This window comes from Pseudomonas sp. (assembly GCF_036387035.1).
In the GTDB taxonomy this organism is placed as follows: domain Bacteria; phylum Pseudomonadota; class Gammaproteobacteria; order Pseudomonadales; family Pseudomonadaceae; genus Aquipseudomonas.
This window is the reverse complement of sequence record NZ_DASVUM010000075.1, coordinates 1-54308: the sequence shown is the minus strand read 5'-3', so window position 1 is coordinate 54308 and position 54308 is coordinate 1. Positions and strand designations below refer to the sequence as shown.

39 protein-coding genes and 1 pseudogene are annotated in these 54308 nt (G+C 60.6%); 20 read left to right on the top strand and 20 right to left on the bottom strand.

Annotation, left to right across the window (positions count from 1 at the left end; translation table 11 throughout):
* Positions 1-139: 139 nt before the first annotated feature.
* The 6 genes from msrQ to VF672_RS06865 form a co-directional block, all read right to left on the bottom strand.
* Positions 140-760: a protein-methionine-sulfoxide reductase heme-binding subunit MsrQ gene (msrQ, locus tag VF672_RS06890; protein WP_331102968.1), complete on the bottom strand. Its 621-nt coding sequence runs from the start codon at positions 758-760 to the stop codon at positions 140-142.
* Positions 760-1773, bottom strand: coding sequence for a protein-methionine-sulfoxide reductase catalytic subunit MsrP (msrP, locus tag VF672_RS06885; protein ID WP_331102962.1), 1014 nt, complete (start codon positions 1771-1773; stop codon positions 760-762). The genes msrQ and msrP overlap by 1 nt, the downstream gene beginning before the upstream one ends.
* A 71-nt stretch (positions 1774-1844) precedes the next feature.
* Complete coding sequence (gene pssA / locus VF672_RS06880; RefSeq protein WP_331102960.1) at positions 1845-2693, bottom strand: CDP-diacylglycerol--serine O-phosphatidyltransferase; 849 nt, start codon at positions 2691-2693, stop codon at positions 1845-1847.
* A 147-nt stretch (positions 2694-2840) separates the two neighbouring features.
* On the bottom strand, positions 2841-3857 hold the full coding sequence (gene ilvC / locus VF672_RS06875; protein WP_331102958.1) for a ketol-acid reductoisomerase: 1017 nt from the start codon (positions 3855-3857) through the stop codon (positions 2841-2843).
* Positions 3858-3903: 46 nt separating this feature from the next.
* The gene (gene ilvN / locus VF672_RS06870; protein WP_093469284.1) at positions 3904-4395 is read right to left on the bottom strand and encodes an acetolactate synthase small subunit; all 492 of its coding nucleotides are present in this window, start codon (positions 4393-4395) and stop codon (positions 3904-3906) included.
* A 2-nt stretch (positions 4396-4397) separates the two neighbouring features.
* Positions 4398-6122: an acetolactate synthase 3 large subunit gene (locus VF672_RS06865; protein WP_331102953.1), complete on the bottom strand. Its 1725-nt coding sequence runs from the start codon at positions 6120-6122 to the stop codon at positions 4398-4400.
* 410 nt (positions 6123-6532) lie between these two features.
* Between VF672_RS06865 and VF672_RS06860 the strand changes: the two genes are divergently transcribed.
* A complete protein-coding gene (locus VF672_RS06860; RefSeq protein ID WP_331102952.1) occupies positions 6533-6961 on the top strand; it encodes a DUF4124 domain-containing protein in 429 nt (142 codons plus the stop codon).
* A 3-nt stretch (positions 6962-6964) separates the two neighbouring features.
* Here the strand turns inward: VF672_RS06860 and VF672_RS06855 are convergent, their stop codons facing one another.
* From VF672_RS06855 to mrcB, 3 genes are read right to left on the bottom strand one after another with little or no spacing between them, the layout of a single operon-like run.
* The gene (locus VF672_RS06855) at positions 6965-7294 is read right to left on the bottom strand and encodes a YqcC family protein (protein ID WP_331102950.1); all 330 of its coding nucleotides are present in this window, start codon (positions 7292-7294) and stop codon (positions 6965-6967) included.
* Positions 7287-8039 (bottom strand): hypothetical protein, encoded by a 753-nt coding sequence (locus VF672_RS06850; RefSeq protein ID WP_331102948.1) that lies wholly within the window; start codon positions 8037-8039, stop codon positions 7287-7289. Before VF672_RS06850 ends, VF672_RS06855 begins: the two co-directional genes overlap by 8 nt.
* Before the next feature lie 31 nt (positions 8040-8070).
* Entirely contained in the window at positions 8071-10392 is a 2322-nt protein-coding gene (gene mrcB / locus VF672_RS06845; RefSeq protein WP_331102946.1) for a penicillin-binding protein 1B, read from the bottom strand.
* Positions 10393-10525: 133 nt separating this feature from the next.
* On the opposite strand from mrcB, the gene VF672_RS06840 reads away from it, so the two are divergent.
* The 3 genes from VF672_RS06840 to VF672_RS06830 all read left to right on the top strand — a co-directional run bounded on the left by VF672_RS06840 (position 10526) and on the right by VF672_RS06830 (position 13022).
* A complete protein-coding gene (locus tag VF672_RS06840; RefSeq protein WP_331102944.1) occupies positions 10526-12061 on the top strand; it encodes an AAA family ATPase in 1536 nt (511 codons plus the stop codon).
* Positions 12062-12163: 102 nt separating this feature from the next.
* Positions 12164-12508 (top strand): pentapeptide repeat-containing protein, encoded by a 345-nt coding sequence (locus VF672_RS06835; RefSeq protein WP_331102942.1) that lies wholly within the window; start codon positions 12164-12166, stop codon positions 12506-12508.
* Positions 12509-12746: 238 nt separating this feature from the next.
* Entirely contained in the window at positions 12747-13022 is a 276-nt protein-coding gene (locus VF672_RS06830) for a TfoX/Sxy family protein (protein ID WP_331102940.1), read from the top strand.
* 193 nt (positions 13023-13215) lie between these two features.
* On the opposite strand, the gene deoC is transcribed toward VF672_RS06830, so the two are convergent.
* From deoC to VF672_RS06810, 4 genes and pseudogenes are all read right to left on the bottom strand, one after another.
* Positions 13216-13992: a deoxyribose-phosphate aldolase gene (gene deoC, locus VF672_RS06825; protein ID WP_331102938.1), complete on the bottom strand. Its 777-nt coding sequence runs from the start codon at positions 13990-13992 to the stop codon at positions 13216-13218.
* Between the two features lie 191 nt (positions 13993-14183).
* Positions 14184-14951, bottom strand: a complete 768-nt coding sequence (locus VF672_RS06820) for a heme ABC transporter ATP-binding protein (protein WP_331102936.1) — start codon at positions 14949-14951, stop codon at positions 14184-14186.
* Positions 14951-15934, bottom strand: a complete 984-nt coding sequence (locus VF672_RS06815) for an iron ABC transporter permease (protein ID WP_331102966.1) — start codon at positions 15932-15934, stop codon at positions 14951-14953. The genes VF672_RS06820 and VF672_RS06815 overlap by 1 nt, the downstream gene beginning before the upstream one ends.
* A gap of 50 nt (positions 15935-15984) precedes the next feature.
* A pseudogene (locus tag VF672_RS06810) lies at positions 15985-16875 on the bottom strand (heme/hemin ABC transporter substrate-binding protein).
* Positions 16876-17045: 170 nt separating this feature from the next.
* Here VF672_RS06810 and VF672_RS06805 point away from each other — a divergent pair.
* A complete protein-coding gene (locus VF672_RS06805; RefSeq protein WP_331102964.1) occupies positions 17046-17375 on the top strand; it encodes a Rieske (2Fe-2S) protein in 330 nt (109 codons plus the stop codon).
* On the opposite strand, the gene sfsA is transcribed toward VF672_RS06805, so the two are convergent.
* On the bottom strand, positions 17353-18096 hold the full coding sequence (sfsA, locus tag VF672_RS06800; RefSeq protein WP_331102934.1) for a DNA/RNA nuclease SfsA: 744 nt from the start codon (positions 18094-18096) through the stop codon (positions 17353-17355). The genes VF672_RS06805 and sfsA overlap by 23 nt on opposite strands.
* Positions 18096-19268: a pyridoxal phosphate-dependent aminotransferase gene (locus VF672_RS06795; protein WP_331102932.1), complete on the bottom strand. Its 1173-nt coding sequence runs from the start codon at positions 19266-19268 to the stop codon at positions 18096-18098. Before VF672_RS06795 ends, sfsA begins: the two co-directional genes overlap by 1 nt.
* Before the next feature lie 348 nt (positions 19269-19616).
* Here VF672_RS06795 and dksA point away from each other — a divergent pair, with 348 nt between their 5' ends.
* The 10 genes from dksA (at position 19617) to pgi (ending at position 32334) form a co-directional block, all read left to right on the top strand.
* Positions 19617-20060, top strand: a complete 444-nt coding sequence (gene dksA / locus VF672_RS06790; protein ID WP_331102930.1) for an RNA polymerase-binding protein DksA — start codon at positions 19617-19619, stop codon at positions 20058-20060.
* A gap of 174 nt (positions 20061-20234) precedes the next feature.
* Positions 20235-21122, top strand: coding sequence for a tRNA glutamyl-Q(34) synthetase GluQRS (gene gluQRS / locus VF672_RS06785; protein WP_331102928.1), 888 nt, complete (start codon positions 20235-20237; stop codon positions 21120-21122).
* A 120-nt stretch (positions 21123-21242) separates the two neighbouring features.
* A complete protein-coding gene (locus VF672_RS06780) occupies positions 21243-21419 on the top strand; it encodes a hypothetical protein (protein WP_002552060.1) in 177 nt (58 codons plus the stop codon).
* Positions 21403-24357 carry a sensor histidine kinase gene (locus VF672_RS06775; RefSeq protein WP_331102791.1) on the top strand — a complete coding sequence of 985 codons (2955 nt, stop codon included), beginning with the start codon at positions 21403-21405 and terminating at the stop codon, positions 24355-24357. The genes VF672_RS06780 and VF672_RS06775 overlap by 17 nt, the downstream gene beginning before the upstream one ends.
* 22 nt (positions 24358-24379) lie before the next feature.
* A complete protein-coding gene (locus tag VF672_RS06770) occupies positions 24380-25819 on the top strand; it encodes a sigma-54 dependent transcriptional regulator (RefSeq protein ID WP_331102789.1) in 1440 nt (479 codons plus the stop codon).
* Positions 25820-26578: 759 nt separating this feature from the next.
* Complete coding sequence (locus tag VF672_RS06765) at positions 26579-27970, top strand: polynucleotide adenylyltransferase PcnB (protein ID WP_331102787.1); 1392 nt, start codon at positions 26579-26581, stop codon at positions 27968-27970.
* Between the two features lie 7 nt (positions 27971-27977).
* Complete coding sequence (gene folK / locus VF672_RS06760) at positions 27978-28460, top strand: 2-amino-4-hydroxy-6-hydroxymethyldihydropteridine diphosphokinase (RefSeq protein WP_331102785.1); 483 nt, start codon at positions 27978-27980, stop codon at positions 28458-28460.
* Between the two features lie 211 nt (positions 28461-28671).
* Positions 28672-29472, top strand: coding sequence for a 3-methyl-2-oxobutanoate hydroxymethyltransferase (gene panB / locus VF672_RS06755; protein WP_331102783.1), 801 nt, complete (start codon positions 28672-28674; stop codon positions 29470-29472).
* Complete coding sequence (panC, locus tag VF672_RS06750; protein WP_331102780.1) at positions 29469-30320, top strand: pantoate--beta-alanine ligase; 852 nt, start codon at positions 29469-29471, stop codon at positions 30318-30320. Before panB ends, panC begins: the two co-directional genes overlap by 4 nt.
* A 349-nt stretch (positions 30321-30669) precedes the next feature.
* A complete protein-coding gene (gene pgi, locus VF672_RS06745; protein ID WP_331102778.1) occupies positions 30670-32334 on the top strand; it encodes a glucose-6-phosphate isomerase in 1665 nt (554 codons plus the stop codon).
* A gap of 86 nt (positions 32335-32420) precedes the next feature.
* On the opposite strand, the gene VF672_RS06740 is transcribed toward pgi, so the two are convergent.
* On the bottom strand, positions 32421-32990 hold the full coding sequence (locus tag VF672_RS06740) for a hypothetical protein (protein ID WP_331102776.1): 570 nt from the start codon (positions 32988-32990) through the stop codon (positions 32421-32423).
* A gap of 317 nt (positions 32991-33307) precedes the next feature.
* On the opposite strand from VF672_RS06740, the gene VF672_RS06735 reads away from it, so the two are divergent.
* A complete protein-coding gene (locus tag VF672_RS06735; protein WP_331102774.1) occupies positions 33308-34489 on the top strand; it encodes an acetyl-CoA C-acetyltransferase in 1182 nt (393 codons plus the stop codon).
* Between the two features lie 130 nt (positions 34490-34619).
* Here VF672_RS06735 and mgtA read toward each other — a convergent pair whose 3' ends face one another.
* The gene (gene mgtA / locus VF672_RS06730; protein ID WP_331102772.1) at positions 34620-37355 is read right to left on the bottom strand and encodes a magnesium-translocating P-type ATPase; all 2736 of its coding nucleotides are present in this window, start codon (positions 37353-37355) and stop codon (positions 34620-34622) included.
* A gap of 580 nt (positions 37356-37935) precedes the next feature.
* On the opposite strand from mgtA, the gene VF672_RS06725 reads away from it, so the two are divergent.
* The 3 genes from VF672_RS06725 (at position 37936) to VF672_RS06715 (ending at position 42350) form a co-directional block, all read left to right on the top strand.
* Entirely contained in the window at positions 37936-38952 is a 1017-nt protein-coding gene (locus VF672_RS06725; RefSeq protein WP_331102770.1) for a class I SAM-dependent rRNA methyltransferase, read from the top strand.
* A gap of 111 nt (positions 38953-39063) precedes the next feature.
* Positions 39064-42033, top strand: a complete 2970-nt coding sequence (locus VF672_RS06720; RefSeq protein WP_331102769.1) for a DUF748 domain-containing protein — start codon at positions 39064-39066, stop codon at positions 42031-42033.
* Entirely contained in the window at positions 42033-42350 is a 318-nt protein-coding gene (locus tag VF672_RS06715) for a DUF2845 domain-containing protein (RefSeq protein ID WP_331102766.1), read from the top strand. The genes VF672_RS06720 and VF672_RS06715 overlap by 1 nt, the downstream gene beginning before the upstream one ends.
* Positions 42351-43239: 889 nt before the next feature.
* On the opposite strand, the gene VF672_RS06710 is transcribed toward VF672_RS06715, so the two are convergent.
* From VF672_RS06710 to VF672_RS06700, 3 genes are read right to left on the bottom strand one after another with little or no spacing between them, the layout of a single operon-like run.
* Positions 43240-44613, bottom strand: a complete 1374-nt coding sequence (locus VF672_RS06710) for an HlyD family type I secretion periplasmic adaptor subunit (RefSeq protein WP_331102764.1) — start codon at positions 44611-44613, stop codon at positions 43240-43242.
* Positions 44603-46756, bottom strand: a complete 2154-nt coding sequence (locus tag VF672_RS06705) for a type I secretion system permease/ATPase (protein WP_331102762.1) — start codon at positions 46754-46756, stop codon at positions 44603-44605. The genes VF672_RS06710 and VF672_RS06705 overlap by 11 nt, the downstream gene beginning before the upstream one ends.
* Positions 46757-46805: 49 nt before the next feature.
* Positions 46806-48155, bottom strand: a complete 1350-nt coding sequence (locus VF672_RS06700) for a TolC family outer membrane protein (protein ID WP_331102760.1) — start codon at positions 48153-48155, stop codon at positions 46806-46808.
* Positions 48156-48555: 400 nt separating this feature from the next.
* Here VF672_RS06700 and VF672_RS06695 point away from each other — a divergent pair.
* A partial coding sequence (locus tag VF672_RS06695; RefSeq protein WP_331102758.1) for a retention module-containing protein occupies positions 48556-54308 on the top strand: 5753 nt, incomplete at its 3' end.

Here is a 54308-nt window from a genome sequence, read left to right as displayed (position 1 = left end):
GTCGATTCAAGCATCTGAATCGAAGCATTCCTCGCTGCTTACTTCGTCCAACTCTTTGATTATCAAGGAGTTTTCCGTTTCGTCTGCGCCGGAAGTGGGGCGAATTATAGACAGATCCAGAGGGGCGTCAAGCACTTATTTAAACTTTTGTGGCGACGCAGCTGTTCTTAATGCGGCGACGCTGGATACGCCCAGCAATTACAGGGATTCTAAGCAACATGAGGAGAACGCCGATCGTTGCATATATAGCCCACTCCCTCAGATCAGCCCGCACAATCCACAACATATGCAGCAAACCCAGACCCAGAATCAGGTAACTGAGGCGATGAAGCTTCTTCCAGCGCGCCCCCAGCCGGCGCTGGCTATAGCGATTGGACGTAACCGCCAGCGACAACAGACCGAGAAAACCCAGCGCGCCGACAATAATGTAGGGCCGCTTTACCAGCTCAACGCCCAACTGCGCCCAGTCAAAGCCCAGGATGAAGAAGCCATAGCCCAACATGTGCAGCGACACATAGGTAAAGCACCACAGCCCCAACTGCCGGCGAACCGCAATCCACCCGGGCCAGCCCGTCGTACGCTGCAACGGGGTCATCGCCAATGTGATCAAAAGCAATACGAGGGTACCCAGTCCAAGGCGATCTACCAGCACCTTGCCGGGATCAGGCCCCAAGGCGAAGATCCACGCCTGATAGAGCCAGAAGATCGGCACCAATGCCGCAGCCACAAAGACCGACACTCGCCAAGGCATGAAACGCATCAATAGTTTTTCCGTAGGTCCAGGCCTGAATAGAGAGAAGCAACCTGCTCCCCATACCCGTTGAACATCTCGGTCTGGCGAATATTGGGGCTGAAAAGCCCGCTGGGCAGACGCCGCTCGTGGGCCTGGGTCCAACGAGGGTGGTCAACAGTCGGGTTCACATTGGCATAAAAGCCGTACTCGCTCGCCGCGATGCTCTGCCATGTCGTCTTCGGCTGTTCGCTTGTAAGGCTGATGCGCACGATGGACTTCACGCTTTTGAACCCGTATTTCCAAGGCACCACCAGACGTAGCGGCGCGCCATTCTGATTGGGCAACTCTCGTCCATACATGCCCACCGCCAGAATCGCGAGCGGATTCATCGCCTCATCCAGGCGCAGCCCTTCCACGTAGGGCCAATCAATCAATGCGAAGCCGGAGCGCTGGCCAGGCATGGTCTTGGGATCCTGCAGCGTCTCGAAGCGGATGTATTTAGCATTGGCGGTGGGTTCGACCTGCTTGAGCAGCTCGGAGATCGGGAAACCCAACCACGGGATGACCATGGACCACGCTTCTACGCAGCGCAGACGGTAGATACGCTCTTCCAGCTGATAAGGCTTCATGAAATCTTCGAGCGTATAGCGGCCAGGCTTGGCGACCTCTCCATCAATGACAACGCTCCAGGGCTCGGTCTTCAAGGAGCCGGCGTTTTGCGCAGGATCACCCTTGTCCGTCCCGAATTCGTAGAAATTGTTGTAGTGGGTCGCGTCCTTGAACGGCGTGATCGTCTCGTCCTTGACGGTGACGGCTTGCCACTTCGTCGCGGCCAACTTGCCCTTGAACCAGTCCGGGGCAGCGCCGGCTTCAACATCGGCGTAGCGCGACGCTTCCTCGGCTTGCGCCCAACCAGGCACCGCACTGACGGCAAGCCCTGCAAGCGTGCTGCCGAGCAATGCTCGACGCGAGAGGTAGATGGATTCGGGGGTGACATCCGATTCTTTGCAGTCGGATGTGGAAGGGATCTGTATCAGCATGATGACTCCGCAGTTATAGAGAACTGAAGCATCTATAGCTGCGGAGTATGCGGGAAATGCAGCTCGACTAACTACCTCTGGCGACGCAGCCGCAGCAGGTATTGGATCGGACCGGACGCCGCGTAACCGAGGAATATCAGCAGCAGGATGCGCGGCGGATCACTGAACACCACGGCGAACACCAGGACCACCGCCAGAATGGCAACAAACGGCACGCGTCCCTTGAGGTCCAGCTCCTTGAAGCTGTTATATTTGATGTTGCTCACCATCAGCATCCCGGCGGCCGCGACCAGCAGCGCGACCAGAAAAGACAGCTTCGAGCCCTGTATGCCGTAATCGCTGAATGCCCATACGGTGCCCGCCACAACGCCCGCGGCGGCAGGACTTGCCAGGCCGATGAAGTAACGCTTGTCCGCCTTGCCGACTTGGGTATTAAAGCGCGCCAGACGCAACGCTGCGCCCGCGACATAGATGAAGGCGACCATCCAGCCGACCTTGCCCATGTCACCCAGTGCCCAGCCAAACGCCAACAACGCAGGCGCCACACCAAAAGCGACCATGTCGGACAGCGAGTCATACTCCGCGCCGAACGCGCTTTGAGTGTTGGTCATCCGCGCGACACGGCCATCCAGACCATCCAGCACCATGGCAACAAAGATGGCGATGGCGGAGAACGCAAAGTATTTGCTCGCGCTCAACTGATCACCGGCACTCAACGCGCTTTGCGCACTCATGGCGCTGATGATGGCGTAGAAGCCGGCAAACAGATTCGCGGTGGTGAACAAATTGGGCAGCAGGTAAATGCCGCGATGACGGACCTTGCGCCCTTCAGCGTCATGGCCCTCTTCAATGTGTTCATCAATCGGTAGCAGGCTTTCGGCGTCAGAAGCCTTGTTCGGCTCTTCGGGACGTTCGCTCATGGACAATACCTTGCAGCTGAAGAATTTCGACAAATGCTTGCGACCGCTAGGCCGTCAAACGATGCAGCTTTATACCAGATGAGTCTCCATAACGAAAAACGCGACCCGAGGGCCGCGTTTTTTCATGCAAGAAACCGATATGGAATCTTAGTTCTTGGCTTGGTCGACAATCTTGTTCTTCGCGATCCAAGGCATCATCGAACGCAGTTGCTCGCCGATGACTTCCAGGCCGTGCGCTTTGTTGTTACGGCGCTTGGCGGTCATCGAAGGGTAGCCACTGGCGCCCTCGGCGATGAACATCTTGGCGTATTCGCCGTCCTGGATGCGCTTCAGAGCGTTGCGCATCGCCTGACGGGATTCGGCGTTGATGACTTCAGGGCCGGTCACGTACTCGCCGTACTCGGCGTTGTTCGAGATCGAGTAGTTCATGTTGGCGATACCGCCTTCGTACATGAGGTCAACGATCAGCTTCAGCTCGTGCAAGCACTCGAAGTAGGCCATTTCCGGCGCATAACCGGCTTCAACCAGGGTCTCGAAACCGGCTTTGACCAGTTCAACGGTACCGCCGCACAGAACGGCTTGCTCGCCGAACAAGTCAGTTTCGGTCTCGTCCTTGAACGTGGTTTCGATGATGCCGGTACGGCCACCGCCGACGCCCGAGGCATACGACAGAGCGACGTTCTTGGCGCTGCCCGAAGCGTCCTGGTAGACGGCGATCAGGTCAGGAATGCCGCCGCCTTTGACGAACTCGGTACGTACGGTATGGCCCGGTGCTTTCGGCGCGATCATGATCACGTCGAGGTCGGCACGGGGAACAACCTGGTTGTAGTGAATCGCGAAACCGTGGGAGAAGGCCAGTGTTGCGCCCTTCTTGATGTTCGGTTCGATTTCGTTCTTGTACAGCTGGGACTGGAATTCGTCCGGGGTCAGAATCATGACCAGATCGGCAGCGGCAACGGCGGACGCCACGTCGGTCACTTTCAGCCCATGAGCTTCAGCTTTGGCGACAGTGGCCGAACCTTTGCGCAGGCCAACGGTGACATCAACGCCGGAATCTTTCAGGTTGCACGCTTGAGCGTGGCCCTGAGAGCCGTAACCGATGATGGCCACTTTTTTGCCCTGGATGATCGAAAGGTCGCAGTCTTTGTCGTAATAAACTTTCATGGAATTCCCCTGATAACTTGGCCGCAAGGCCATTTGCAAAATGAGATTAGATGCTCAGCACTTTGTCGCCACGGGCGATGCCCGTCACGCCGCTGCGAACGGTTTCCAGAATGGCAGTGGTGCCAATCGCCTGGATGAAGCTGTCCAGCTTGTCGCTCGTCCCGGTTAACTGCACGGTATAAACGCTGCTGGAAACATCGACGATCTGGCCGCGGAAGATGTCGGTGGTACGCTTGATCTCGGCACGTTGTGCGCCGGTGGCTTTCACCTTGATCAGCATCAGCTCGCGCTCGATGTGGGCGCTCTCCGACAGATCGACCAGCTTGACCACCTCTACCAGTTTGTTGAGGTTTTTGGTGATTTGCTCGATCACTTCATCATGGCCAACCGTGGTCAGCGTCAGACGTGACAAGGTCGGGTCCTCGGTAGGCGCCACCGTCAGGCTCTCAATGTTGTAGTTGCGCTGCGAAAACAGGCCTACCACACGAGACAGCGCACCCGGTTCGTTTTCCAGCAATAGCGAAATGATGTGCCGCATGGTTATGTCCGCTCCGTCTTGCTCAGCCACATGTCACGCATGGCGCCGTCTCTGATCTGCATCGGATAAACATGCTCGCCGACGTCCACCTTGATATCGAGGAACACCAGGCGATCTTTCATGGCGAAAGCCTCTTCCATCTTCGGCTTCAGGTCCTTGAGGTCGGTGATGCGCATACCGACATGACCATAAGCCTCGACCAGCTTCACGAAGTCAGGCAGCGATTCCATGTAGGAATGCGAGTGACGGCCGCTGTAGCTCATGTCCTGCCACTGACGGACCATGCCGAGCACGCCGTTGTTGAGCAGGATGATCTTGACCGGCAGGTTGTACTGCAGGCAGGTGGACAGCTCCTGAATGTTCATCTGAATGCTGCCTTCGCCGGTGACACAGGCGACGTTGTCATTCGGAAAACTCAGCGCTACGCCCATCGCGGCAGGCAGACCAAAGCCCATGGTGCCCAGGCCGCCGGAGTTGATCCAGCGGTTGGGCTTATTGAAGCGGTAGTACTGAGCCGCGAACATCTGGTGCTGACCGACATCGGAAGTGACGTAGGCATCGCCATTGGTCACTTCGCACAGTGTCTCGATCACCGTCTGCGGCTTGATGACGCTTCCGTCGCCACGGTTGTAGGGGAACAGGTCCCCACCGCCACGCCATTCTTCGATCTGCTTCCACCATGTTGCGACCGAGTCCTTGTTAGGGGTTTCGGCGAGCTCCTTGAGGGTTGCAACCATCTCGGTCAGTACGCTCTCCACCGGACCGACGATCGGCACGTCGGCCTTGATGGTTTTCGAGATCGAAGCCGGATCGATGTCGACATGAATGATTTTGGCGTTCGGGCAGAACTTGGCCGGGCCGTTGATCACGCGGTCGTCGAAACGCGCTCCCACGGCAAGAATCACATCCGCATGGTGCATGGCAAGGTTGGCGGTGTAGCTGCCGTGCATGCCCAACATGCCGACGAACTGGCGATCAGTCCCTGGATAGGCACCCAGGCCCATCAGCGTGTTAGTCACCGGCGCGTTCAACTGCTGCGCCAGTTCCGTCAGCTGCGCCGAACCGTTGCCCATGATCACGCCGCCACCTGCGTAGATGACCGGGCGCTTGGCCGCGACCAGCATTTCCACGGCCTTGCGGATCTGGCCGGAGTGGCCACGAACCGCCGGGCTGTAGGAACGCAGCTTGGCTTTCTTGGGGAAGACGTATTCGAATTTTTCGGCCGGGTTGGTCATGTCTTTCGGAATGTCGACGACGACAGGACCAGGACGACCGGACTGAGCGAGATAGAACGCCTTTTTCAGGACGTCCGGGATTTCTGACGGGTGCTTGATCATGAAGCTGTGCTTCACGATCGGCCGGGAGATACCGATCATGTCGGTTTCCTGAAACGCGTCGGTCCCGACCATGTTGCTCGGGACCTGGCCGGACAGCACCACCATCGGGATCGAGTCCATGTAGGCGGTAGCGATACCGGTGATGGCGTTGGTTGCGCCGGGGCCTGAAGTCACCAGAACAACGCCTGCCTTGCCGGTGGCACGAGCGTAACCGTCAGCCATGTGAGTCGCAGCCTGTTCGTGACGAACGAGGATGTGGCTCACAGCCGGTTCTTTGAACAGCGCGTCGTATATATGCAGGAGGGCACCGCCGGGGTACCCGTAGATATGCTCAACGCCTTCGTCACGCAAAAAGCGGACGACCATTTCAGCGCCAGATAAAAGCTCCACGTTGTTCACCTCTAAAACGCCAGAATACCGTCCACACAAGCGAGGAGACGGGTCTTAATAGGTTTACTGCAAAGCAGAGCATGAGCGACGGTGGTCGCCGACTACGTCAGCACTGACTGAGCAAGTATTGGGATCGCCCCTTAAGTGTTTCGGGGTCTTCCCACCCAGCGCGAGGTAACGCGTTGCGGGTGTTTCGGGTCGGCGCGGGTGTGCGCCTCATGATCTACCGAGACGGTCTGCTTCTGGCAGTCCCTCTACAGCGAGCTTTTGATTGTTCGGATTCGCCCCCCGCAAGTCAAGTCATCGATGCGCTTTCTTCGTCCGTCACCGGTCAAAAGGCACCGAATGAGGTCGTTGCGACACGCTTGTGATAGGTTTCCTGCCATTGCCACAGAAGTAAGGAACCGGGAATGCGCTGGATGATACTTGCCGCGACCCTGACAATCGCCATCGCCCCGGCGGTCGGCCAGGCGGCTCAGATATACAAATGGGTCGACGCTCAAGGCGTCACGCATTTCGACGCCCAGCCGCCCGCCGGACAGACAGCACAGGAAATCGACACCGCAAAGCCCGTCGCAGCACCGCCTGCCCCGCCACCGCCCAGTCAGGAAGGCGCGCGGGAGCAGGAAGCGGTTGATGCGAAAGTCAGGAAGCAAGTCGCCGCTCAGGAAGCGAAGCGCAAAGAGGGGTGTGAGGAACAGCGCACCAACCTCGCGCAGCTGCAGAACAACCCGCGGGTACGACAGGAGGTGAATGGCGAGTTCAGGCGGTTCACCGAAGAGGAGCGCCAGGCGCGCATCGCCGAGGTCAAGACGTACCTCGACGATCAATGCAACTGAAGGTCAGACGGACTCAACGATCAACCGGTCAAAGCCCTTCAGCAGCGCCAGCAACGCACGCGCCTCCTCGACACGGCTGGCGTAGACCATCTCTGCCATTTCCAGGATACCGGAGGCGGTCGGCAACGGCAGATCCTCCTCCAGGATGATCTTCATGCGCGGCAGGAATATCCATTGCAGCCACTGGTCGAAATCCAGCGTGTCGACGCAGAAGGGTTCACGGCTGGAAAGCGACTCATCACTGGGCGGCACTTCCTGCCACCATCCCAGCACCCGTAACTCGCGTTCAATCAACAGCAACTGATCGGCGATTTCCGGGAAGCGGTTATCCATTGGCTTTCTGCCGTGCGAGCGCTGCGCCTGCTGCATCACCCTGCTTCTCACGCGACTGGGCAATCAGGCCCCAAAGACTGGCTTGCAGGCTTGCGCGGCCATTGGCGTAGGTCAGACCACGGCGCGCCAATTGCTCAGCCTGAGGCGCGTCGCCCTGGGCCAGGCGCACCTGCGCCAGACGGTAAAGGACCTGCGGCTCACGGGGAGCGACGCGTTGCGCCCGCTCAAGGCTAGAAGCTGCGCCGTTGAGATCGCCACCGGATTGCTGCTGCTGAGCGGTGGTCAGCAAGGCCAGTACAGGCCCATCCAACTGCTCGTCTTCCGACAACCCGCCGCTGGATGCAGACGGAATGCCGGTCGGCGCTGAGGCAGGCATATTGTAGGTGTTGCTGGTCGCTGGCGGCGTGTAGGTGTTGTTGACCGGCGCCTGGGTGGCGGGCGCCGTCGTGATCGGTGCGGTGCTGATCGGTGCCGTAACCGGTGGCACGAAGGTCGAGATAGGCGCGCCACTGGCGTTGGCACCGCCGGGCACCATCACCGTAACACCGGAATCTTCCTGGATCGCCTGCGACTGCGCCGGCGCTTGCACCGGAGCCCGGTACGTGTTGTTGCGTGTCGACGAGACGCGCTCGCCGTTGGACACGCGCGACCCTGAGTCCACCACCGGGATCGCACTGCGCGTCTGGGACGCGCAACCATTGAGCAAAGCCAGAGCCGTTACCGCCGGAATCCACCACTTGTTCACGTCACATCCTCTTTGCTTAATTCAACCAGGCTCAATTCAACCAGCCCTTGACCCAGTCCATCACCGAATCGGCAGGCGCTGACGGCCCACCGCAGGTCGGGCCGGGTTGCGGCTCACTGCCGCGAATATACGGCATCTGGACGGCGTTCGGGCAGCTGGCGTCGGTGCCTTCCCCAGTACTGGCATTGACCCAGGCCTGCACGACGTTGTCCGGCATGGCCATGTCCAGCGGCAACGGATCGGCCTTCTTCATGAAGCTGGTCCATATCTGCAAAGCACCGGTAGCCCCAGTAAACGGGGTCTTGCCGTTGTCATCGCGGCCCATCCAGACGATCGCCAGCAAATCCTGGCTGAAGCCGGCAAACCAGCTGTCGCGGGAGTCGTTGGTGGTGCCCGACTTGCCTGCCAGATTCAATGTGCTCGGCAGCACGTTGTACACCGATTTACCCGTGCCTTCGCGCATCACCCGCTGCATGGCGTTCTGCAGGAGATAGATCGAGCCCGGGTCGAAACGTTGCTGAATCTGGAACGGATAGCGCTTGAGCGGCTCTCCTTCGGCGGTCAATACGCTGCGAATGCCGCGCAATGGCGTATTGAAGCCGCCGCTGGCGATGGTCTGGTACATCGTCGCCACTTCGATGGGCGTCAGCGCGCCAGCGCCCAGGAGCATTGACGGGAACGCCGGCCACTCGCGGGTCACGCCCAGTTTGGTCAGGGTTTTGAAGACGTTCGGGATGCCCAGGTCCAGGCCTAGCTTCGCGCTGGACAAGTTGTAGGAATGCGCTAGCCCCTGATAGAGAAAGATGTTGCCGTGGGCCTTGTGGTCGTAGTTCTGGGGCTTCCAGATCTGGCCGTCGGCGCCTTTTACCTGGAAGGGTTCGTCCGGCACCCAACTGGTCAGCGTGTACTGCTGCGGACGTTCGAGGGCGGTCAGGTAGATGGCCGGTTTGACCAATGAACCGATCGGCCGGACGGCATCCAGCGCACGATTGAAACCTGCAAAACCTGTTTGTCGGCTGCCGATCAGCGCCTGGACCTCACCTGTTTCCGGATTGGTCACGACCATGGCCGATTCCATCTCGTCCGCGCCCTTGCGCCCGGAAATCTTCGCGAAACTTTCACGCACGGCAGCTTCGGATTTCATCTGCAGAATCGGGTCAAAACTGGTGAAGATCCGCAGGCCCTCCTCGGTCAAATCCTCATCGCGGTAGTCCTGCCGCAGTTGGCGCTTGACCAGATCAAGGAAGTCCGGGAACGAGCTGTCCGCCAGCGAACCGGTTTTGGTCACGCCCAGCGGCATTTTCTTGGCCGCTGCGACCACATCCGGCGTTGCAACCCCCTGTTGTTCCAGCAGATCAAGGACCAGATTGCGGCGCTCCAGCGCACGCTCGGGATTGCGACGCGGGTTGTAGTAGGAAGGTCCTTTGACCAGACCGACCAGCAAGGCGACCTGATACAGCTTCAGCTCCGACAGCGGCTGGCTGAAGAAATACTGACTCGCCAGACCAAAGCCGTGAACGGCACGCTGACCGTCCTGCCCCACAAAGACCTCGTTGAGGTAGGCCTCAAGGATCTCCTGCTTGCTGTAATGGATCTCCAGCAGAACAGCCATCATCGCTTCGGTCAGCTTGCGGGTAATGCTGCGCTCGTTGGTGAGATAGAAGTTTTTGACCAACTGCTGAGTCAACGTCGATCCGCCCTGGCGCATCTGCCCAGCGGATGCGTTGATCCAGAATGCTCGCACGATCCCCTTCGGCGATACACCGAAGTGGTGGTAGAAGTCCCGGTCTTCCACCGTGACGAGCGTGTCGAGTAAATAAGGAGGCGCCTGATCGAGCTTGATCAGAATCCGGTCCTCGAGATTCTTCGGATACAAGCCGCCGATGGTCAAAGGCTCAAGCCGCGCAACGGCAAGCTTGGCGCCGTTGGCGGAAGTTAGCTCCGCGACGTAATCGCCCGAGAACCGCACATGGATCTGCTGCGCCGGGTCGGCGCCTTCGTAAAACTGGAAGCCGCGGGTATTGAGGTCAACGACGTTGCCGCTCACCGCTGCAGCGCCTGGCCCGTTCGCCACGCTCTCACGGCGGTAGCCCAATGCGTCGAGCTCCAGGAGGAAATCGTCACGTGAAAGCTTCTGCCCGACAAACAGCTCCAGTGGCCGTGCATACACTTTGGCCGGGATGGTCCAGCGCTTGCCCGAGAATTTTTCCTGAACGATGGAGTCCAGGTAAACGGCGAAGCAGCCAAGGATCACCAGCCCGACAAGACTGAGTTTCAGGGCCCAGCCCAACAGGCTGCGCAGCCGGCTGTTGGTGGGTTTGGGGGATTTTTTGGGGGTGCGGGATCGGGTCATGGCGGCGGATTATACGCACTTTCATAGGCCCCGACAGACCACGCTTTAAGCGGTTTGCAGCAATGTCTCGAGCGGCCATAATGACCGCCTTTCGCTACTTCTCCATCGACTTATCACCTTTCAAGGATCGTCCGTGAGCCAGACACTGATAGCCGCGCTGCAAAACCCCGCCCTGTTTCCTCATCCGGTCGAACAGTTTCAGGTCATCGAGACGCATATTTCCTGGGTGCTGCTTACCGGCCCGTACGTCTACAAAATGAAGAAGCCGGTCAATTTCGGCTTTCTGGACTTCACCAGCCTGTCCGCGCGCCAGCATTTCTGTGAGCAGGAACTGATGCTGAACCAGCGCCTGACGGACGATCTGTATCTGGAAGTGCTGCCTGTCACCGGTACCATCGAGGCGCCGCAATTGAATGGTGAGGGCGAAGCGATCGAGTACGTGCTGAAAATGCGCCAGTTCCCACAGGACGGGTTGCTCAGCACTTTGCAAGCCAAAGGCGAGCTGACCACTGCCCACATCGACGACATGGCCCGGCAGATCGCCGAGTTTCATCTCAAGACGCCCCAAGTCCCGATGGAAAACCCCCTCGGCAGCCCTGACAGTGTGATGGCACCGGTCACGCAGAACTTCGAGCAGATCCTGCCTTTCCTCAGCGAAAAGTCTGACCTTATCCAGCTGGAAGCGCTCGAAGCGTGGGCGAACACCAGTTTCGAGCGCCTCAAGCCTTTGATGAACCAGCGCAAGCTGGACGGTTTTGTTCGCGAATGCCACGGGGACATTCACCTGGGCAACGCAACGCTAATCGATGGCAAGGTGGTGATCTTCGACTGCATCGAATTCAACGAGCCCTTCCGCATGACCGATGTGTACGCAGACATCGGCTTCCTGGCAATGGACCTCGAAGACCGTGGCCTGAAGAGCCTGTCTCGTCGGTTCGTCAGTCAATACCTGGAGCTGACCGGCGATTATGCGGGCCTTCAATTGCTCAACTTCTACAAAGCCTACCGCGCACTGGTGCGGGCGAAGGTGGCGCTGTTCAGCCTGAATGCCGACGCTGACCAGGTGCAGCGCGCCGCGACACTGCGCCAATACCGTAACTACGCCAATCTCGCTGAGAGCTACAGCGCCATCCCGACCAACTTTCTGGCGATCACTCACGGCGTATCCGCTGTCGGCAAAAGCCAGGTTGCCATGCGCCTGGTCGAAGCACTGGGTGCCATCCGCCTGCGTTCGGATGTCGAGCGCAAGCGTGAATTTACCGACCACAACGACCTGTACTCCGCCGAAGTCAGTGCCGCAACCTACCAGCGCTTGAATGAGCTGGCCGGTGTTGTTCTTCGCGCAGGCTTGCCTGTGGTCATCGATGCAACGTATCTGAAGCTCGCGCAGCGTCAGGCGACCGCGCAGATCGCCGAAGCGATGGGTGTTCCGTTTCTGATAATTGACTGCGCCGCGCCCAAGGCAGTCATTGAAGGGTGGCTAGCGCAGCGTCAGTCGCAGAACCAGGATCCTTCCGACGCGACCATGGAAGTCATCGACGCGCAGCTGGCCAGCCGCGAGGCACTGACCGCTGACGAGATAGTGCGCAGCAGGCACGTCGAGACCAACGTCAGTGGCGATTTGGATACGCTGGTCGCGGACATTCGCCAGCATCTGCCGGGGCTCTGATAACCCCGACCCACCAGTGGTCGAGTCGTGAAGGATATCGCTTCACGGCTCGACGCTGGTGGCATTATAGTGGCGTCAGAATTCCAACAAAGGAGACGGCACATGAACCAGCCCAAGCAGCTCGACTCGCCCCTGTTCGCGCTACTGCGAAAAGACGACGTGACGACCTTCAACCTTGAACGGCCCGATCAGGGTCCCGTAGACCTGTCAGGCGGAGATTTTCGCGGTCTCGATCTGCGTGAACTCAATGCTGACGGGATCGATTTCAGTGATGCCTATTTCAGGTCCGCAGACCTGCGAGGCGTTGATTTCAGGACGACAAAGCTGGAAGGCGCGAGCATCGCTCATGCGCAAATCTCCGGTGCATACTTCCCGCCTGAACTGAGTGCCGACGAGATATTGATGTCGGTCAACTTCGGTACGCGCCTGCGTTATCGCACTCGCTAGCGCTTATCGCACCGTCCAGGACATAAACTTGCCCCCCGCCCCGCATGCGCAGCCATGCAGGCCCCTGCCCCCTTATCTTTCTTACCCCTACCGTTCGGCGGCGACTGCGGCATTCCGGTTACATCCCTACACACCGACACTCGCGGCCGTCTACGCTCAAGAGCATGGCTCGTCTTTTCAGTTTGCGTCGGGTCACTGGAGAAGTTATTTCACGGAATGAGCGGATGGGTTCGCGATTATGGACGATGAGCTGCTGGGTATGAAAAATCTGGGGAAAACCTCGGTTCAATGGCTTCACGCGGCGGGTATCCACAACACCGCCGACCTGCGCCGCCTTGGTGCAATCCAGGCCTACCGGGCCGTTAAAGTCAGGGGGTTTCGCGCCTCCAAGGCACTTCTTTACTCGCTGGAAGGCGCATTGCTGAATCGCCCTTGGTGTGAGCTGCCTCTGGAGCGCAAAGAGTTCCTGGACAACGAGCTAAAGAGCCGACTCCAGGCGGTAGGGGAACCATGACATCAGGCAGGTAAAAAGAATGCAGAACGCTGTTGACTTACAAATGAGAATCACTATGATTATCACATCCGGTCGCGAGACTGGCCGATAACCTGAAAGGCTCCTTGGTTCGGACTCTCAGATTATCTCCTCATCAGGCTAATCACGGTTTTTGACCCGGCTCTTTGCCGGGTCTTTTTTTGCCCGCGGTATGTTAAGCCCCTACGCCCAGACGAACCAACAGATCATCCAGCAGGCTGGTCGCCCCCAGCCGCAGCCTTCCCTGCTCCACCCAACGCGGGCCGAATCGTGCCTTGACCAAATCCATATGGACGCGCGCTTCGTCGAGCGTCCGCACATTCCCTGAAACGTTGATACCCACGTGCGCGCCCGATTCGGCAATGGCCGCGATTAAGATTCGGCTGGCCTGGGGCGTCGCACTGACGATCTGCTTGCCGGTGCTGGTTTTAAGAAAACTGGCACCTTCCTGAATCGCCACACAGCTGGCCCCATGGATCACCTGCGGATCGCGCAGCACGCCGGTTTCCAGCGTGACGGTCAACGCCGCCCGACCGCACTTGGCCTTGCAGGCGCTGACGATGTCGGCGCCAATCTGCCTGTCTCCGCCAAGCAGCGCATGAAAGGGATAAACCAGATCGACTTCGTCGGCGCCCGCAAGGATTGCCGCCTGGGTCTCCTGCTCGGCCAGGCTGACAGAAGGTGAACCCGTCGGGAAATTAACCGCGGCCACAACCATGATTTCCCGTGCTTGAAGGTTGTCCAGCGTGCGCCGCGCCAGTCCTGCGAATCTGGGCAGCACGCAGACGGCGGCCACATGCCCGACCGGCGTCAGGGCTCGTTGACACAAGGTAATGATCTTTTCTGGCGTGTCGTCAGCATTCAAAGAGGCCAACTCCATCAGGCCAATGGCCTGCTGCGCCAAGAACTGATCCACCTCGAACCTGCCAATCGCTTCGCTTATGTCGCTCATCACACATCCTCAATACCTTAGGCTGGAGGCGACGATAATCGAGATCGCCTGCCCCCAAGCGGGCACTAAGACGCAAAAGAGCAGGACTACATCATTACAAGAATTGTCCGAAGGACATTGCCCGCAAGCGCTTAAGAATGGGGGGCGTGACGTCATTAAAACAGTCGAAGTCTGCTGCTGCCAGGCACTCGTCAGCGAGCAATTACCAGCGGATGCCCGCGCTCCGGGTGGGGCTGCACCAGAACATCCAGACCGAATACCGATTCCAACGCTTCAGGCGTCAGCACTTGCTGTGGGGTGCCGGACAGAGGCGCGTTGCCCTGATTCAGCAACAACAGTCGGTCGCAATAGCGGGCGGCCAGGTTGAGGTCGTGCAGGATCACCATTACGGCGCCTCCACGGTCAGCGAACGCCCGAACGGCCAACAGCGTGGTGTGCTGGTGCAGCGGATCGAGCGCCGACGTTGGCTCATCCAGCAACAGAACCTGACCCTCCTCCCCCGGCCACACTTGGGCCAGCACGCGGGCCAGATGAACCCGCTGGCGCTCACCGCCCGAGAGCGTCAGGTAACTGCGAGCCAGCAGGTGCAGCGCATCGGCGGCGGCAAGGCAATGCTGGACGATCTCGTCGTCGAGCTGCTGGCCGCTGGCATGAGGCAAGCGGCCCATTGCAACCACCTCCTCAACTTTAAACGCAAAGTTCAATGTCGAGATCTGTGGCAGCACAGCCAGCCGCCGCGCCCGCTCGGGTCCGCGCCATTGATCCAGGGGAAGGCCATCCAGTAACACTTGACCATGGGTCGGGCCGAGTTCGCCGCACAGAGCCGCCATCAATGTGCTCTTGCCGGCGCCATTGGGGCCCAGCACGCCAAGCACCTGCCCAGGTGCCAACGCCAACTCCACGTTGGCGAGCACCCGCTTGCCGTCACGCATGACGCCGAGGTCTCTGGCAATCAACATCAGCTGCGCCCTCGGACCAACAGAAAAAGAAAAAACGGCGCGCCAATGAACACGGTAACAATCCCGATGGGCAGTTCCGCCGGCGCCATGACCAGCCGGGCGAACAGGTCGGCAAAAAGCAGCAGCGTCGCGCCTGCCAGCGCCGAGGCGGGAAGCACGACGCGATGGTCCGGCCCGGTCAGCAATCGCACCAGGTGCGGTACGATCAGGCCGATAAAACCGATAAGCCCCGCCGCCGCAACGGCTGCCCCCACGCCGAGCGCGATGCACAGAATCAGCTCGCGCTTGAGACGTTCGACGTCGATCCCCAAATGACGCGCTTCCGACTCTCCAAGCAGCAGCGCATTCAGTGCGCGGGCTCGGCGCGGCAGCCAGAGGATCACCGCCGTGCACACCAGCAGAAGCGGCCAGAGCCGGACATAGCTGGCGCCGTTGAGGGTGCCCAGGTTCCAGAACGTCAGCGTCCGAAGGCTGGCGTCATCGGCGAGATACGTGAACAGACCGATGATCGAGCCGGCCAGCGCAGTCATCGCCACACCCGCCAGCAGCATCGTGCCAACGCTGGTCTGGCCATCGCGACGTCCGAGCCGATAGACGATTGCGGTGACCCCAAGCCCACCGGCGAAGGCGCAGACTGACAGCAGATAAGGTTGCAAGGGCTCGGGCAAACCGCCCAGCGAGGCCCCGGCGACAATGGCCACCGCCGCACCCAGCGCCGCGCCGCTGGAAACCCCGACCAGACCGGGATCGGCGAGAGGATTTCGAAACAGGCCCTGCATCGCAACGCCTGACAACGCCAGTACTGCACCCACCGCCAGCCCGAGCAACGTACGAGGCAGGCGGATTTGACCCACGATCAGTTCCGCCTGCTGCAGATTATCCTGTACCACGGGAAGGCCCGAGAGACGAAGGAGCGCGCGCACGGTATCCAGCATCGGCACATTGACAGGGCCGAGCGCGAGGGACAGCCATATCGCCAGCAAACAGGCGAAGCCCAGCAAGATGAACAGCGTTTTGGGGGCGAGATATCGCTTCATCGGGGAGGAGAAACCCGGGCGTTTTGTGACAGAGCGTTTGGATAAAAAGCGGCTGCCAAGGCGTTCACTGCATCCGGCAAACGGGGCCCCAGACCGCCCACCAGCAGCGTGGGATCGATCTCCACGACGCGGCTATCCCGAAAGGCCTTTGTCGTCCCGAGCAACGGGTTTTCACGCAGCAATGCGTCGCGGGTCCGAACGCCGCCTCGCGCCCGATCACTGACGACGAGGACGTCAGGATCGAGTCCGCTCATCGCCTCTGTGGAAAACACTTTGTAGCCTGTGTGAGTCGCCAGGTTTCGGCCGCCCGCCTGTTTGACCAGCCAGTCCCCCACCGTGTTTGCGCCGGCAACCATCGGCGCGCCGCCTGCATGACTGACCAGCAACAGCACACCTGGCGCAGGTCGCTTGAGCTGCGTCACTTACTCATGTTCGGCCGCAAGCCGCTGGATGTATTGATCGGCCAGCTGTCGGGCCTGGCCCTCCTTGCCCAATAGCGCGCCTAGCCGTTCCAGGTTGGCCTGTACCGCAGGCAGTCCTGCACTCGCCGACAGAACCTCGACTTGCACGCCCGCTGCGCGCAGCTGCTGAATGACCGGCGGTGGGCCCATTTCCTCGGTGCCCAGCAGCATCTGCGGACGCAACGTGAGGATGCCTTCCGCCGACAATTGTCGCTGGTAGCCGATGCCAGGCAGCGATTGGACTGACGTCGGGTGCTGGCTTGTGCTGTCCACACCAACCAAACGAGATTCGCCGCCCAGGGCGACAATCCATTCCGTTAAAGCGCCTCCGGCACTGACCCAGCGTTGCGGCGCGGTTGCAGCCGCCGAGGCCATGTGGGCAAGCAACAGGCCCACAACGAGCGCGATCAGCCTGATGAAGCGCATAAAAGGTCCGTCCTCTATTAAGAAAGGCGCAGTCGATCACCCTGGGGGCGCCACCGGCGAGGTTTCGTTCATCGACTGGCGGGTTGGACTACTGGCAGAATGCGAAGCCTGCTGCGGCCAGGCATTTGATAATTATTTGCATTTGAGCGTCAAGCGCCAAGGAGATCCTGCTGAAATACCTGTGCGACAGCGCTGCGCTGATTGAAGGCAAAAGCCTCGGATTCGACATTGATGCGCTAAGGATTCTGGCCGTGCGGCGAGCGGGTCAGGTCTACGTGTACGCCAATCGGTGCCCCCATCGCGGGGTGCCGCTCGAATGGCAACCGGATGCCTTTCTCGATACCAGCGCCAGCTTGATTCAGTGTGCCACCCACGGCGCTCTGTTCCTGATCGAAAGTGGCGAGTGCGTGGCGGGACCTTGCGAGGGAGAATCCCTGAGGGCGATCGACTGCGGCGAAGACGCTCAGGGCATCTGGATCAATCCAGCGGCACCGGACTGAGCGCACGCGTTTCCGTGAGGTGAATCTCGAGGCGCCGGTCGATGCGTACTTCGTCAGGGGTGAGCTGCACGCCATACGCAAGGAGCTCAACTCCCGCCGCCGCCGCTTCTTGCAAGGCGGCAGCGTAGGCAGCATCGATTTCGGCAGCGGGCCGCACGGCATCGATGCCTGTCAGGTTCACGCAATACAGCAACACCGCCCGCACGCCCTCCCGGGCCAGCGTCGCCAACTCCCGCAGGTGCCTGGCGCCCCGCTGGGTCACTGCATCGGGAAACGCAGCCACACGGCTGTCATCAAAACCCAGGGTCACACTTTTGACTTCCAGGTACAGCGGGCCATCGGGGTAATCCAGGCGGAAGTCGACGCGGCTGTTTTCCTGACCGTAGGCGACTTCGCGCTTCAGCGCTGTAAAACCCGCCAGCTCCTCAATTACGCCGGCCAGGAGCGCTTCTTCAACCAGCCTGTTGGCGCGCGCGGTATTGACGCAAGCGAGACGGCCCTGTGGCGTTTCAGTGATTTCCCACGTACCCGGCAGCTTGCGTTTGGGGTCGTTGGAGCGGCTGAACCAGACCCGACCACCCGGCATCATGCAATTGAACATCGAGCCCGTGTTCGGGCAGTGAATGGTCAGCTGCTCGCCGCTGGGCGTCTCGATATCCGCCAGGAAGCGCTTGTAACGCTTGATCAGCCGACCCTCTTCAAGGGGAGGAGAGAAACGCATCAGCCTTGCCAGCTCCGCAGACCGCGGGCGATCCGCTCGACCGCCTCCTGAAGCCGAGGCAGACTTTGGGTATAGGCGAAGCGAACATGATGGCTGGCCCGGTACCGACCGAAATCCAGCCCGGGTGTAAACGCAACGTGCTCGGTTTCCAGAAAATGGTGGCAGAAGGCGAACGCGTCGCCACCAAATGCGCTGATGTCTGCGTATAGATAGAAGGCGCCTTCCGGCTCCACGGCAATCACGAAGCCCAGCTCGCGCAGCGCAGGAAGAAGGAAGTCGCGACGGCGTGCAAACTCGGCACGGCGCTGTTCGAGGATGTCGAGGGTTTCCGGCTCGAAGCAGGCCAAAGCTGCAGATTGCGCCATGCTCGGCGCGCTGATGTAAAGATTCTGCGCCAGTTTTTCCAGATCGCCGACCGCCGCCTCGGGGGCCACCAGCCAACCGAGCCGCCAACCGGTCATGCCGAAATACTTGGAAAAACTATTCAGCACGAACGCGTCGTTATCGACTTCCAGCACGCTGCTTGCGTCGGTGCCGTAGGTCAGACCGTGGTAAATCTCGTCAACCACAAGGTGGCCATCCCGCGCCTTGAGCGACGCCGAGAGCGCGGCGAGCTCGTCGCGGTGCAGCAATGTCCCGGTCGGATTGGCTGGCGACGCCACCAGTGCGCCGACGCTGTCCTCGTTCCAGTGCTGAGCGACCAGATCGGCGGTCAGCTGGTAGCGCACGTCCGGCCCAACGGGTACCAGTTGGGCGGCGCCCTCGACAAGGCGCAGAAAATGCCGGTTGCACGGGTATCCCGGATCGGCCAGAAGCCAGTGCTTGCCCGGATCGACCAGCAGACTCGCCGCCAGCAATAACGCGCCCGAGCCGCCCGGCGTGATCAGGATTCTGCCGGGATCGACATTCACGCCGTAGCGCTGAGCATAGAAGGCAGAGATGGCTTCGCGCAGTTCTGGCAGACCACGGGCCGCGGTGTAACGGGTTTTGCCAGCGGCCAGCGCTGCCTGCCCGGCCTTGATAATGGGCTCGGCCGTGGTGAAATCCGGCTCGCCAATCTCCAGATGGATGACGTCATGCCCCGCCGCTTGCAGCTCGTTCGCCCGCGCCAGCAGCGCCATGACATGAAAAGGTTCGATGGCGCGGCTGCGCGCACTATAACGCTGGGGCATTGGCCTTCCTCTGGAGGGGTGGGCGAGACAGGTCGACGATTCTACCCGGCCGCTTGAGCGGGCTACAGCGTTAATCAGCACGTGCTGACGCGATTCCGGCCGGCAGTCCAGAAAACTCCGGACTTACGCTGCAGGCACTAAACTCACGGCACGGCAAAATAGATAAAACCGGGCGGTCAGGCTGTGGTCATAGTTGACGAGCGTGCTGCAGGCCATCCTCGACAACCGGGAGTAGCGCGCTCCGATTCGATCTGGTAAGTTCGCCCGCTTGCAGCCGCAGGGCCGGCAGGTGTCGGCGATGGATCTTAACCTGTGTAATGGCTTAGAAGAGTGAGAGGCGGTCCGTTCATGCCCACCGAAGAAAAGCAAAAGAGCACCCCGGCAATCAGTGGTTTCGAACCCTACGTCGCGACGAAGGGCGAGGAATACATGGGCGACCCGATGCGCCAGCACTTCACCAAGATCCTGTCCAAGTGGAAACAGGAACTGATGGTAGAAGTCGACCGCACGGTTGTTCACATGAAGGACGAAGCGGCTAACTTCCCTGACCCTGCTGATCGTGCAAGCCAGGAAGAAGAATTCGCGCTGGAACTGCGTGCCCGCGATCGCGAGCGCAAGTTGATCAAGAAGATCGACAAAACGCTGCAGCTGATCCAGGACAAGGAATATGGCTGGTGCGAATCCTGCGGCGTCGAGATCGGGATCAAGCGCCTTGAGGCCCGCCCAACGGCCGACATGTGCGTTGACTGCAAGAGCCTCGCTGAAATCAAGGAAAAACAGGTCGGTAAATAACCTGTTGCCCCAGCAAAGGGACGCTTCGGCGTCCTTTTTTGTTTCCTTGCCCGGAAAACCGGCTACGCGAGTACTCATGCTGGAAATGACCGCCGAGCTGCGTAGCGTTTTCCCACACGACTGGCCTGGCGGTCCGGTATTTCGTACGTTTCATTTCCAGTACCATCTGCGCCCATGAAAACCCCCTCTTATATAGGGCGCTTTGCGCCGACTCCCAGCGGTTATCTGCACTTCGGCTCCCTGGTCGCAGCGCTGGCCTCCTACCTCGACGCCCGCTCGGTGGGCGGAAAATGGCTGATGCGCATGGAAGATCTCGATCCTCCCCGTGAAGTTCAGGGCGCACAGGCGGGTATCCTGCAGACGCTGGAGGCCTACGGATTCGAGTGGGACGGCGAAGTGGTGAAGCAAAGCGATCGGCATGAGGCGTATCAGGCAGTCATCAATCGCTGGTTCGGCCATGGGCTTGCCTATGCCTGCACCTGTTCGCGCAAGCAACTGGAAGCCTACAACGGCGTTTACCCGGGCTTTTGCCGAGATGCGGGGCATTCGCCCGAGGATGCGGCCATCCGGATCCGGGTGCCTGAATTGCACTACCGCTTCGAAGACCGGGTGCAAGGCGAGTTTCGTCAGCATCTGGGCCGCGATGTGGGCGACTTTGTCATTCGTCGCCGGGACGGCTTTTACGCCTACCAACTGGCGGTGGTGCTCGACGATGGCTGGCAGGGCGTAACCGAGATCGTCAGGGGCGCTGATCTGCTCGACTCAACGCCTCGTCAGCTGTACCTGCAAGAACTGCTGGGCCTGCCGCAACCGCGCTATCTTCATGTGCCGCTGATTACCCAGCCCGACGGTCATAAACTGGGCAAGTCCTATCGCTCGCCGCCATTACCGCCCGATGGGGCCACGCCGCTGCTGCTTCGAGGGTTGCGCGCGCTGGGGCAGAAGACGCCGGCTGAACTGAACCACGCTACACCCCGAGAAGTCCTGGACTGGGCCATCGCACACTGGGCGGCCGATTCGATACCCCGCCTCGGCTCCATTGAAGAAGCTCAAATAGACTGAGCCTGGGCGGCCAATTCAAAACCATGCAGCACAAAGCTGGCGGAAACGTCGCTTGCAGCCCCTTCGCCATCCGTTACCATGCCGCTCCGTCATCTTCTGGTCAGTCAACCTGGAGGCCAAATGTACATTTACCGATTGGTCCTGCTGCTGGTGGTGGGCATCTATCTGTTTTCCCCGGCCATCATGGACTGGTGGATCGACGCTACGGGCGCCTGGTACAGGCCGTACATGCTGTGGCTGATTCTGATCGTCGTGACCTTCATTCTGCAGAGCCAACGAGATGCCGATGAGCTTTAGCCTGACCCAGATGATTCTGGTCAGTGCCGCCTACCTGACGGTGCTGTTCGGAGTCGCCTGGATCAGCGAACGTGGCCTGATTCCGCGCTGGATCATCCGTCACCCGCTGACCTACACGCTGTCATTGGGCGTGTACGCCAGTGCGTGGGCGTTTTACGGCACAGTGGGCCTGGCGTACGAGTACGGCTACGGTTTCCTGTCGAGTTATCTGGGGGTATCCGGGGCTTTCCTGCTCGCACCCGTTCTGCTTTACCCCATTCTCAAAATCACCCGCACGTACCAGCTTTCTTCACTGGCCGATCTGTTTGCCTTCCGCTTTCGCAGCACCTGGGCCGGGGCACTGACCACCATCTTCATGCTCATCGGCGTCCTGCCGTTACTGGCGTTGCAGATCCAGGCCGTGGCCGACTCCATTGGCATTCTTACCCGGGAGCCTGTGCGCAACTACGTGGCGCTTGCGTTCTGCGTGCTGATCACGCTGTTCACCATCTTCTTCGGTTCGCGCCACATCGCCACCCGGGAAAAACACGAAGGACTGGTGTTCGCCATTGCCTTCGAGTCGGTGATCAAACTGGTCGCCATCGGCGGCATCGGTCTCTATGCGCTGTATGGCGTGTTTGATGGGCCGCAAAGCCTCGAACAATGGTTGCTGCAAAATCAGAGCGCCCTTGCGGCATTGCACACGCCCCTGCAGGAAGGCCCGTGGCGGACGCTGCTGCTGGTGTTCTTCGCCTCGGCCATTGTGATGCCGCACATGTATCACATGACCTTCACCGAAAACCTCAACCCGCGTTCCCTCGTCAGCGCCAGCTGGGGTTTGCCACTGTTTCTGCTGTTGATGAGTCTGGCGGTGCCGCTGGTGCTGTGGGCCGGGCTGAAACTGGGCGCCACCACCAGCCCTGAATATTTCACCCTCGGTATCGGCATCGCCGCGCACAGCAAGACTCTGGCGTTGCTCGGCTATGTCGGCGGGCTGTCTGCGGCGAGCGGGTTGATCATCGTCACCACACTGGCGCTGTCTGGCATGGCACTGAATCACCTGGTGCTGCCGCTTTATCAGCCACCCGCCGAAGGCAATATCTATCGCTGGCTGAAGTGGACCCGTCGTGGCCTGATTGTCGCGATCATCATGGCCGGCTTCGGCTTTTATCTTTTGCTTGGCGCCAAGCAGAATCTGGCGAATCTGGGCATCGTTGCTTTCGTGGCGACGTTGCAGTTTCTGCCTGGGGTGCTGTCGGTGCTGTACTGGCCGGCTGCCAACCGACGCGGGTTCATGGCCGGCCTGATCGCCGGTATCGCGGTCTGGACGATCAGCATGCTGTTGCCGCTGATCGGTAACTTCCAGGGGTTCTACATTCCCCTGCTGAACATGATTTACGTGCTGGACGACACCAGCTGGCACATGGCGGCCATCGCGTCACTGGCGGCCAACGTGCTGGTGTTCACCCTGATTTCACTGTTCAGCAATCCCAGCCCCGAGGAAGCGAGTGCGGCGGAGGCCTGCGCGGTAGACAACGTTCGTCGACCGCAGCGGCGCGAGCTGCATGCCGCCTCGCCGCAGGAGTTTGCGACCCAGCTCGCCAAACCCTTGGGGGCGAAAGCGGCTCAAAAAGAAGTCGAACAGGCGCTACGGGATCTTTATCTCCCCTTCGACGAACGTCGGCCTTACGCACTAAGGCGCTTGCGCGACCGGATCGAAGCCAACCTCTCCGGGCTGATGGGGCCAAGCGTTGCGCAGGACATGGTCGAGACGTTCCTGCCGTACAAGTCCGGCAGCGAAAACTACGTCACCGAAGACATTCACTTTATCGAAAGCCGCCTTGAGGATTACCACTCCCGCCTCACCGGCCTGGCTGCCGAGCTGGACGCCCTGCGCCGTTATCACCGCCAGACCCTGCAAGAGTTGCCGATGGGCGTGTGCTCCCTGGCCAAGGACCAGGAAATCCTGATGTGGAACAAGGCCATGGAAGAGCTGACCGGCATTGGCGCTCAGCGCGTTGTCGGGTCACGGCTCGAAACCATCGTCGATCCCTGGAAGCAGCTGCTGCTGGGGTTCATCAACGTTCCGGACGAACACTTGCACAAGCAGCGCCTGGCTCTGGACGGCCAGACTCGCTGGCTCAACCTGCACAAGGCGGCCATTGACGAGCCACTTGCCCCGGGTAACAGCGGGCTGGTGATTCTGGTTGAGGACCTGACCGACACCCAGATGCTCGAAGACAAGCTAGTGCACTCCGAGCGCCTCGCGAGCATTGGCCGACTGGCGGCCGGCGTGGCCCACGAAATCGGCAACCCGATCACCGGCATCGCCTGCCTGGCGCAAAACCTGCGCGAAGAACGCGAAGAAGACAGCGAACTGACGGAAATCAGCAGCCAGATCATCGAGCAGACCAAGCGCGTTTCTCGCATCGTGCAGTCGCTCATGAGCTTCGCCCATGCCGGCGGACATCAACATGCCGACGAGCCCGTATGTCTGGCAGAGGTGGCGCAAGATGCCATTGGTCTGCTGGCGCTAAACAGGCGCAATTTCGAAGTGCAATTCTATAACCTGTGCAACCCGAACCACTGGGTCGATGGCGATCCACAGCGGCTGGCGCAGGTGCTGATCAACTTGCTGTCAAACGCCCGCGACGCTTCACCTGCCGGCAGCGCGGTGCGGGTGAAAAGCGAGGCTTCCGAGCACACAGTCGACCTCATTGTCGAGGACGAAGGCACCGGTATTCCGAAAGCGATCATGGACCGCTTGTTCGAACCTTTCTTCACTACCAAGGATCCGGGCGAGGGAACAGGACTGGGCCTTGCGCTGGTCTATTCCATCGTTGAAGAGCATTATGGACAAATCACCATCGACAGCCCGGCTGACCCCGAGCACCAACGCGGAACCCGTATTCGGGTGACCTTACCGCGACATGTCGAAGCGACGTCCGCCGTGAACTGAGACCGTCGAGAGAACCGAATCAATGCCTCACATTTTGATCGTTGAAGACGAAACCATTATCCGCTCCGCCCTGCGTCGATTGTTGGAACGTAATCAGTACCAGGTCAGTGAAGCCGGATCCGTGCAGGAAGCTCAGGAACGTTTCAGCATCCCCTCGTTTGACTTGATCGTCAGCGATTTACGTTTGCCCGGCGCCCCCGGCACCGAGCTGATCAAGCTCGGTCAGGGCAAGCCGGTGCTGATCATGACCAGTTACGCCAGCCTGCGCTCGGCCGTGGATTCGATGAAGATGGGCGCGGTGGATTACATCGCCAAACCCTTCGACCACGACGAAATGCTTCAGGCCGTTTCGCGCATCCTGCGGGATCGCCAGACGCTGCAAAGCATGCAGGCCGAACGCGCCGCCACCAGCAAGGCAGCGACCGGCGACAAGGCCGGCCCGGACAACAGCAACGGCGAGATCGGGATCATCGGTTCGTGTGCGCCGATGCAGGACATGTACAGCAAAATTCGCAAAGTGGCGCCGACCGACTCCAACGTGCTGATTCAGGGCGAGTCCGGTACGGGCAAGGAATTGGTGGCCCGCGCGCTGCACAATCTGTCGCGTCGCGCCAAAGCCCCGATGATTTCGGTCAACTGTGCGGCGATTCCCGAGTCCCTGATCGAGTCCGAGTTGTTCGGCCACGAAAAAGGCGCATTCACCGGTGCCAGTGCCGGTCGTGCGGGTCTGGTTGAAGCGGCGGACGGCGGCACTCTGTTTCTTGATGAAATCGGCGAGCTGCCGTTGGAAGCACAGGCGCGACTGCTGCGTGTTCTCCAGGAAGGCGAAATTCGCCGGGTGGGTTCGGTGCAGTCGCAAAAAGTCGATGTGCGCCTGATCGCAGCGACACACAGGGACCTCAAGAGCCTGGCCAAAGTGGGCCAGTTCCGTGAGGACTTGTACTACCGCCTGCATGTCATCGCGTTGAAACTGCCCGCCTTGCGTGAGCGCGGCGCGGACGTAAACGAGATCGCCAACGCCTTTCTGGCGCGGCAGAGCGTCAAGGCCGGACGTAATGACCTACGGTTTGCGCCCGATGCCGAGCAGGCCATTCGGCACTATTCGTGGCCCGGTAACGTGCGGGAGCTGGAGAACGCTGTCGAGCGCGCGGTGATCCTTTGCGAAAGCCCTGATATCTCCGCAGAGCTGCTGGGCATCGACATTGAGCTGAGCGACCTGGACCCCAACGAGTTCATTGGCCTTGCGCCTCAGACGGGCAGCTCGGCGAGTTCTACCGCTGGCGAGCCGACCGAGGACTTGTCGCTGGAAGACTATTTCCAGCACTTCGTGCTTGAGCATCAGGACCACATGACCGAAACCGAGCTGGCTCGCAAGTTGGGTGTCAGCCGCAAGTGCCTGTGGGAGCGCCGCCAGCGCCTGGGTATCCCGCGCCGCAAGACCGGCGTGGCCAGCGAAACGTGAGTGCATCCCTGCGCGAGGCTCTGGCACGCGGGTTACGGGCGATGTGAAAAAACTGTTACCGCGAAAATGACGACGTAACAAAACCGGGGCGTACGGTAACGAATCCCCGGTTTTTTTTCGCCTTCGCAAAATAGCGTCAATTTGCCACACCCTTGATTTCAGGCGCCTGTAGGCCGTTTTGCAAAAGTTGGCACAGGTGGTGCTATAGGTATTCGTACAAGAACAACAAAAATCAGTCACCCGCAAAACCAACACAATAAAAACAAGACGAATCGACTCACGCATAACAAGAACAACACGGCGGAGGCGCAGCTAACTGATTCTTTTGGAGAGGCGTTGCATTTGGGACTTGTCCCGCAACCAGGCCGAGAACAACAAAAAACTACCCTTAGGTAGAGCCTGAACTGGTTGGATCGATAGATCATTGCCGCACAGCGACCAAAGCAATCCGTTTGCTCTTGACTCCCGATTGGGAGGTTTCACAGGCGAAAGCCGTGAATTGGGCGGTCAACAAAAATAAAAAGCCCATCAGACAATAAAAATAAGAGCACGCACTTTGGGGGAGCTTCGGCTCCCCCAGTAGCATCTGCAGTAATCCACGTACCCTCTCGATACCCCCCGCCCCGCTGCGCATTCAGCACCTGCACACCCCCATCGCGCTGCCTCCTACACCATCCCTCGACTAAATGCTAGAATCCCCGCCCATCGTGCGGTCACTCTTCAAGAATTGGCCGAATATTCCTTCAAACAGTGCCTCCCATGCTGAAGAAGCTGTTCCAGTCATTCCGTTCCCCACTGCGCAAGCCGCTGCAACATGTGCGCACAACGCCTGAAGTGCTCAGCAGCAGCCAGCATTCGTTGCAACGCAATCAATTCAGCCGCTACGCGGTGAACATCGTCGAGCGCCTGCAGACCGCCGGGTATCAGGCCTACCTGGTCGGCGGCTGTGTCCGCGACATGATGCTCGGCATCACCCCAAAGGACTTCGACGTCGCCACCAGTGCCACGCCCGAACAGGTCCGCGCCGAGTTTCGCAACGCCCGTATCATTGGCCGCCGCTTCAAACTGGTTCACATCCACTTCGGCCGTGAAATCATTGAGGTCGCGACGTTCCGCGCCAATCACCCGATCGACGACGAAGACGAAGACAGCAATCAGTCTTCGCGCAACGAGAGCGGTCGGATCCTGCGTGACAACGTTTACGGCACTCTGGAAGACGACGCGCAGCGCCGCGACTTCACCATCAACGCGCTTTATTACGATCCGGTCACCGAGCGTGTGCTCGATTACGCCAACGGCGTACACGACATCCGTAATCGCCTGATCCGTCTGATCGGGGATCCGCAGCAGCGTTACAAGGAAGACCCGGTGCGCATGCTGCGGGCCGTGCGTTTCGCCGCCAAGCTCGATTTCGGCATCGAGAAGCACAGCGCCACGCCGATTCGCCCGCTGGCGCCGATGCTGCGAGACATTCCTTCGGCGCGTCTGTTTGAAGAAGTGCTGAAGCTGTTCCTCTCAGGCTACGCCGAGGCCACGTTCGAAATGCTCGTCGACCTCGAACTGTTCGAGCCGCTGTTCCCGGCCAGTTCCAAAGCGCTGGAATACAATCCGACCTACACCCATACGCTCATCAGCGAAGCCCTGGCCAACACCGATCTGCGCATCAAGCAGAACAAACCGGTCACGCCGGCGTTCCTGTTTGCCGCCTTGCTGTGGCCTGCCCTGCCCGCCCGCGTGCTGCGTTTGCAAGAGCGTGGCATGCCGCCGATTCCGGCCATGCAGGAAGCGGCCCACGAGCTGATCACCGAACAATGCCAGCGGATCGCGATTCCAAAACGCTTCACCATGCCGATCCGCGAGATCTGGGACATGCAGGAACGTCTGCCGCGTCGTTCGGGCAAGCGCGCCGATCTGCTGTTGGAAAACCCGCGTTTCCGGGCCGGCTACGACTTCCTGTTGCTGCGTGAATCCGCAGGCGAAGAAACCGACGGCCTGGGTGAATGGTGGACGGAATACCAAGACGCCAACGACGCCGGACGCCGCGAGATGATTCGTGACCTGGGCAGCAAGCCCGACGCCACCGGCCAAGGCCCGCGCAAACGTCGTCGCAGCAGCAGCGGCAAGCGCAAGCGCGCTGACGGCGCGGAATAACGACCCGATGATCGAGCGCGTTTACGTCGGCCTGGGCAGCAACCTGGCCGACCCCGCCGAACAGTTGCGCGAAGCAATCAGAGCCATGGGCCTGTTGCCGGAAAGCCGCGTGTCTGGAGTGTCCTCTTTCTATGTCAGCGACTCGTTGCTGCCGGGTCAGCCGCGGTACACCAATGCGGTCGCTGCGCTCGACACCTCGCTCCCCCCGCTTACGCTCCTTGACGCCCTGCAAGGCATTGAAAACGATCAGGGCCGTGTACGCCTTGAACGCTGGGGGCCGCGCACGCTGGACCTCGACATCTTGCTGTTCGGGGATCGCCTCATCGATGAGCCGCGCCTGAAAGTGCCGCATGACCAGATGCAGCAGCGCGCGTTCGTGCTTTACCCGTTGGCAGAGCTGGCGCCCGGAATAATCCTCGCCGATGGCCGCGCGCTGGACGATTTGCTCGGCCAGTGCCCGTTCTCGGGCCTGGAGCGACTACCGCGCTGATGACAGTTCTGCGGGCACGCTGAAGCCCGCAATACCCGGAATTGACTTCCCGCCCCCTCCTCACGAAGATAAGCGTCCCAAAGCCGGACGACCGGCCACAAGGCGCGGAACAGGCCGTTGCAAACATCGCAGAACGACGATGTGCCTGCCTCCCAAGATGAATCACGCGTCGCTCGCCGCAGTATTCACAGCGCCTGAATGAGGACTTTTCATGCCCGATATCACTGTTACGTCCCTGCTGGCCCTGAAGCAGAAAGGTGAAAAAATCACCATGCTCACCTGCTACGACGCGACCTTTGCCCACACTGCCAGCCAGACCGGCGTCGAAGTGCTGCTGGTCGGCGACTCGCTGGGCATGGTCCTCCAGGGCCACGACAGCACGCTGCCCGTCACCACCGCCGAAATGGCGTACCACGTGGCCGGCGTCAAGCGCGGCAACCAGGGGGCGCTGATTCTGGTCGATTTGCCGTTCATGTCCTACGCAACCCCCGAGCAGACGTTCGCCAACAGCGCCACGCTGATGCAAGCCGGTGCGCACATGGTCAAGATCGAAGGCGCTGCGTGGCTTGCCGATTCGATCCGGTTGCTGGCCGAGCGCGGCGTCCCCGTGTGTGCCCACATGGGGCTGACGCCCCAGGCGGTAAACGTGCTGGGCGGCTATAAAGTACAAGGTCGTCAGGAGTCGCAGGCGCGGCAGATGCGGGCCGATGCCATTACGCTGGAGCAGGCGGGCGCTGCGATGATTCTTCTGGAGTGCGTGCCCAGCGAGTTGGCCGAGGAGATCACCCACGCCGTAAAGATTCCGGTGATCGGGATTGGCGCCGGCAGCGCCACCGATGGTCAGGTGCTGGTGCTTCACGACATGCTCGGCCTGTCGATCACCGGCCGTGTGCCCAAGTTCGTGAAGAATTTCATGGCCGGCCAGCCGGACATTCAGTCGGCAATTGCCGCCTATGTCAGGGCGGTCAAGGACGTCAGTTTCCCCGCTACAGAACACGGATTTTCGGCATGAACACAGTAAAAACCGTTCGCGAGTTGCGCGCCGTTGTCGCGCGTGCACGCAGCGAAGGCAAACGTATCGCTCTGGTGCCCACGATGGGCAACCTGCACAGCGGCCACATCGCCCTGATCACCAAGGCCGTCCAACGCGCTGACTTCGTGATCGCCAGCATCTTCGTCAACCCGCTTCAGTTTGGTCCGACCGAAGACCTGGCGTCTTATCCGCGCACGCTGGCTGCCGATCAGGAGCAATTGCTTCAGGCCGGTTGCCACCTCTTGTTCACGCCCACGGTCGAAGAAATGTACCCCCATGGCATGGCCAATCAGACGATTGTCCGCGTGCCGGTGGTGTCCGAAGGTTTATGTGGCGGCAGCCGCCCGGGCCACTTCGACGGCGTGTCGACCGTGGTCAGCAAGCTGTTCAACATGGTCCAACCGGATCTCGCGATTTTCGGTCAGAAGGATTTTCAGCAGCTGGCCGTCGTCAACGCGTTGGTGCGCGACCTGAACATGCCCATTCAGATCATCGGCGAACCCACCGTGCGGGCTGCCGACGGCCTGGCGTTGTCGTCGCGCAATGGTTACCTGACTGAAGACCAGCGCGCTGCAGCGCCTGCGTTGTACCGTGTGATCAAACAGATTGGCGCAGCCTTGCAAAATGGCGAGCAGGACCATCGGCAATTGATCAGCGACGGCATCAGCGCACTCGAAGCGGCGGGCTTTCGCGCTGACTATCTGGAGATTCGCAATGCGGTCAACCTGCGCCCCGCGACCCCGGATGATCATGATCTGGTGGTACTGGGCGCGGCATTCATGGGCAAGACCCGCCTGATCGACAACCTCCATCTGGTCAAGGAATAAGCTGCACGCCCAGACCCATGGACATCTCCGGTCATGTGTAAAGCAAAAGTCACGTGATCGGATGACCATCTGCGCCTATGCTCACTGCGCCGAAACCAGGTGTAAAACGCAGGCCCTCGCTTACCCGGGCTCGCGCGATGAACTTTAGGCGCACCCGCAATGCCATACCGATACAGTTCGTGACGAACCAGGCAACTCTACTCTGTGAGAAAAAGTACCGAGCAAAGGTAAAGCAAGGCGCAGACATCGGCGCTGCCGGGGACTAGTCTCTGACGCACCCAAGAATTCATGTCCACCCCTGCTTTTCAGTGTCCAAAAAGGCAGTTCAAGTACAAGGAAACCCGCAGCGATGGCGTACTACCGCACTCCTCATGACGTCACTACCCTGCCCGCCTGGCAGGCGCTCAACGATCACCGCAAAGCCATGCAGAACTTCAGCATGCGCGAGGCGTTCAACGCAGACCCCAAGCGTTTCGACGAATTCACGCTCAGCAGTGCCGGTCTGTTTCTCGACTATTCCAAAAACCTGATCACCGCCGAGACTCGCCAGTTGCTGGTCAATCTGGCCAATGAAGTCGGCCTGAAAGAAGCCATCAAGGCGCAGTACGACGGCGAGTTGGTCAACGGCTCGGAAGGCCGCCCGGCGCTGCACACCGCACTGCGTCGCCCGGTCGGCGACAAGCTGCTGGTCAACGGCGTCAACGTGATGCCCGAAGTGCACAAGGTGCTGAATCAGATCACTGATCTGGTAGGCCGCATTCATGACGGTCTGTGGCGTGGCTACACCGAAAAGCCCATCACCGACGTGGTCAACATCGGCATCGGCGGCTCGTTCCTCGGCCCCGAGCTGGTGTCCGAGGCCTTGCTGTCTTACGCCCAGAAAGGCGTTCGCTGTCATTACCTGGCGAACATCGACGGCACGGAGCTTCACGAGCTGACTCAGAAGCTGCGCGCCGAGACCACGCTGTTCATCGTCTCGTCCAAGACCTTCACCACCCTCGAAACCCTGAAGAACGCCACCGCCGCCCGCGCCTGGTACCTCGCACAGGGCGGGTCCGAAGCCGAGCTGTATCGCCACTTCATTGCGGTCTCGAGTAACAACGCTGCCGCCGTTGCCTTTGGTATTCGAGAAGAGAACATCTTCCCGATGTGGGACTGGGTCGGCGGCCGTTACTCGCTGTGGTCGGCCATTGGTCTGCCCATCGCGCTGGCGATCGGCATGTCGAACTTCAAGGAGCTGTTGTCCGGCGCCTACACCATGGACCAGCACTTCCAGAACGCCGAATTCGAAGAGAACATGCCGGCGCTGCTGGGCCTGTTGGGTATCTGGTACGGCAACTTCTGGGGCGCGCAAAGCCACGCGATCCTGCCGTACGACCATTACCTGCGCAACATCACCAAACACTTGCAGCAGCTGGACATGGAATCCAACGGCAAGAGCGTTCGCCAGGACGGCGTGCCGGTGAAGACCGACACGGGCCCGGTCATCTGGGGGGGCGTTGGCGCCAACGGTCAGCATGCTTACCACCAGTTGCTGCACCAGGGCACGCAAATGATCCCGGCCGATTTCATCGTGCCGATCGTCAGCTTCAACCCGGTGTCCGACCACCACCAGTGGCTGTATGCCAACTGCCTGTCCCAGAGCCAGGCCTTGATGCAGGGCAAAACCCGCCCTGAAGCCGAGGCCGAACTGCGCGCCAAGGGCGTACCGGAAGAAGAAGTGCAGCGTGTCGCGCCGCACAAGGTCATTCCGGGTAACCGTCCGAGCAACACCATCGTCGTCGAGCGCATCAGCCCTCGCCGGTTGGGCGCACTGGTCGCCATGTACGAGCACAAAGTGTTCGTTCAAAGCGTGGTCTGGGGCACGAACGCCTTTGACCAGTGGGGCGTGGAGCTGGGCAAGGAGCTGGGCAAGGGCGTTTATGGCCGCCTTGTCGGCACTGACGAAACCGTCGCCGAAGACGCTTCGACCCAGGGCCTGATCAATTACTTCCGCGGTCGTCACCGCGGCTGATCCACAGTCCTGTAACTCCTCGAAACCCGCTCCTCGCAAGAGGCAGCGGGTCTCGTGCGTTTGGGCCCTGGTCTTCCAGTCCCGGTCTAGTCCTCCAGCTCCGGCAGCGCTGTCGGATCGAGCTGAATGGTGTGCTGCCGTGGATTGCGCTCGCAAAGGAAGAGGTCGTCTCGGGGGCCTTCCTTGGGGCCGACATGCCGCAGGTGCATCAACGAACCACACCAGGGGCACTGCGCCGTTAGGCGATTAATCCGAAGCCGGCCGCTCAGGCTGATTTCAAGGTAATGACGCGAACCGAGAAAATGCTCGAATTTGCGGCGCCGCAACACCGCTGACATGACGACGGCCATGACCGCAACCAGGAAGGAAAACATGAAGCCCGTTGTCCACGAACTTTGCCAGCCCATCGCCGGCTGAAACAGAGCGAAGTACAGCCCGATCAGGCTGGCGAGGCCGGTGATGTAGCCAAAGATGGAGACGTTGTTGCTGTCGAGACTGCGTCCACCCAACGCGGGGTGGCGCTGAATATGCAATTGCTCCGGGGTAAACGTCGGACGTTCGGTGTGGCTGATGTTGACGTTGGCACCACGAAAGTCGCCGACGCCAACGTTCAGGCTGTGGTCGCCGCTTTGAGCACCATGGTTATCGTTCGGCAAAAGGGGCTCCTGAAGCATGACCAATGGAATGGCCGGCGATTGTCCACGCGCTCCAATCAGCCAGGTATCAGCCGCTTCCGGCATTCCAGGGAGAAATGAAGACACTTGCTGTCGTACAATTCCGTAGGAACGATCCCTCACCTCGATGCGAATGAGTAGGACCAAAAGCCGACGGCCTCCTCTCGTCGCCGAAGGGCTTAAATTATCACCATCATTTATGCAACCATGCGCCTCCTTGATCCGGCTGCCTGCCCTGTCTTTCCACCTCTTCTTACCCGGTCCGGCGCCGCATCCCACCCTCACGAGGAATTCGCACCATGCAAGACGTCGTAATCGTTGCCGCTACCCGCACCGCGGTGGGTAGTTTCCAGGGTTCGCTGGCGAATATTCCCGCGGTTGACCTAGGCGCTGCCGTCATCCGTCAATTGCTCGCGCAGACCGGTCTGGACGGTGCGCAGGTGGATGAGGTGATCATGGGTCAGGTGCTCACCGCAGGCGCTGGCCAGAACCCTGCGCGCCAGGCTGCGATCAAGGCGGGTTTGCCGTTTGCGGTGCCCGCCATGACGCTGAACAAGGTCTGCGGCTCAGGCCTCAAAGCGCTGCATCTGGGGACTCAGGCGATTCGGTGCGGCGACGCGGAGGTGATCATTGCCGGCGGTCAGGAAAGCATGAGCTTGGCCAATTACGTGCTGCCGGGGGCGCGAACCGGTCTGCGCATGGGCCACGCGACGATGGTCGACACGATGATCAGCGACGGTCTATGGGACGCGTTCAACGATTACCACATGGGCATCACCGCCGAGAACCTGGCCGACAAATACGACATCAGCCGTGAGGCGCAAGACGCCTTTGCCGCTTCGTCGCAGCAAAAGGCCGCCGCTGCCATCGAGGCCGGACGCTTCGTGGACGAAATCACCCCGATCCTGATTCCCCAGCGCAAGGGCGATCCGCTGTCTTTCGCCACGGACGAACAGCCGCGCGCAGGCACGACCGCTGAATCGCTGGGCAAGCTCAAGCCGGCGTTCAAAAAGGACGGCTCGGTCACGGCAGGCAATGCGTCGTCACTGAACGACGGTGCGGCGGCGGTCATCCTGATGAGCGCCAAAAAAGCGGAAGCCCTGGGCTTGCCGGTGCTGGCGCGAATCGCTGCTTACTCCAATGCCGGCGTCGACCCGGCAATCATGGGCATCGGCCCCGTGAGCGCAACACGCCGTTGCCTGGACAAGGCGGGTTGGTCGCTGGATGAACTGGACCTGATTGAAGCCAACGAAGCTTTCGCCGCGCAGTCATTGTCGGTGGGCAAGGAGCTGGGCTGGGACATGAACAAGGTCAACGTCAACGGCGGCGCCATCGCCATCGGCCACCCGATCGGCGCGTCGGGCTGCCGCGTGCTGGTGACCCTGCTGCACGAAATGATCAAACGTGATGCGAAGAAGGGCCTGGCGACCTTGTGCATCGGCGGCGGACAAGGGGTGGCGCTGGCGTTGGCGCGGTCATAAAAATCTGGGCAATACGCAGACGTAGGACCGGCTTCAGCCGGGAAGAGGCCGGTTCGAACACCCAGAATTCTGCGGTGTGACGCCCGACGCCTTCCCGGCTAAAGCCGGTCCCACAAGTATCATCTGGCCTTCACTGCCAGCCGAACTTGCGCACATAGAAGCCCTTCACCGCCTGAGTCAGCGCGACATAGGCAATCAGAATCACCGGCAGGATGGCGAAGTACAACGGGGGCAGCGCCTGCAGTTTGAAGTAGTGCGCCAGCGGGCCCATCGGCAGGAAGATGCCCACGGCCATGATCACCCCGGTCATTACCATCAGCGGCATCGCCGCGCGGCTCTGCAGGAACGGGATTTTTGGCGTGCGGATCATGTGCACGATCAGCGTCTGCGTCAGCAGTCCCACCACAAACCAGCCGGATTGAAACAGGGTCTGATGCTCAGGCGTGTTGGCGCCGAACACGTACCACATGACGGCAAAGGTGGTGATGTCGAAGATCGAGCTGATCGGCCCGAAAAACAGCATGAAGCGCCCCACCTCCGCAGGCTGCCAGCGTTGTGGTTTTTTCAGCAGTTCCTCATCGACGTTATCGAACGGAATGGCGATCTGAGAGATGTCGTACAGAAGGTTCTGCACCAGCAGGTGCATCGGCAGCATCGGCAGAAACGGGATGAACGCGCTGGCGACCAATACCGAGAACACGTTGCCGAAGTTGGAACTGGCCGTCATCTTGATGTACTTGAGCATATTGGCAAAAGTCCGGCGCCCTTCCAGCACGCCCTCCTCCAGCACCATCAGGCTCTTCTCCAAAAGGATGATGTCCGCAGCTTCCTTGGCGATGTCCACGGCGCTGTCCACAGAGATACCGATGTCGGCAGTGCGCAGCGCCGGCGCGTCGTTGATCCCGTCGCCCATGAAGCCCACCACGTGCCCATTGGCCTTGAGCAACCGAACGATGCGCTCTTTGTGCGAAGGCGTCAGTTTGGCGAACACGTTGGTGGTTTCGACGGCGAGCGCCAGTTCGGCATCGCTCATGCGCTCTATGTCACCGCCCAGCAGCAGGCCCTGACGCTCAAGCCCCACTTCGCGGCAGATTTTCGCGGTGACACGCTCGTTGTCACCGGTCAGCACTTTCACGGCCACGCCATGCTCGGCCAGCGCCTTGAGGGCGGGCGCGGTGCTTTCCTTGGGCGGGTCGAGAAACGCCACATAGCCGATCAGGGTCAGGTCGCTTTCGTCGGCCAGGCCGTAGGTGTCGCGGCCCGTTTCCATGGCGCGCGCGGCCACCGCCACCACGCGCAGACCTTCTTCATTGAACGCCGCAGTGACGTGCAGAATACGCTCGAGCAACTCAGGCGTCAGCGCTTCTTCGGCATCGCCATGGCGCACGCGTTTGCACACGCTCAGCACTTCTTCCAGCGCGCCTTTGCAAATCAGCAAATGAGGCTCGCGCTCCTGCTGCACCACCACCGACATGCGCCGGCGATTGAAGTCGAACGGCACCTCATCGACCTTGCTGAAGGCGGTGCCCACTTGCAGCTCGCGGTGAATCTCGACGTGCTCCAGCACGGCGACGTCCAGCAGGTTTTTCAGGCCGGTCTGGTAGTAGCTGTTGAGGTAGGCCATTTCGAGTACGTCGTCGGACTCATCGCCCCAGACGTCGACATGGCGCGCCAGAAAAATCTTGTCCTGCGTCAGAGTGCCGGTTTTGTCAGTGCAGAGAACGTCCATGGCGCCGGAGTTCTGGATGGCGTCGAGGCGCTTGACGATGACTTTCTTGCGCGACAGAAACACCGCGCCCTTGGCCAGCGTCGAGGTGACGATCATGGGCAGCATTTCCGGGGTCAACCCGACAGCAATGGACAGCGCAAACAGCAGCGCTTCCATCCAGTCTCCCTTGGTGAAACCGTTGATGAACAGCACCAGCGGCGCCATCACAAACATGAAGCGGATCAGCAGCCAGCTGACTTTATTCACGCCGGCCTGAAACGACGTCGGCGCACGATCGGTGGCGCTGACCCGCTGCGCGAGCGCGCCGAAATAAGTATTGTTGCCGGTGGCAAGGATGACGCCGGTCGCCGCACCAGAGACCACGTTGGTGCCCATGAACAGGATGTTTTCCAGGTCCAGCGGGTTGCCGGTGTCGACCTCGTGACGCCGCGCGAATTTCTCGACGGGCATCGATTCACCGGTCATCGCGGCCTGGCTGACGAACAGGTCCTTGGCGCTCAGCACGCGGCAGTCCGCTGGAATCATGTCGCCGGCTGACAGCACGATCAGGTCGCCCGGCACCAGTTGCTTGATCGGCAACTCGATGGGTTTTTGCCTGCCAGCATCGCGAGCCTCGAACGTGCTGTCGGCGCGGCGCATGACCGTCGCCGTGTTGCTGACCATTGCCTTGAGCGCATCGGCGGCCTGATTGGACCGCGCCTCCTGCCAGAAGCGCAGCAGGGTGGAGAGCACTACCATCGAGAAAATCACCGCGGCGGCTTTCATGTCCTCGGTCAGCCACGAAATGAACGCCAGCAGGGTCAGCAGCAGGTTGAAAGGATTTTTGTAGCAGTGCCACAGGTGCACCCACCAGGGCAGCGGCTGTTCGTGCTCGACTTCGTTCAGGCCATGTTGTTCGCGCAGGTGTTGCGCTTCGGCTTCGGTGAGGCCGTCGACGTGGCTGCCCAGACGCGCCAGTAACTCAGGCGCATCACTGCTGGCGCCACGGGTCAGGGTTTGCGCGAGGGTGGGTGGCACTTCGCGGCTGACGGTGGCGTCGGTCACGCTGTCGAGGGTTGCCAGCCGACGAAAGTGCCGGCCCAGTGTGCGGGTACGCACGAAGTCGGCGAGGAATTCTTTCAGGAGGGTGTACTTCATGGTTATGTCCCCTGGACTGAAGGCTGCTGGAGCTGAAAGCACAGAACCTTGAGCGGGTACGGCTCACCCTCGGCGCCGCGCTCGTCAGAGCAGGCACCACAGGCTGGCCCGCACGACCAAAAGCCGCGCGCGTCCGATGCGCAGACAAACGACACCAAGGTCGGTCTTTACGCAGGATGGGGCGTCAGGGAAAGGACAGGGAAGCGGGCTCTGATCAGAGTCCGCCGGCACTGCCGCTTCTCACGTTGTCGGCGAGATAGCGGCAGTGAAAAGACTGCGCGTTATCGTGCCGAGGATTGGCCGGCCGTCATCACCGGCTGACGTCTGTCACTCGAACAAGTACCCACTGTGGGTCTCCGCATTGGTTGAAAACGGGCGAAGCATACGCCCGGGTTTCAGGGGAGTAAATCGCCGGTACACAGGGTCCGCAGGGTATTACGGATGTCTTCAGGGGAGGTTCAGGAAAGGGTGATTGTGGTGCAAAATCCGTAGGAGCCGGCTTGCTGGCGAACAGGCCGCAACACCGGCATTGGCCTTACTGATAAACTCGCTCGCCCTCATTCCTGCCCCAAGGCCGAGCATGTCTTCGTTGAATCAGGCGCTCAGCGTCGCCCTCGATAATCGTGAATCCCTGATCGCGCAATTGCATGCCCAAGGCACGGATTGCTATCGCCTGTTCCACGGCAGTCAGGAAGGCGCGAGTGGGCTGACCGTCGATCGCTACGGCCCGCAACTGCTGGTGCAAAGCTTCCACAACAGCCTGGACCTCGACTCGCTGCTGGCGCTGCATGCCGCCGTCAATGCGCGCCTGGGCCTGGAACTGCTGCTGGTCTACAACGACCGCTCCCAAGGCAACTCGCGGGTTGATCGCACCGACGCGATCCATAAACCCGACGACGCCGCGCTGGCAGATCTGGTCGGCCATGAATGGGGCCTGAATTACCGGGTGCGCGGTCGTCATGCCGGGCAGGACCCGCTGCTGTTTCTCGACCTGCGCAACGCCCGGGGCTGGGTCAAGCAACATGCCGCCGGCAAGAGCGTGCTCAACCTGTTTGCCTACACGTGCGGCGTTGGATTGAGCGCGGCAGCCGGCGGCGCGCGCGAGGTATGCAACCTGGATTTCGCCGAAGGCAATCTCGCAGTCGGCCGCGAGAACGGTCTGCTCAATCCGCAGCTGCCGACCATGCACTTTGTCCAGTCCGACTATTTCCCCGCCATTCGCCAACTGGCCGGGCTGCCCATCGCGTCCCGTCGCGGCCACAAGCTGCCGAGCTACGTGCGCCTGGAGCAACGCCAATACGACCTGGTCCTGCTGGATCCACCGGCCTGGGCCAAGAGCGGCTTTGGCACGGTTGATCTGCTGCGCGACTATCAAAGCCTGCTCAAACCCGCGCTGCTGACCACCGCCGAGGACGGCGTGCTGATCTGTTGCAACAATCTGGCGAAGGTCAACCTGGCCGACTGGCGCGAAGACGTGCTGCGGTGCGCGAATAAGATCGGGCGGCCGGTGCGCGACTGCCAGGTGCTGACCCCGGGCGCCGACTTTCCGTCACTGGACCAACAGCCGCCACTCAAGACATTGATCTTGCAGCTGTGATGGTTGATTGCGACTAAGGAAACTTCCCACAAGCATTGAAGCGACTGGATTCGGAACCAGATTGGCGTGCCATACTCCAAGGACCTCCCATCGAGCGAGTCGGCGACCTACATGCCCAAAGGATTGAAACGCGCCATCGGCGCCCTGCTGGCTGCATTCGCCGTTTACAGCGTGCTGGGATTTCTGATCCTGCCAGGCGTAGCGTTACGGATCATCAATCAACAACTGGCGAACTACGCCACGGTGCCGGCCCGGGTCGAACGTCTCGAATTCAACCCCTACAGCCTGGAAATCACGCTGTGGGGCCTGAACATCGGGGCGCCGGGCAAGGAGCAAATCGGTTTCGCTCGGCTCTATGCCAATCTGCAAATCGACAGCGTGTGGACCAAGGCGCTGCACCTCAAGGCCGTGGAACTCGATAAACCTAAGACCGAGCTGCTGTTCGCCAAAGACGGCACGCTTAACCTGGCCGGGTTGTTCAAGCTGCCCGCCAGCGAACCCGCAAAACCCGACGAACCCCCAAGTAAGCCGTTTCCGCTGCGCATCGGCGAGATCAAGCTGACCGACGGCTTCGTGCACTTCCAGGACATGCGCCCCAGCGAGCCCATCGAGTTTCTGTACGACGCGCTGAATTTCGAACTCAAAAACCTCAGCACGCTGCCAGAAGACAACGCCGACATGACCCTGGTCGCCGCCGGGCCTGAGGGCGGTCAGATCGATTGGGTCGGGCGCATCAGCCTGGTGCCGATCGCGTCGGAGGGCACGCTCAAAGTCACCGACAGCAAGATGAAAGTCTGGTGGCCCTACGTGCGTGATGCACTGCCGCTGGTGCTGAAGGATGGCGTGCTCAACTTCAGTACCCACTACTCGCTCAGTCTGGCCAAGGAAACCGAGCTGCTGCTGGACAACACGTCCCTGAGCGTCGCGCCCTTCGCCATCGACGCCCCGGACGGCAGGCCGCTGGCTCGCTTGAAAAAGCTGAGCGTGAGCGAGACGTCCATTGATCTGGCCAAGCAGCGGGTGACCGTCGGCAAGATTCGCAGCGAAGGGCTGGAGACCTGGGCGACGCGGGAGTCTGACGGTGAACTCGACTGGCAGAAGTTGTTTGCCAGCCAGCCCTCCAAAGCGCAGGCGAAAAAGGTCGAGGCTGAAAAACAGCAACCCGCCACCGCCAGTGCCGCGCCGGGCAGCGATGTTGTTGACAGTACAAAGCCGGCGGCGCCGAGCAAACCGTGGCAGGTGTTGCTGCGCGATACCCAGCTGCGTGACTACCGCGTTCACCTCGCCGACAAGGTACCGAAGGAGCCTGTCGCGATTGACGTCGGCCCTTTGAACCTCGACCTGACCGGCTTCGACAGCCTCAACAAGTCGCCCTTCAAACTCAAGCTCGACACCGGCGTGGGCAAGCAAGGCAAGCTGACCGCCGAAGGCGAAGTGAACCTGGCGCCCGTCCGCGCCCAGCTCAATGTCACCACCCGGGATGTCGACCTGCGCGTGGCGCAGTCTTATGTCACGCCGTTCATCCGCCTGGAAGTGCGCAGCGGCATGCTCAACACCGACCTGGCGGTGGACCTGAAAAGCACCGAGCCTCTGGCGCTGGGCATTACCGGCAAGGCGCAGATCGATCAGTTGCACACCCTCGACACGCTCAAGTCGCGGGACTTCGTGAAGTGGCAGCGGTTGAATGTCGAGGGGCTGAATTTCCAGCTGGGCGACAGCCTGACCATCGCCACCATCAATGTCGATCAGCCCTATGCGCGCTTCGTGATCGCTGACGACCGCTCGACGAATATCGACGATCTGCTGATTCCGCAGCCTGCTGATCAAGCGCCTGCCGCGCCGAAAGCCAAGGCGGCCGCCAGCAGCGACAAGCCGATGGGCATACGCATTGGCGAGGTGAACATCACCAACGGCTCGGCCAACTTCGCCGACTTCAGCCTGACCCCCAACTTTGCCACCGCCGTTCAGCAGCTTAACGGCAAGATCGGCACTTTGGATAACCGCCAGGACAAACCCGCCTCGGTGAACATCAACGGCAAAGTGGATCGCTACGCGCCAGTGACCATCAAGGGCGCGCTGAATCCGTTCAACCCGATGGCGAGTCTGGATATCGCCACCAGCTTCAAGCGGGTGGAGCTGACCACGCTGACGCCCTACTCCGGCAAGTTCGCCGGCTATCGCATTCGCAAGGGACGGTTGAATCTTGACCTGCATTACCTGATCACCAAGGGCCAGCTCAAAGCGGAAAACAAGGTGGTCGTGGAGCAGCTGCAATTGGGTGAAAAGGTAGACAGTCCGGACGCCGTGAATCTGCCGTTGAAACTGGCGATTGCCCTGCTCAAGGATACCGATGGCAAGATTTCCATCGAGCTGCCTGTGACGGGCGACCTCAACAATCCGCAGTTCAGCGTGATGCCGATTGTCTGGCAAACGCTGCGCAATCTGCTGGTGAAAGCGGCCGCGGCGCCGTTCAAATTGATCGGCGGGTTGATCAGCGGCGGGGGCGGCTCGGAAGATCTGGGTACGGTGGCCTTCGCACCGGGCGCTGATGAGTTGAGTCCTGAGGCGATGGGTTCACTGGACAAGCTGGCGGCAGGATTGAAAGCGCGGCCGGCGTTGCGCCTTGAGATCGAGGGCACCAGCGCTGAAGCGAGCGACGGGCCGCTGATCGCCCAGCAACGGCTCGAACGTGAATACCAGAGCACGTACTACAAAATTCTCCAGCGCCGGGGCGACAAGGTGCCCGCGCAGCCGAGCGATCTGACCGTGCCGGATGATGAGAAGGCTCCGATGCTTGAGGGCATTTATCGCACGCGTCTGAAGCAGCAGCCGCCCGGCGAGTGGGTGGATCTGGGCAAGGAGGCGCGTCAGAACAAATTGCGGGAGGCAGTGCTCAAGTCCTGGAGCTCCAGCGCCTTGCTGTTGCGTCAGCTTGGGCAGGAGCGGGCGGCCAGCATCAAGGATTACCTGGTTGAGAAGGGACAACTGGCCGATGAGCGGGTGTATTTCATCGACACCACCCTGGGCCAGCCGGAAAAAGACGGCCGCGTCATCAGCCCCCTGCACCTGGACAGCGAGTAATGCGTTTGAAGAACACAAGAACAAGGCTGGCGCTGGCACTCGGTTTGACCGCACTTATCAGCGCTGCCCAGGCCGATACGTTGCGCTGTGGCAGTCAACTGATCAGCGTCGGTGACCGAATGTTTGAAGTGCAGCAGAAATGCGGCCAGCCCGTCAGCCAGGACATCATCGGCTACAAGGAAACCGTCAATCACTACCGCCAGGTGGATCAGGTGCAGGTCCAGGAATGGATCTACGGCCCGAGCAACGGGATGTACCAGTACTTGAGGTTTGAAGGTGGGCGGCTGGTGAACATCGACAGCAAGCGCGGGAAGTGACGCCTTCGCCAGCATTCATTGGGACCGCGCGCTGCGAGCCCTGTAGGAGCCGGCTTGCTGGCGAACCGGACGGGGCAGTCACTGCTGCGGAGGCTGGATGAATGCCTTCGCCAGCAAGCCGGCTCCTACAGATGAGTGCTCGGCGACGCCCCACCGTCCGCCGTGAAAACGGCGATCAAGCTGGCCGTTCCCGGCTGAAGCCGGTCCCACGGGGTGCGCGGTCTGTAGGACTGGCTTTAGCCGGGAAGAGGCCAGTTCAAACACCATCAGATTTTCGGTGTGACACCTGACGCCTTCCCGGCTGAAGCCGGTCCCATAAAGTGCGCGGTCTGTAGGACTGGCTTTAGCCGGGAAGAGGCCAGTTCAAACACCATCAGATTTTCGGTGTCACGCCTGACGCTTTCCCGGCTGAAGCCGGTCCCACGGGGTGCGCGGCGTGTCAGTGGGACCGGCTTCAGCCGGGAAGAGGCCAGTTCAAACACCAGCAGATTTTCGGTGTGACACCTGACGCCTTCCCGGCTGAAGCCGGTCCTACGGGGTGCGCGGTCTGTAGGACTGGCTTTAGCCGGGAAGAGGCCCGCGAGAACACCAGACATTTGCGGTGTCACGCCTGACGCTTTCCCGGCTGAAGCCGGTCCCACAAAGTGCGCGGCGTGTCAGTGGGACTGGCTTTAGCCGGGAAGAGGCCCGCGAGAACACCATACATTTGCGGTGTCACGCCTGACGCTTTCCCGGCTGAAGCCGGTCCCACGAGGTGCGCGGTCTGTAGGACTGGCTTTAGCCGGAAGAGGCCGGTATCAGCACCATTAGATTTTCGGTGTGACAACCGACGCCTTCCCGGCTGAAGCCGGTCCTACAACGTGCGAGGCCAGTCTCCGGCCATCAACCATCAACGCTCGTGCAATGCTTCGGCGCGGGCTTTGAGGACGGGTTTGAGCAGGTAGCTCAGGATGCTCTTCTTGCCGGTGATGATGTCCACCGAGGCAATCATGCCGGGGATGATCAGCAGCGGGTGCTCGTCGGTGCCGAGGTGGCTGCGGTCGGTGCGCAGCTTGATCACATAAAAGGTGTTCTTCTTCTCTTCGTCCTGAATCGTGTCAGCGCCGATCTGCTCCAGCTTGCCTTTCAGCCCGCCGTAGATGGTGTAGTCATAAGCGGTGAACTTGATCATCGCTTCCTGCCCCGGGTGCAGGAAGGCGATGTCTTGCGGGCGAATGCGCGCTTCCACCAACAAGGTGTCGTCCAGCGGGACGACCTCGGCGATGTCGCTGCCCGGCTGGATCACGCCACCGACGGTGTTGACCAGCATCTGCTTGACCACGCCGCGCACCGGCGACGTCACCATCGTACGGTTCACGCGGTCTTCGAGCCCCTTGGCCGTCGATTGCGCTTTCGAAAGGTTGGTGCGCGCTTCGTTCAGTTGCGTCAGCGCGTCACTGCGGAATTTGCCACGGGTTTCGTCGATCTTGCGCTGCACTTCGGCAATCGCTGCCTGTGCGCGAGGGATCGCCAGCGTGGTGCCGTCCAGCTGCCCGCGGGTTTCCACCTCGGAGCGTTTGAGTCGCAGGATGTCCACCGGCGACACCGCGCCCTGGGCCACCAATGGCTCGGACATGCCGATCTCCTGGCGCAACAGGCCCAGGCTGCTACGGTATTGCTCCTGCTTGGAGCCAAACTCACGCAGTTCCTGCTGGCGCTGAATCAACTGCTGCTGCAAGCCACCCACCTCATCAACCAACTGCTGACGACGGCTCTTGTACAGCGACTCTTCGTTGGACGCCTGATTAGGCACCAACTTGCGCGCCTCGGCGCTGATGTTCAGCGGACGATCATCCACCTCGGCGCTCAGCCGCTCAACGCGCAACTGCATGGCCAGACGATCCGCTTCGGTTTCGCCCACGTTGGAGGCAAAGCGGGTGTCGTCGAGACGAATCAGCGGTGCGCCGGCGTCGACGATCTGGCCGTCATGCGCATAGATCTGCGCAACGATGCCGCCCTCCAGGTTCTGGATTTTCTGGATCTTGGTCGACGGAATGGCCTTGCCCTCGCCCTTCGTCACTTCATCGATCACGGCGTAATTGGCCCAGACGATGAGAAACACGAAAAACAGGATCACCGCCCAAATGGTGAGCCGGACGATGCGCGGGGCGTCGTCCACCAGTGCTTTTTTGACTTCAGGCAGCGCCTGGCCTTCCAGCGAAGGCGAGCCTTTGAAGTAGCCGAAGATGCCGCCGCCGGAGTTCGGCCCTGATTTAAGCAACACTGATCTGCCCCTTCTTCAACGCTTCCATAACGGCGGCCTTCGGGCCGTCGGCCACGATCTGGCCACGGTCGATGACGATCAGGCGATCCACCAGGCTGAGCAGCGACGCCCGGTGTGTCACAAGAATCATGGTCTTTTTCTCGATAACGCCATGCAGGCGCTGCTTCAAACGTTCTTCGCCGGTGTTGTCCATGGCGCTGGTAGGTTCGTCGAGCAACAGGATCGGCGGATCCAGCAACAGCGCCCGCGCCAGCGCGACGTTCTGGCGCTGGCCACCGGAAAGGTTCTGCCCGCGTTCGCCCACCTGCAGCTCGTAGCCCTGCGGATGCAGGCTCGCAAACTCGTGCACGCCCGCCAATTCAGCGGCCTGCAGCACCATCTCGTCGTCCACGTAACGCGCACCGGAAATCAGGTTGTCGCGCAGCGTGCCCGACAGCAGCTGAATGTCCTGAGCCACATAACCGATGTTATGGCGCACTTCACTGATGTCGATCTGACGAATGTCGACCCCATCGACCAGCAGCGAGCCTTCATCCGGCTGATAAAGGCCGACCAGCAGCTTGGCGAGGGAGCTTTTTCCCGAACCGCTACGGCCGATGATGCCGACCTTCTCGCCTGGGCGGATCACCAGATTGATGTTGCGCAGCGCCAGGTTCTGTTGATTCGGATAGGTGAACTCCAGGTTGCGGAATTCCATGGCGCCTTGCAGGACCTGACGGCTGAGCGGACGCTCGTCGAAGTTGCGTTCCTGCGGCAGCTCCATCATCTGGTCAACCGACACCATCGTCACTTTCGCTTGTTGATAACGCGTCAGCAGGCCCGACAGCTGCGCCAACGGGCCAAGGGCGCGACCGCTGAGCATGTAGCACGCCACCAGGCCGCCCATGCTGAGCACGCCGTCCATGATCATGTAAACACCGAAACAGATCATCGCCACGCCCGCCAGTTGCTGGATCAGCAGGGTGATGTTCATGGCCAGACCCGAAAGGACCTTGACCCGCAATTCCAGGCGGCTGAGCGTACCGATGGTGTGTTCCCACTGGTACTGACGCTCGCTTTCGGCGTTGTTCACCTTTACCGCATCCAGACCGGCGAGGGTTTCGATCAGGCTCGACTGACGCTCGGCACCCAGCGCCATGGTGCGCTCAAGGGTGGACGTCAGCGGCTTTTGCAGGAAGTGGCCGATGCCCAGCGCCAGCGGGAAGGCGATGATCGGAATCCACACCAGATGCCCGCCCAGCAGCGCGATCACCAACAGGATGATCAAGGTAAAGGGCAGGTCGATGAGGCTGGTCAGGGTCAGCGACGTGAGGAAGTCACGCATGCCCTGGAATTCATGAATGTTCTGGGCGTAGCTGCCGACCCGCGCCGGGCGAAACTTCATCGCCATACCGACGATGCGCTCGAACAGCGTGGCGGAAATGATCAGGTCGGTTTTCTTGCCGGCCAGGTCCAGGCACAGACTGCGCAGGCCCTTGAGCAACAGGTCAAACAGGAACGCGCCACAGATACCGGTCGCCAGCACCCACAATGTTGCAGTGGCCTGGTTGGGCACGACGCGGTCGTAGACGTTCATGACAAAAAGAGGGGTCGCCAGAGCGATCAGGTTGATCACGAAGCTGGCAGCGATCGCGTCGACGTAAAGCCAGCGAGACAGCTTGAGTGTGTCTTTGAACCAGGAACGAGCGCGCGGGATGAGCGAACCCTGGGTCACGTCAAATTTATGCTGCGGCTGTGCGAAAAACACCTTGCCGCTGTAATCCTGCGCCAGCGTTTCGGTCTGGATAAGCACTTCGCCGCCGTTGCTCTCGCTGATCAGCAGGCGGGCCGATTCGCCCTCCCAACCGAGCAGCACGGCAGAGCGCCCTTCTCTCAGGAGCAGCAAGGCGGGCAATGCGATTTCGGGAATCTGGGTGAGCTTGCGCTGCAGCAACCGTCCCTGCAAACCGGCCCGGGCTGCGGCGCGAGGCAGCAGATCCGGGCTCAGGCGTTGCTCGGGCAATGGCAGACCGGTGGTCAGCATGGCCCGGCTCGCCGGCTTGTGATGCAGAGCGCAGAGTGTCAACAGCCCATCGAGTAAGGGGTCGTCGTGCTGGCTGCGTGGATCATGACCTAATTGAGCCGAAGGTAATTCCAAGTCCACGCTGACACTCTCTTTCTCAAACGGTTAAAAAAGCTGACTCCGTCAAGAATCAGTTCATGCCCGGCAGCTGAACGGTCGGTTTGACATCGTTCTGCACAACCGATGCCATCGGCGCCACGACGCCCTGGCTTTTCAGCAAGGTGCCCATGTCCGCCTTGAGACGGTACTGGGTGTACGTCTGCAGGTTCTTCAGTTGCACCAGACGCTGTTGCGCGGTGAACAATTCGTTCTCGCTGTCGAGAAGGTCGAGCAGGGTACGCTCTCCCAGACTGAATTGCTGCTGGTACGAAGTACGAACACTGGCTGCACGCTCTACATACTGCTGAGCGATTGGCACCTGCGCGTTGGCGTTGTTGTAGGCGTTCCAGGCCAGGCCCAGTTCTTCGTTCAACTGACGCAGCGCGTTGTTGCGGATATCCAGTGCCTGGCTCGACAGGTACGACTTCGATTGCAGGTCAGCCTTGTTGCTGCCACCGGCGTACAGGTTGAAGCGCATGCGGACCATGGCTTCCCAGCCATTGTTGTGGCCTTCGTCGCCACCAATGTTGTTATCGGCATTACGGCCCAGTTCTGCATCGAAGCGCGGGTAGTAATTGGACTGCGCCGAGCTGTACTGCTTTTCAGCGGCAACGATGTCGGCTTCGGCCGAGCGCAGTACCGGGCTGTTTTCCAGCATTTGACGGCGGGCTTCGTTCAGATCGGCAGGCATCATGGCGAACGGCGACGGTGCTTCCAGTTGGTCAGCTTCCAGACCAACGGCACTCAAGTAATTGGTTTGGGCGTCGGCCAGATTGGTTTGTTCGGTAATCAGGTTGTTACGGGCCTGTGCCAGACGCGCATCGGCCTGGTCCATATCGGCCATACGCCCGACACCGCGGGAAGTGCGAAGTTTAATCTGATCGTAAATACGTTCGTGACTCTTCAGGTTCTCTTCTGCCAGCCGAACCATTTCACGTTGAGTGAGAACATCGAGATAGACCTGCGCAACAGTCAAACCCGTGCGTTCAGTTGTATTTAACAACGAATACGCCCGGGAATTGGCGGTGGCTTGTTGACGCGCAACTTCGTTACTTGTTGCGAAGCCATCAAACAGCATCTGCTGAAGGCGGATCTGCGACTCGCCACGGTCCAGTGTCTGGTAGTCGTGACGGCCGGTCGAGGCACGGGTGCTCGGCGTGTCGGAACCGGCGCGGCCGTAGCCTGCCGTGACGTCGACACGCGGCAGGTAGCCGCCTTTGGCAGCACGGAGCGCGTAGTCCTGGGCGATACGGGCGTTGATGCCGGCCTGCACTTCGGGATGCTCGTCCATGGCTTTCTGCATGGCGGACTGTAGGGTCTGGGCTTGAACGAACCCGGCACAAAGGATGAGTGGTACTGCAGTGAAAAGGTGCTTACGCATTTGGTGATTTCCCGAGAACGTACTTGTTCAAAACACAGCAATACACACTGCCGCATCGTAAAAATGGCCATTGAAGTGATCGTTTCGAGAGTGTTCTGAAGGGCGCTTGCGATCACACTGCAGAAATACGCGATCTCATCAAATATCAATGTGACATTACGGATGCGATTGTTTAGGATGTCGCCGAATAGGTCAATACTTTGGCAGAAAGTTAATTCCAGTGCCGACCTGACGTAAATAAATTGACGCCAGATTATCTGCAACTTAAATAGTTCCCTAAGTTGTTATCCGGCATCGAAACAAATGCGAATCTTTACGTATTCCAGTATGAAGCGGCGTTAGTTAAGGCCGGTCGGCATGATGGATACCAACTGAACGGTAATTTCGGAGAGTCACCCCCATGAGCAGTGTTGTTGCCATCGTCAAAAGCATTGTTGGCCAGGTCGTTGCAGTATCCCCTGAAGGGATTCGTCGTGTGCTCATCGAGGGTGACCGGTTGTTCACCGGCGAGCAGGTTCTGACAGGCCCGGGAGGCGCAGTCACACTGCAGCTTGCTGATGGCCGTCAGCTGGACATGGGCCGCGACAGCCAGTGGAGCGCAGACGCACCCGCTTCCACCACCAACCTTGCCGAAGCCACCGCGCAGGCGGCACCGTCGGTTGCGGAACTGCAGCAGGCCATCGCGGCCGGCGCCGACCCGACCAAAGACCTCGAAGCCACCGCGGCAGGCCCGCAGGCAGCGCCAGGTGATGGCGGCAACGCCGGCGGCGGCCACAGTGTGGTGATGCTCACGGAGACCGCGGGCTCGGTAGACCCGACGATCGGCTTCCCGACCAATGGCCTGGGGACGACTACCACGCCTCCGCCTACGCTGAGCAATGGCCTGGCGATCGACAACGGCAACGGTAACGGCACCCCCGTCGTACCGCAGACGGGCACGCTGACACTGACCGCCACCCAGACGCTGACCGAAGCCGGCGGCGCGCTGGTGTACACGGCGAACGTCACCCAGGCCCCGACTTCGGACCTGACGATCACCCTGTCCAACGGATCGACCATCGTCATCCGTGGCGGCGACACCTCGGGCTCCACCACTGTTCAACTGGCTGACAACAACACGCCGTACATCGACCCGTCAGTCATCAGCACCACCATCACCGGTACCGCCGGCGGTGGCGGCCTGGTCGTGACGACGGATCCGACCCCGGCGGTGACCACCATCACCGACACCATCGACACCACCGTTGCCAGCATCACCGGCACCCAGTCGGTGATTGAAGGCCAGGCCGCGACCTACACCATCACGCTGAGCAACCCGGCCCAGACCGAAGTCACGATCAACCTGACCTACAGCGGCACGGCGACCGACGGCACCGACTACACGCAAGTGGTAAGCGTGAAGATCCCGGCCAACAGCAGCAGCGTCACGTTTGATCTGAACACGCTGAACGACACGATCCCGGAAGGCGTTGAAAACGTCACCGTGGCCATCGGCGCCATCACCGGTGGCAACTTCGAAAACGTTGTCGCCAGCGCGACCAACGGCAGCGTCACTACCACCATCATCGACAACGACTCCCTGCCAGTCGTCGACGGCAATGGCAACGGTAACGGCGTCAACAGCGAAACCACCTTCACCGAAGGCCAGGCCGGCGTATCGATCGCCGACCAGTTGACCATCACCGACGCCGACAGCCCGAACCTGCAAAGCGCGCGCGTCACCCTGACCAACCCTCAGGACACCGACACCCTGGTGGTGGGCAGCCCGAACGCGAACATCGCGGTCAACACCGCCACCGTCAACGGCCAGATCGTCCTGACGCTGACCGGCGCGGCCACCGCTGCCGAATACGAAGCTGTGATCAAGTCGATCACCTTCCAGAACAGCAGCCAGGACCCGAGCGTCGCCGATCGCACCATCACGGTGACCGTCAACGACGGCCAGAACGATTCCGTGCCGGTCAGCAGCATCGTGCACGTCGTGGCGGTCAATGACGCCCCGACTGTTTCGTTCACCGGCACCGACTTCGTCGAGAACGGCGCGGCTCAGGCTTTGGTCGGCAATCTGCAAATCGGTGACGTCGACGGCGGCCAGTTGAGCGGCGCGAAGATCACCGTGACCGGCGTTCAGGCCGAAGACCTGATCGCTTCGCCTGCCTTCCAGAGCGGCAACACCGGCACCACCGGCTCGGGCATCAGCTACACGCTGGGCAACGATGGCAACGGTAATGTCGTCATTCAGCTGAGCGGCAATGCATCGATCGCTGACTACACCACGCTGATCAACTCGATCACCTACGCCAACAACAGTGACGCCCCGATCACCACCCCGCGCGGCGTGACCATCGAAGTCACCGACGTTGATACCCATGGCACCAGCAACCTGACGGGCAGCGCCACCGGTGAAGTCAGCATCACCCCGGTCAACGATGCACCCGTCGTCAACGACGCATTGGGCCAGGGCGACGAAGACACCGCCATCGCGGTGAATCTGACCGGCACGGACGTCGACGGCACCATCGACCACTTCAACCTGGTCACTCTGGCAGCCAACGGCACCTTCTACGCCGACGCTGCCGGCACCCAGGCGCTGACCAACCTCAGCAACATCGCCGCCACCGCCAACGGCGCGACGATCTACTTCAAGCCGAACGCCAACTGGGCGGGCGACACCAGCTTCACCTATACCGCGGTCGACAATCAGGGCCTGCCAGCCGGCGCGCCAGCCAACGGCATCATCAACGTCACGCCAGTGGCCGATGCCCCGACCGTGACCGTTGCCGACGCCATAGGTAATGAAGATTCGGCAATCAAGTTGACCCTGAGCACCGCTTTGGTCGACACCGACGGCTCGGAATCCCTGGGTCCGCTCGTCGTGTCCGGGATTCCGGTCGGCGCCGTACTGAGCGACGGCAATGGCCACAGCTACACCTCGATTCCGACCGGCGACGGCGCTGTGTACATCGACGGTTGGGATCTGAATAACCTGACCATCACCCCGCCGAAAGACTTCAACGGCGCGATCACCTTGCAAGTGAGCTCGACGTCGACCGAGGGCGCCAACAAGGATTCAGCCACCACGACCCTGCCTCTGATCGTCACCGTGACGCCAGTGAACGACGGGCCGGCGGTCAACTTCGACAGCGTGACCTACACCGAAAACGGTGCACCGATCGCGCTGGTCAACAGTTTCAGCATCACCGACATCGACAGCACCCAACTGAGCAGCGCGAAAATCACGCTGACCGGGATTCAGGCTGAAGACCTCGTTGTGTCCCAGTACTACAAAGGTGGCACCACCGGCCTTACTGATCTGGGCATCACCTACACCCTGAGCAATGACGCCAACGGCAACATTGTGATCGACCTGACGGGCAATGCCTCGGTCGCCAACTATGAAACCCTGATCAAATCGCTCACTTACGCCGACAACAGCGAAAACCCGAGCACCGTACCGCGCGGCGTGAGCATCTCCGTTACCGACCTGGACGCGAACGGCACCACTAACCTGACCGCCGTGCATGACGGCCAGATCAACGTGGTGACCGTCAATGACGCCCCGACCGTCAACGCGGCACTGGGCCAGGGCAACGAAGACACCGCCATCGCGGTCAACCTGAGCGGCGCTGATGTCGACGGCACCATTAAGTACTTCAACCTGGTCACCATGGCCGAGCACGGCACGTTCTACGCCGACGCCGCCGGAACCCAGGCGCTGACCAACCTCAGCAACATCACCGCCACCAACAACAGCGCGACGATCTACTTCAAGCCGGATGCCAACTGGGCAGGCGACACCAGCTTCACTTACACCGCTGTCGACAACCAGGACCTGCCAGCCGGCGCGCCAGCGAACGGCGTTATCAACGTCACGCCAGTGGCTGATGCACCAAGCGTCACCGTTGCCAACGCTAATGGCGCTGAAGACAGCGCGATCAAGCTGGACCTGAGCGCTGCGCTGGTCGACACCGATGGTTCTGAATCCTTGGGCCCGATCATTGTGGGCGGCATTCCAGTGGGCGCGGTGCTCAGCGATGGCAATGGCCACAGCTACACCTCCATCCCTGTTTCTGAAGGGGGCGATGGCGAGGCTTACCTCACCGGCTGGAACCTGAGCACCCTGACCATCACGCCGCCGAAAGACTTCAACGGCCTGATCACCCTGCAAGTGAGCGCGACGTCGACTGAAGGCGCCAACAGCGACTCAGCCACCACGACCAAGTCGCTGACAGTGAACGTCACGCCCGTCAACGACGCGCCAACCGTCACCTTCATCAACCCTGAATACGTCGAAAACGGCGCACCGCAGGCATTGGTCAGCGATCTGAAAATCGGCGACGTTGACAGCACCCAGCTGAGCAGCGCGAAGATCACGCTGACCGGTATCCAGGCTGAAGACCTGATCGTTTCCCAGTACTACAAAGGCGGCACCGGCGGCGATACCACCCTGGGCATCAAATACGCCCTCAGCAACGACGCCAACGGCAACATCTTCATCGACCTGACCGGCAAGGCATCGATCGCCGCCTACACCACGCTGATCAACTCGATCACCTACGCCAACAGCAGCGATAACCCGAGCACCACGCCGCGCGGCGTGACCATCCAAGTCACCGATGTTGATGCCAAGGGCACCAACAACCTGTCGGGCAGCGCCACCGGTGAAATCGACGTGAAGGCGGTCAACGATGCTCCGACCGTCAACGCGGCACTGGGCCAGGGCAACGAAGACACCGCCATCGCGGTCAAGCTGACCGGCGCTGATGTCGACGGCACCATTAAGGCCTTCAACCTGGTCACCATGGCCGAGCACGGCACGTTCTACGCCGACGCCGCCGGAACCCAGGCGCTGACCAATCTCAGCAACATCACCGCCACCAACAACAGCGCGACGATCTACTTCAAGCCGGATGCCAACTGGGCGGGCGACACCAGCTTCACTTACACCGCTGTCGACAACCAGAACCTGCCAGCCGGCGCGCCAGCGGACGGCGTCATCAATGTCACGCCAGTGGCTGATGCACCCACCGTCACCGTTGCCAACGCGACGGGTGCCGAAGACAGCGCGATCAAGCTGGACCTGAGTGCTGCACTGGTCGACAAGGACGGTTCTGAATCCCTCGGCCCGGTCATTGTGGGTGGCATTCCAGTGGGCGCGGTGCTCAGCGATGGCAATGGCCACAGCTACACCTCCCTCCCTGTTTCTGAAGGCGGCGATGGCGAGGCTTACCTCACTGGCTGGAACCTGAGCACCCTGACCATCACGCCGCCGAAAGACTTCAACGGCCCGATCACTCTGCAAGTGAGCGCGACGTCGACCGAAGGCGCCAACCAGGATTCGGCCACCACGACCAAGTCCCTGACCGTTAACGTCACGCCCGTCAATGACGCGCCAGTGGTCACCTTCGACAGCGTGACCTACACCGAAAACAGCGCGGCAACGCCGACGGCGATCGTCAGCAACTTCAGCATCACCGACGTCGACAGCACACAACTGACCAGCGCGAAGATCACGCTGACCGGCATTCAGGCCGAAGACCTGATCGTCTCCCAGTTCTACAAAGGCGGCACCGATGGCGACACGGGCCTGGGCATCAAATACGCCCTCAGCAACGACGCCAACGGCAACATCGTCATCGACCTGACCGGCAAGGCTTCGGTTGCCAATTACGAAACCCTGATCAAGTCGATCACTTACGCCGACGACAGCAAAAATCCGGTCACGGACGCACGCAGTGTCACTGTCTCCGTCACTGACGCAGATGCCAACGGCGCCAGCAACCTGACCGTCGTTCACGACAGCAAGATCAATGTCGTGGCCGTCAACGATGCCCCGGTCGTCAACTTCGGCAGCGTTACGTACACCGAAAACGGCAAGGCGACTGCGATCGTCAAAGACTTCAGCATCACCGACGTCGACAGCAAAGAGTTGAGCAGCGCGAAGATCACGCTGACCGGCATTCAGGCTGAAGACCTGATCGTCTCCCAGTTCTACAAAGGCGGCACCGATGGCGACACGGGCCTGGGCATCAAATACAGCCTCAGCAACGACGCCGACGGCAACATTGTTATCGACCTGACCGGCAAGGCTTCGGTTGCCAACTACGAAACCCTGATCAAGTCGATCACCTACGCCGACAGCAGCAACAACCC

What these genes read in the sequence shown, in the direction of transcription:
- VF672_RS06835 (WP_331102942.1), top strand. Translation starts at nt 12,164, where the DNA reads ATGAACCAGCCCAAGCAGCTCGACTCGCCCCTGTTCGCGCTACTGCGA.
- VF672_RS06830 (WP_331102940.1), top strand. Translation starts at nt 12,747, where the DNA reads ATGGACGATGAGCTGCTGGGTATGAAAAATCTGGGGAAAACCTCGGTT.
- mrcB (WP_331102946.1), bottom strand. Translation starts at nt 10,392, where the DNA reads ATGACCCGATCCCGCACCCCCAAAAAATCCCCCAAACCCACCAACAGC.
- sfsA (WP_331102934.1), bottom strand. Translation starts at nt 18,096, where the DNA reads ATGCGTTTCTCTCCTCCCCTTGAAGAGGGTCGGCTGATCAAGCGTTAC.
- panC (WP_331102780.1), top strand. Translation starts at nt 29,469, where the DNA reads ATGAACACAGTAAAAACCGTTCGCGAGTTGCGCGCCGTTGTCGCGCGT.
- dksA (WP_331102930.1), top strand. Translation starts at nt 19,617, where the DNA reads ATGCCCACCGAAGAAAAGCAAAAGAGCACCCCGGCAATCAGTGGTTTC.
- VF672_RS06725 (WP_331102770.1), top strand. Translation starts at nt 37,936, where the DNA reads ATGTCTTCGTTGAATCAGGCGCTCAGCGTCGCCCTCGATAATCGTGAA.
- VF672_RS06820 (WP_331102936.1), bottom strand. Translation starts at nt 14,951, where the DNA reads ATGTTGATTGCCAGAGACCTCGGCGTCATGCGTGACGGCAAGCGGGTG.
- pssA (WP_331102960.1), bottom strand. Translation starts at nt 2,693, where the DNA reads ATGAGCGAACGTCCCGAAGAGCCGAACAAGGCTTCTGACGCCGAAAGC.
- panB (WP_331102783.1), top strand. Translation starts at nt 28,672, where the DNA reads ATGCCCGATATCACTGTTACGTCCCTGCTGGCCCTGAAGCAGAAAGGT.
- deoC (WP_331102938.1), bottom strand. Translation starts at nt 13,992, where the DNA reads ATGAGCGACATAAGCGAAGCGATTGGCAGGTTCGAGGTGGATCAGTTC.
- VF672_RS06855 (WP_331102950.1), bottom strand. Translation starts at nt 7,294, where the DNA reads ATGGATAACCGCTTCCCGGAAATCGCCGATCAGTTGCTGTTGATTGAA.
- VF672_RS06700 (WP_331102760.1), bottom strand. Translation starts at nt 48,155, where the DNA reads ATGCGTAAGCACCTTTTCACTGCAGTACCACTCATCCTTTGTGCCGGG.
- msrQ (WP_331102968.1), bottom strand. Translation starts at nt 760, where the DNA reads ATGCGTTTCATGCCTTGGCGAGTGTCGGTCTTTGTGGCTGCGGCATTG.
- ilvC (WP_331102958.1), bottom strand. Translation starts at nt 3,857, where the DNA reads ATGAAAGTTTATTACGACAAAGACTGCGACCTTTCGATCATCCAGGGC.
- folK (WP_331102785.1), top strand. Translation starts at nt 27,978, where the DNA reads ATGATCGAGCGCGTTTACGTCGGCCTGGGCAGCAACCTGGCCGACCCC.
- VF672_RS06735 (WP_331102774.1), top strand. Translation starts at nt 33,308, where the DNA reads ATGCAAGACGTCGTAATCGTTGCCGCTACCCGCACCGCGGTGGGTAGT.
- ilvN (WP_093469284.1), bottom strand. Translation starts at nt 4,395, where the DNA reads ATGCGGCACATCATTTCGCTATTGCTGGAAAACGAACCGGGTGCGCTG.
- VF672_RS06780 (WP_002552060.1), top strand. Translation starts at nt 21,243, where the DNA reads ATGTACATTTACCGATTGGTCCTGCTGCTGGTGGTGGGCATCTATCTG.
- pgi (WP_331102778.1), top strand. Translation starts at nt 30,670, where the DNA reads ATGGCGTACTACCGCACTCCTCATGACGTCACTACCCTGCCCGCCTGG.
- VF672_RS06770 (WP_331102789.1), top strand. Translation starts at nt 24,380, where the DNA reads ATGCCTCACATTTTGATCGTTGAAGACGAAACCATTATCCGCTCCGCC.
- VF672_RS06720 (WP_331102769.1), top strand. Translation starts at nt 39,064, where the DNA reads ATGCCCAAAGGATTGAAACGCGCCATCGGCGCCCTGCTGGCTGCATTC.
- VF672_RS06860 (WP_331102952.1), top strand. Translation starts at nt 6,533, where the DNA reads ATGCGCTGGATGATACTTGCCGCGACCCTGACAATCGCCATCGCCCCG.
- VF672_RS06775 (WP_331102791.1), top strand. Translation starts at nt 21,403, where the DNA reads ATGCCGATGAGCTTTAGCCTGACCCAGATGATTCTGGTCAGTGCCGCC.
- mgtA (WP_331102772.1), bottom strand. Translation starts at nt 37,355, where the DNA reads ATGAAGTACACCCTCCTGAAAGAATTCCTCGCCGACTTCGTGCGTACC.
- VF672_RS06765 (WP_331102787.1), top strand. Translation starts at nt 26,579, where the DNA reads ATGCTGAAGAAGCTGTTCCAGTCATTCCGTTCCCCACTGCGCAAGCCG.
- VF672_RS06715 (WP_331102766.1), top strand. Translation starts at nt 42,033, where the DNA reads ATGCGTTTGAAGAACACAAGAACAAGGCTGGCGCTGGCACTCGGTTTG.
- VF672_RS06795 (WP_331102932.1), bottom strand. Translation starts at nt 19,268, where the DNA reads ATGCCCCAGCGTTATAGTGCGCGCAGCCGCGCCATCGAACCTTTTCAT.
- gluQRS (WP_331102928.1), top strand. Translation starts at nt 20,235, where the DNA reads ATGAAAACCCCCTCTTATATAGGGCGCTTTGCGCCGACTCCCAGCGGT.
- msrP (WP_331102962.1), bottom strand. Translation starts at nt 1,773, where the DNA reads ATGCTGATACAGATCCCTTCCACATCCGACTGCAAAGAATCGGATGTC.